At 63.2% G+C, this 56,805-nt stretch carries 53 protein-coding genes (2 of these 53 only partly in view); 22 read left to right on the top strand and 31 right to left on the bottom strand.

Annotated features, from left to right (window positions below; translation table 11 throughout):
- The 6 genes from xerD to ffh all read right to left on the bottom strand — a co-directional run.
- A protein-coding gene (xerD, locus tag IFT57_RS23025; protein ID WP_122714341.1) for a site-specific tyrosine recombinase XerD crosses the window boundary here: on the bottom strand, positions 1-370 show its start. Its footprint begins 527 nt before the window's first position; 370 of the gene's 897 nt are visible here — the first part of the coding sequence; its start codon is at positions 368-370; its stop codon lies beyond the left edge, outside the window.
- A 150-nt stretch (positions 371-520) separates the two neighbouring features.
- Entirely contained in the window at positions 521-871 is a 351-nt protein-coding gene (rplS, locus tag IFT57_RS23030) for a 50S ribosomal protein L19 (protein WP_043193039.1), read from the bottom strand.
- 42 nt (positions 872-913) lie between these two features.
- Entirely contained in the window at positions 914-1,666 is a 753-nt protein-coding gene (gene trmD, locus IFT57_RS23035) for a tRNA (guanosine(37)-N1)-methyltransferase TrmD (protein WP_192152784.1), read from the bottom strand.
- 3 nt (positions 1,667-1,669) lie between these two features.
- Positions 1,670-2,209: a ribosome maturation factor RimM gene (gene rimM, locus IFT57_RS23040; protein ID WP_122795271.1), complete on the bottom strand. Its 540-nt coding sequence runs from the start codon at positions 2,207-2,209 to the stop codon at positions 1,670-1,672.
- A gap of 5 nt (positions 2,210-2,214) precedes the next feature.
- A complete protein-coding gene (rpsP, locus tag IFT57_RS23045; RefSeq protein ID WP_043193034.1) occupies positions 2,215-2,466 on the bottom strand; it encodes a 30S ribosomal protein S16 in 252 nt (83 codons plus the stop codon).
- Positions 2,467-2,721: 255 nt separating this feature from the next.
- Positions 2,722-4,104, bottom strand: coding sequence for a signal recognition particle protein (gene ffh, locus IFT57_RS23050; RefSeq protein WP_122714344.1), 1,383 nt, complete (start codon positions 4,102-4,104; stop codon positions 2,722-2,724).
- A 167-nt stretch (positions 4,105-4,271) separates the two neighbouring features.
- Here ffh and IFT57_RS23055 point away from each other — a divergent pair, with 167 nt between their 5' ends.
- Positions 4,272-5,084 (top strand): cytochrome C assembly family protein, encoded by an 813-nt coding sequence (locus IFT57_RS23055; protein ID WP_122475097.1) that lies wholly within the window; start codon positions 4,272-4,274, stop codon positions 5,082-5,084.
- Positions 5,085-5,094: 10 nt separating this feature from the next.
- The gene (locus IFT57_RS23060; RefSeq protein ID WP_192152785.1) at positions 5,095-6,327 is read left to right on the top strand and encodes a transporter associated domain-containing protein; all 1,233 of its coding nucleotides are present in this window, start codon (positions 5,095-5,097) and stop codon (positions 6,325-6,327) included.
- 63 nt (positions 6,328-6,390) lie between these two features.
- Here the strand turns inward: IFT57_RS23060 and purT are convergent, their stop codons facing one another.
- The 4 genes from purT to IFT57_RS23080 all read right to left on the bottom strand — a co-directional run bounded on the left by purT (position 6,391) and on the right by IFT57_RS23080 (position 9,070).
- The gene (purT, locus tag IFT57_RS23065; RefSeq protein ID WP_122714346.1) at positions 6,391-7,572 is read right to left on the bottom strand and encodes a formate-dependent phosphoribosylglycinamide formyltransferase; all 1,182 of its coding nucleotides are present in this window, start codon (positions 7,570-7,572) and stop codon (positions 6,391-6,393) included.
- 125 nt (positions 7,573-7,697) lie between these two features.
- Positions 7,698-7,898, bottom strand: coding sequence for a DUF1289 domain-containing protein (locus IFT57_RS23070; RefSeq protein ID WP_192048417.1), 201 nt, complete (start codon positions 7,896-7,898; stop codon positions 7,698-7,700).
- Positions 7,895-8,419, bottom strand: coding sequence for a gamma carbonic anhydrase family protein (locus IFT57_RS23075; RefSeq protein WP_192152786.1), 525 nt, complete (start codon positions 8,417-8,419; stop codon positions 7,895-7,897). The genes IFT57_RS23070 and IFT57_RS23075 overlap by 4 nt, the downstream gene beginning before the upstream one ends.
- A gap of 51 nt (positions 8,420-8,470) precedes the next feature.
- Positions 8,471-9,070, bottom strand: a complete 600-nt coding sequence (locus IFT57_RS23080) for a CoA pyrophosphatase (RefSeq protein WP_122714349.1) — start codon at positions 9,068-9,070, stop codon at positions 8,471-8,473.
- 135 nt (positions 9,071-9,205) lie between these two features.
- Between IFT57_RS23080 and IFT57_RS23085 the strand changes: the two genes are divergently transcribed.
- The 5 genes from IFT57_RS23085 to IFT57_RS23105 all read left to right on the top strand — a co-directional run bounded on the left by IFT57_RS23085 (position 9,206) and on the right by IFT57_RS23105 (position 19,477).
- Positions 9,206-9,760, top strand: coding sequence for an NUDIX hydrolase (locus tag IFT57_RS23085; RefSeq protein ID WP_122714350.1), 555 nt, complete (start codon positions 9,206-9,208; stop codon positions 9,758-9,760).
- 51 nt (positions 9,761-9,811) lie between these two features.
- Positions 9,812-10,369, top strand: a complete 558-nt coding sequence (locus IFT57_RS23090; RefSeq protein WP_192048419.1) for a L,D-transpeptidase family protein — start codon at positions 9,812-9,814, stop codon at positions 10,367-10,369.
- Between the two features lie 210 nt (positions 10,370-10,579).
- A complete protein-coding gene (locus tag IFT57_RS23095) occupies positions 10,580-12,256 on the top strand; it encodes a ShlB/FhaC/HecB family hemolysin secretion/activation protein (protein ID WP_192152787.1) in 1,677 nt (558 codons plus the stop codon).
- A gap of 19 nt (positions 12,257-12,275) precedes the next feature.
- Positions 12,276-16,856, top strand: a complete 4,581-nt coding sequence (locus tag IFT57_RS23100; RefSeq protein ID WP_192152788.1) for a hemagglutinin repeat-containing protein — start codon at positions 12,276-12,278, stop codon at positions 16,854-16,856.
- A gap of 158 nt (positions 16,857-17,014) precedes the next feature.
- Positions 17,015-19,477, top strand: coding sequence for a two-partner secretion domain-containing protein (locus IFT57_RS23105; RefSeq protein ID WP_192152789.1), 2,463 nt, complete (start codon positions 17,015-17,017; stop codon positions 19,475-19,477).
- A gap of 15 nt (positions 19,478-19,492) precedes the next feature.
- Here IFT57_RS23105 and IFT57_RS23110 read toward each other — a convergent pair whose 3' ends face one another.
- Both IFT57_RS23110 and purL read right to left on the bottom strand, forming a co-directional pair.
- Positions 19,493-19,804: a Nif3-like dinuclear metal center hexameric protein gene (locus IFT57_RS23110; protein ID WP_192048427.1), complete on the bottom strand. Its 312-nt coding sequence runs from the start codon at positions 19,802-19,804 to the stop codon at positions 19,493-19,495.
- Positions 19,805-19,823: 19 nt separating this feature from the next.
- Entirely contained in the window at positions 19,824-23,723 is a 3,900-nt protein-coding gene (gene purL / locus IFT57_RS23115) for a phosphoribosylformylglycinamidine synthase (RefSeq protein ID WP_192152790.1), read from the bottom strand.
- 208 nt (positions 23,724-23,931) lie between these two features.
- Here purL and mltF point away from each other — a divergent pair, with 208 nt between their 5' ends.
- Positions 23,932-25,392: a membrane-bound lytic murein transglycosylase MltF gene (gene mltF, locus IFT57_RS23120; RefSeq protein WP_122714356.1), complete on the top strand. Its 1,461-nt coding sequence runs from the start codon at positions 23,932-23,934 to the stop codon at positions 25,390-25,392.
- Between the two features lie 73 nt (positions 25,393-25,465).
- Here mltF and tadA read toward each other — a convergent pair whose 3' ends face one another.
- From tadA to IFT57_RS23135, 3 genes are all read right to left on the bottom strand, one after another.
- Positions 25,466-25,948, bottom strand: coding sequence for a tRNA adenosine(34) deaminase TadA (gene tadA / locus IFT57_RS23125; protein ID WP_122795281.1), 483 nt, complete (start codon positions 25,946-25,948; stop codon positions 25,466-25,468).
- Positions 25,949-25,951: 3 nt separating this feature from the next.
- A complete protein-coding gene (locus tag IFT57_RS23130; protein ID WP_192152791.1) occupies positions 25,952-27,325 on the bottom strand; it encodes a multicopper oxidase family protein in 1,374 nt (457 codons plus the stop codon).
- A gap of 163 nt (positions 27,326-27,488) precedes the next feature.
- A complete protein-coding gene (locus IFT57_RS23135) occupies positions 27,489-30,083 on the bottom strand; it encodes a membrane-targeted effector domain-containing toxin (protein WP_192152792.1) in 2,595 nt (864 codons plus the stop codon).
- 166 nt (positions 30,084-30,249) lie between these two features.
- Between IFT57_RS23135 and IFT57_RS23140 the strand changes: the two genes are divergently transcribed.
- Positions 30,250-30,621, top strand: a complete 372-nt coding sequence (locus IFT57_RS23140) for a PH domain-containing protein (protein WP_192152793.1) — start codon at positions 30,250-30,252, stop codon at positions 30,619-30,621.
- 70 nt (positions 30,622-30,691) lie between these two features.
- Here the strand turns inward: IFT57_RS23140 and IFT57_RS23145 are convergent, their stop codons facing one another.
- The 6 genes from IFT57_RS23145 to IFT57_RS23170 form a co-directional block, all read right to left on the bottom strand.
- Positions 30,692-31,111: a type II toxin-antitoxin system VapC family toxin gene (locus tag IFT57_RS23145; protein WP_192152794.1), complete on the bottom strand. Its 420-nt coding sequence runs from the start codon at positions 31,109-31,111 to the stop codon at positions 30,692-30,694.
- Positions 31,108-31,362, bottom strand: a complete 255-nt coding sequence (locus IFT57_RS27135) for a FitA-like ribbon-helix-helix domain-containing protein (RefSeq protein ID WP_192152795.1) — start codon at positions 31,360-31,362, stop codon at positions 31,108-31,110. The genes IFT57_RS23145 and IFT57_RS27135 overlap by 4 nt, the downstream gene beginning before the upstream one ends.
- A 252-nt stretch (positions 31,363-31,614) precedes the next feature.
- Complete coding sequence (gene guaA / locus IFT57_RS23155; protein ID WP_122795286.1) at positions 31,615-33,192, bottom strand: glutamine-hydrolyzing GMP synthase; 1,578 nt, start codon at positions 33,190-33,192, stop codon at positions 31,615-31,617.
- Positions 33,193-33,308: 116 nt separating this feature from the next.
- The gene (guaB, locus tag IFT57_RS23160; RefSeq protein ID WP_192152796.1) at positions 33,309-34,778 is read right to left on the bottom strand and encodes an IMP dehydrogenase; all 1,470 of its coding nucleotides are present in this window, start codon (positions 34,776-34,778) and stop codon (positions 33,309-33,311) included.
- An 83-nt stretch (positions 34,779-34,861) separates the two neighbouring features.
- Positions 34,862-35,419: a sugar ABC transporter ATPase gene (locus IFT57_RS23165; RefSeq protein ID WP_122714368.1), complete on the bottom strand. Its 558-nt coding sequence runs from the start codon at positions 35,417-35,419 to the stop codon at positions 34,862-34,864.
- A 53-nt stretch (positions 35,420-35,472) separates the two neighbouring features.
- Complete coding sequence (locus IFT57_RS23170) at positions 35,473-36,216, bottom strand: sulfite exporter TauE/SafE family protein (protein WP_192152797.1); 744 nt, start codon at positions 36,214-36,216, stop codon at positions 35,473-35,475.
- Positions 36,217-36,497: 281 nt separating this feature from the next.
- On the opposite strand from IFT57_RS23170, the gene yaaA reads away from it, so the two are divergent.
- Positions 36,498-37,277: a peroxide stress protein YaaA gene (yaaA, locus tag IFT57_RS23175; RefSeq protein WP_192152798.1), complete on the top strand. Its 780-nt coding sequence runs from the start codon at positions 36,498-36,500 to the stop codon at positions 37,275-37,277.
- 78 nt (positions 37,278-37,355) lie between these two features.
- Positions 37,356-37,820, top strand: a complete 465-nt coding sequence (locus IFT57_RS23180) for a multidrug transporter (protein WP_122795290.1) — start codon at positions 37,356-37,358, stop codon at positions 37,818-37,820.
- 12 nt (positions 37,821-37,832) lie between these two features.
- On the opposite strand, the gene IFT57_RS23185 is transcribed toward IFT57_RS23180, so the two are convergent.
- The 4 genes from IFT57_RS23185 to IFT57_RS23200 are packed head-to-tail and all read right to left on the bottom strand — an operon-like array spanning position 37,833 to position 42,558.
- Complete coding sequence (locus tag IFT57_RS23185) at positions 37,833-38,693, bottom strand: efflux RND transporter periplasmic adaptor subunit (protein ID WP_192152799.1); 861 nt, start codon at positions 38,691-38,693, stop codon at positions 37,833-37,835.
- A gap of 10 nt (positions 38,694-38,703) precedes the next feature.
- Positions 38,704-38,904, bottom strand: a complete 201-nt coding sequence (locus IFT57_RS23190; protein WP_122475134.1) for a DUF1656 domain-containing protein — start codon at positions 38,902-38,904, stop codon at positions 38,704-38,706.
- Positions 38,894-41,059, bottom strand: a complete 2,166-nt coding sequence (locus tag IFT57_RS23195) for an FUSC family protein (protein ID WP_192152800.1) — start codon at positions 41,057-41,059, stop codon at positions 38,894-38,896. Before IFT57_RS23195 ends, IFT57_RS23190 begins: the two co-directional genes overlap by 11 nt.
- A complete protein-coding gene (locus tag IFT57_RS23200) occupies positions 41,056-42,558 on the bottom strand; it encodes an efflux transporter outer membrane subunit (protein ID WP_192152801.1) in 1,503 nt (500 codons plus the stop codon). Before IFT57_RS23200 ends, IFT57_RS23195 begins: the two co-directional genes overlap by 4 nt.
- A 177-nt stretch (positions 42,559-42,735) precedes the next feature.
- Between IFT57_RS23200 and IFT57_RS23205 the strand changes: the two genes are divergently transcribed.
- Positions 42,736-43,683: a LysR family transcriptional regulator gene (locus IFT57_RS23205; RefSeq protein WP_122714375.1), complete on the top strand. Its 948-nt coding sequence runs from the start codon at positions 42,736-42,738 to the stop codon at positions 43,681-43,683.
- A 69-nt stretch (positions 43,684-43,752) separates the two neighbouring features.
- Entirely contained in the window at positions 43,753-44,727 is a 975-nt protein-coding gene (locus tag IFT57_RS23210) for a 2-hydroxyacid dehydrogenase (RefSeq protein WP_192152802.1), read from the top strand.
- Here IFT57_RS23210 and IFT57_RS23215 read toward each other — a convergent pair.
- Entirely contained in the window at positions 44,717-45,667 is a 951-nt protein-coding gene (locus IFT57_RS23215; protein WP_122795296.1) for a DMT family transporter, read from the bottom strand. The two genes, IFT57_RS23210 and IFT57_RS23215, sit on opposite strands and share 11 nt — an antisense overlap.
- A gap of 133 nt (positions 45,668-45,800) precedes the next feature.
- Between IFT57_RS23215 and IFT57_RS23220 the strand changes: the two genes are divergently transcribed.
- Positions 45,801-46,673, top strand: a complete 873-nt coding sequence (locus IFT57_RS23220) for a helix-turn-helix domain-containing protein (RefSeq protein ID WP_192152803.1) — start codon at positions 45,801-45,803, stop codon at positions 46,671-46,673.
- Positions 46,674-46,697: 24 nt separating this feature from the next.
- Here the strand turns inward: IFT57_RS23220 and IFT57_RS23225 are convergent, their stop codons facing one another.
- Genes IFT57_RS23225 through IFT57_RS23235 form a run of 3 tightly spaced genes read right to left on the bottom strand, consistent with a single transcriptional unit; the run spans position 46,698 to position 48,906 of the window.
- Positions 46,698-47,024 (bottom strand): DUF3325 domain-containing protein, encoded by a 327-nt coding sequence (locus IFT57_RS23225; RefSeq protein ID WP_122795298.1) that lies wholly within the window; start codon positions 47,022-47,024, stop codon positions 46,698-46,700.
- Positions 47,024-48,604, bottom strand: coding sequence for a PepSY domain-containing protein (locus tag IFT57_RS23230; RefSeq protein ID WP_192152804.1), 1,581 nt, complete (start codon positions 48,602-48,604; stop codon positions 47,024-47,026). The genes IFT57_RS23225 and IFT57_RS23230 overlap by 1 nt, the downstream gene beginning before the upstream one ends.
- Positions 48,601-48,906, bottom strand: a complete 306-nt coding sequence (locus IFT57_RS23235; protein WP_192048471.1) for a DUF3649 domain-containing protein — start codon at positions 48,904-48,906, stop codon at positions 48,601-48,603. Before IFT57_RS23235 ends, IFT57_RS23230 begins: the two co-directional genes overlap by 4 nt.
- 212 nt (positions 48,907-49,118) lie before the next feature.
- On the opposite strand from IFT57_RS23235, the gene IFT57_RS23240 reads away from it, so the two are divergent.
- The 5 genes from IFT57_RS23240 to IFT57_RS23260 all read left to right on the top strand — a co-directional run bounded on the left by IFT57_RS23240 (position 49,119) and on the right by IFT57_RS23260 (position 54,248).
- The gene (locus tag IFT57_RS23240; RefSeq protein WP_446731219.1) at positions 49,119-49,622 is read left to right on the top strand and encodes a sigma-70 family RNA polymerase sigma factor; all 504 of its coding nucleotides are present in this window, start codon (positions 49,119-49,121) and stop codon (positions 49,620-49,622) included.
- Positions 49,619-50,572: a FecR domain-containing protein gene (locus tag IFT57_RS23245; protein ID WP_192152805.1), complete on the top strand. Its 954-nt coding sequence runs from the start codon at positions 49,619-49,621 to the stop codon at positions 50,570-50,572. Before IFT57_RS23240 ends, IFT57_RS23245 begins: the two co-directional genes overlap by 4 nt.
- 106 nt (positions 50,573-50,678) lie before the next feature.
- Positions 50,679-53,039 (top strand): TonB-dependent Fe(3+) dicitrate receptor FecA, encoded by a 2,361-nt coding sequence (gene fecA, locus IFT57_RS23250; protein ID WP_192152806.1) that lies wholly within the window; start codon positions 50,679-50,681, stop codon positions 53,037-53,039.
- Positions 53,040-53,279: 240 nt separating this feature from the next.
- Complete coding sequence (locus tag IFT57_RS23255) at positions 53,280-53,690, top strand: HPF/RaiA family ribosome-associated protein (protein ID WP_122714383.1); 411 nt, start codon at positions 53,280-53,282, stop codon at positions 53,688-53,690.
- A gap of 219 nt (positions 53,691-53,909) precedes the next feature.
- Positions 53,910-54,248 (top strand): DUF3509 domain-containing protein, encoded by a 339-nt coding sequence (locus IFT57_RS23260; protein WP_192152807.1) that lies wholly within the window; start codon positions 53,910-53,912, stop codon positions 54,246-54,248.
- Positions 54,249-54,261: 13 nt separating this feature from the next.
- Here the strand turns inward: IFT57_RS23260 and IFT57_RS23265 are convergent, their stop codons facing one another.
- The gene (locus IFT57_RS23265; protein WP_122795304.1) at positions 54,262-54,702 is read right to left on the bottom strand and encodes a phosphate-starvation-inducible protein PsiE; all 441 of its coding nucleotides are present in this window, start codon (positions 54,700-54,702) and stop codon (positions 54,262-54,264) included.
- Between the two features lie 225 nt (positions 54,703-54,927).
- Here IFT57_RS23265 and IFT57_RS23270 point away from each other — a divergent pair, with 225 nt between their 5' ends.
- Positions 54,928-55,203 (top strand): YebG family protein, encoded by a 276-nt coding sequence (locus IFT57_RS23270; protein ID WP_122795305.1) that lies wholly within the window; start codon positions 54,928-54,930, stop codon positions 55,201-55,203.
- A 3-nt stretch (positions 55,204-55,206) separates the two neighbouring features.
- On the opposite strand, the gene IFT57_RS23275 is transcribed toward IFT57_RS23270, so the two are convergent.
- Entirely contained in the window at positions 55,207-55,659 is a 453-nt protein-coding gene (locus tag IFT57_RS23275) for a flavodoxin (RefSeq protein ID WP_122475157.1), read from the bottom strand.
- 134 nt (positions 55,660-55,793) lie between these two features.
- Between IFT57_RS23275 and IFT57_RS23280 the strand changes: the two genes are divergently transcribed.
- Positions 55,794-56,261: a PAS domain-containing protein gene (locus IFT57_RS23280; protein ID WP_122475159.1), complete on the top strand. Its 468-nt coding sequence runs from the start codon at positions 55,794-55,796 to the stop codon at positions 56,259-56,261.
- 57 nt (positions 56,262-56,318) lie between these two features.
- A protein-coding gene (locus IFT57_RS23285; protein WP_192152808.1) for a hypothetical protein crosses the window boundary here: on the top strand, positions 56,319-56,805 show its 5' portion. The gene runs 119 nt beyond the window's last position; 487 of the gene's 606 nt are visible here — the first part of the coding sequence; its start codon is at positions 56,319-56,321; the stop codon falls past the right edge of the window.

Here is a 56,805-nt window from a genome sequence, read left to right on the forward strand (position 1 = left end):
GCAACAGCGCCTCTACGTCGGCCTCGGACAACGACTTGGGCAACGGTTTGCCCAGTTGCGGCATGTCGATCTGCAGGGTGGGGTCGGCACCGATCAGCTTTTCGCGCAGCAGGTAGCGGTATAAGCCGCGTGCGCCGGACAGCAGCCGCGCCGTGGAGCGGGCCTTGTAACCCTGCTCGACCCGCCAGGCCAGGTGATCGAGCAGCACATCGCGACCCGCCGCGTCCAGCGCGATGCCACGCTCATGCAACCAACCGTTGAACAGCGCCAGATCACTGCGGTAGCTGTTGCGACTGTTTTCCGATAGGCCTTTTTCCAGCCAGAGGGCGTCGAGGAATTGGTCGATCAGGGGGTGGTCGAGGGCAGGCATCGGAATCGCAGGACAGTGGGGGTGCGGGGATGATAACAGGGCGCAGGCCCGAGGCGACGCCTTCGCGGGCAGAGGACTCGCCCACAAACCCTCGCCCACAAAAAAGGCAGCCCGAAGGCTGCCTTTTCCTGCATCAGAAACAAACTGTACTCAGGACAGTTTTTCCTTGATACGTGCTGCTTTACCAGACAGGTCGCGCAGGTAGTACAGCTTGGCTTTGCGCACGTCACCACGACGTTTCACGGCCATGCTGTCGATCTGCGGGCTGTAGGTCTGGAAAGTACGTTCTACGCCTACACCGTTGGAGATTTTACGAACGGTGAAAGCACTGTTCACGCCGCGGTTGCGCTTGGCGATAACAACGCCTTCGAACGCCTGCAGACGCGAACGATCGCCTTCCTTCACTTTCACCTGAACGACAATGGTGTCGCCCGGGGCAAAGGGAGGGATTTCTTTGGTCATCTGCTCTGCTTCGAGTGCAAGGATGATTTTGTTGGTCATGCTGTGCTCCTAAGGTAAATCGTCTGACTTACCATCGATACGTTAACTATCGTCCCGCTCGCGGAGATACTCCGCCAGCAGCTTGTTCTCTTCTCCAGAAAGCGAGCGTCTTTCCAGAAGATCGGCACGTCGTTCGTAGGTCCGCCCAAGGGACTGCTGCAAACGCCAGCGCCGGATGTGTGCATGATTGCCGCTAAGCAATATGTCGGGAACACGCTGATCCGCATACACCTCCGGTCGGGTGTAGTGCGGGCAATCGAGCAGACCGTCGGTGAAGGAATCTTCCTCCGCGGAGTCCGCATGCCCCAAAGCTCCGGGCAGCAGTCGTGTAACCGCATCGATCAGGACCATGGCAGGCAATTCACCGCCCGACAGCACATAGTCGCCAACAGACCACTCTTCATCGACATGAGCCTCAATGAAACGCTCGTCGATGCCTTCGTATCGCCCGGCGATCAGAATCAATGATTCGGACATCGCCAGTTGTTTCACCGCACCCTGTACCAGCGGCCGGCCCTGGGGCGACAGGTAGATCACCTTCGCCGCTTCCCCTGCCGCAGCCTTGGCCTGAACCAGAGCGTCTTCCAGGGGCTTGATCTTCATAACCATTCCCGGACCACCGCCGAAGGGCCGGTCATCCACTGTGTGGTGACGGTCCGTGGTGTAGTCCCGCGGATTCCAGCAGGTCAGTTGCAACAACCCCTGTTTCACCGCGCGGCTGGTAATGCCGTACTCGCTGATGGCCGAGAACATCTCGGGGAACAGGGTGATCACTTCCACGCGAAGGATTGCCATCGCCTAGAAGTCCGCGTCCCAATCCACCCTCATCTCGCCAGCGGCCAGGTCGACCTTCAACACGCATTGCGCCGTATAGGGCAACAGGCGTTCGCGATCATCCAGGCTGCCCGCGCAGGGCTTCACCACCATTACATCGTTGGCGCCGGTCTCCAACAGGTGATCGACGGTGCCGAGCAGTTGCTCTTGCAGGTCGATGACCTTCAGGCCCTGAAGCTGATACCAGTAGTAATCATCTTCGGCCAGGTCGGGCAAAAAGCTGCGCGAGATGCAAATCTCGCAACCGGACAGAAGACGGGCTTCGTCGCGATCGTCCAGGCCTTTCAACTTGGCAACCAGATCCTTATGTGTGGATCGGCCGCTGACCAGCTCTACCTGTTTAACGACAACCCCTTCGCGCTTGAGCGTCCAGGCCTTGTAATCGAGCAGGTTTTCTATCGGATCGGTAAAGGAAAAGACCTTCACCTCGCCGCGAACGCCGTGTACCGAGAAAATCTTGCCGACGACGATCAAGTCATCAGCGGAATCTGGCGTCGCGTTCATATTGCTCAGGCCGCGGCCTTGGCATTTTCCTTCAGCAACTGAGCAACACGCTCAGAAGGCTGTGCACCGACGCTCAACCAGTGGTTGACGCGCTCTTGGTTCACGGACAGACGGATTTCCTGACCACGGGCAACAGGGTTGAAGAAACCCACGTGCTCTTTGTGGGAACCGTCACGCGGGTTGCGCGAATCGGTTACGGTCAGTTGGTAAAACGGGCGCTTTTTGGAGCCGCCACGGGCAAGACGGATGGTTAGCATTGAACATCGTTCCTGTAGTCGGTGCTGCAAATCATAATGCACAGCGGGCACACGGGTGCCCGAAAGGCCGCATATTCTCAGGGAATACACGGACATTTGCAAATGCCTTTTTCCGATAGGTCGAGGCTTGCAGCGAGGATTTGCCTATGAGCCGTTGCGAGCAACGGGGTTTGGCCACATGGCCAGGGTATTCATCGGTACAGGGATGTGCCTGTGGGAGCAGGCTCCCACAGGTTCGCGTACCGACGGAATGCTTTACATCTTGGGCATGCCGCCACCGCCGCCGGGCAGCATGCCGCCCATACCGCGCATCATCTTGGCCATGCCGCCCTTGGTCGAGAACTTCTTCATCATCTTCTGCATCTGCTTGTGCTGCTTGATCAAGCGACCGATGTCCTGCACCTGGGTACCCGAGCCCATGGCGATGCGACGCTTGCGCGAACCGCTGATCACGTCGGGGTCGCGGCGCTCGGCCGGGGTCATGGAGTTGATGATGGCTTCCATCTGCTTGAACTGCTTCTCGGCGACATTCTGGGCGTTGCCCATCTGCGAGAGGTTCACACCGCCGATGCTCGGCAGCTTGTCCATCAGGCCGCCGAGGCCGCCCATGGTCTTCATCTGTACGAGCTGGTCGCGGAAGTCTTCGAGGTCGAAGCCCTTGCCCTTCTTCAGCTTCTTGGCCAGTTTGTCGGCCTTGTCCTTGTCCAGCGACTGCTCGGCCTGCTCGATCAGGCTGAGCACGTCACCCATGCCCAGGATGCGCGACGCGATTCGGTCGGGATGGAACGGCTCGAGCGCTTCGCTCTTCTCACCCATGCCGATGAACTTGATCGGCTTGCCGGTGATGGCACGCACAGACAGTGCGGCACCGCCGCGGGCGTCGCCGTCGACCTTGGTCAGGATAACGCCGGTGAGAGGCAGCGCATCACCGAAGGCCTTGGCCGTGTTGGCCGCGTCCTGGCCGGTCATGGCATCGACCACGAACAGGGTTTCGGCCGGCTTGACCGCCGCGTGCAACTGCTGGATCTCGCCCATCATCTCGGCGTCGATGTGCAGGCGCCCGGCGGTGTCGAGGATGACCACGTCGATGAACTTGAGCTTGGCCTCACGGATCGCGGCGTTGGCGATGTCCACGGGCTTCTGGCTGATGTCGGACGGGAAGAAGGTCACGCCGATATCGCTGGCCAGGGTTTCCAGCTGCTTGATGGCTGCCGGACGGTAGACGTCTGCCGACACCACCATCACGGTCTTCTTCTTGCGTTCCTTGAGGTAGCGCGCCAGCTTGCCGGCGGTAGTGGTCTTGCCCGCACCCTGCAGACCGGCCATGAGGATGACCGCCGGCGGGGTCACCGCCAGGCTCAGTTCCTCGTTGGCGGCGCCCATCATCTCGACGAGCTCGGCCTGGACGATCTTCACGAACGCCTGGCCGGGGGTCAGGCTGCGCGAAACCTCGGTGCCGACCGCACGCTCCTTGACCTTGTTGACGAAGTCCTTCACCACCGGCAAGGCGACGTCGGCTTCGAGCAGCGCCATGCGCACTTCGCGCAGGGTGTCTTTGATGTTGTCCTCGGTCAGCTTGGCTTTGCCGGTAACGTGGCGCAGCGTCTGCGAGAGGCGGTCTGTAAGGTTTTCAAACATGTCGCGATCCTTTCTGGCTCTGGTTGAGCCGAGGTTGTGGCGGCAAGAGCAGGCCGGCGATTATAACCAAGAGTGGGTGCCACGGACACTGCGCGGTATGCAGTCTTTCGTCGGCGGGCATTTGATGCCAAACTCAGGCACTTTCCGGCTTGTGCTCCACAGGACCTATGCTCCCCTTGTCACCCAGTCTAATCCCCACCCTCGCCGCCGCCTGCCTGTACGCCGCTGCGACTGCCTATCAGGCAACCCGTATCGGCCAAGGCGGCAAGGCTGACAAGCGCGTGCTCTACCTGTTCGGCTTCCTGGCCGTGATCGCCCACGGCTGCGCGCTGTTCTCGCAGTTGCTCACCCCCCTGGGGCTGAGCCTGGACTTCTTCAGCGCTGCCAGCCTGATCGCCGTGGCGGTGATTGCCCTGACCCTGCTGGCCACCAGCCAGATACCCGTGGAAAACCTGCTGGTGCTGCTGTTTCCCCTGGGCCTGGCGACCATCCTGATCGCCCAGTTCGCGCCCGGCGGGACTGCACCGCTGATCCACGAAGAGCCCGGCATTCTCACGCACATCCTGCTGTCCATCCTGGCCTATGGCATGTTCACCATCGCCGTGTTCCAGTCGTTGCTGCTGTTGCTGCAGGACCACCAGCTCAAGCACAAGCATCCGGCTGGGCTGATCAAGAATTTCCCGCCGCTGCAGACCATGGAAAGCCTGTTGTTCGGTTTCATCTGGGCCGGCTGGGCACTGCTGTCGCTGTCACTGATTTCAGGCTGGGTGTTCGTCGAGAACCTGTTCGCGCAACACCTGGTGCACAAGACCCTGCTCGCCTGCCTCGCCTGGATCGTTTTCAGCGTGCTGCTGTGGGGACGCAATCGCCTGGGCTGGCGCGGGCACAAGGCCATTCGCTGGACGCTGGCAGGCTTCTGCCTGTTGATGCTGGCCTACTTCGGCAGCAAGCTGGTTCGCGAATACATTCTGCACATCTGACAGGTCACCCATGGACACTCTGCCCCTAGGGCCGATGCTCGGCGCGCTGGCGCTGGCCATTCTTCTCGCCGCGCTGCTTTGCGCAGTGGAAGCCGCGCTGCACACGCTGGCCGCACAGCGCCCCACCGGACGCAATGGCGATCGACCGGCGCTACAGGCGCCGCTGCCCAGCCTGGTGTTGCTCAATACCCTGGCCCGTGCCATGGCAGTCACCCTGGGGGTGACGCTGGGCATCTATCTGCGCGGCGCCCATGGCGCCTGGCTCGGTGGCCTGGGCAGCGCGCTCGCCCTGCTGGTGCTGGCCGACTACCTGCCACGTCGCCTTGCGCAGCGCTATCCGCGGCCGTTCATCGGCATGGCCAATGCCCTCCTGGCGCCGCCACTGAAGCTGATCTGGCCGCTGGCGTGGCTGCTGGACGGCGCGGCACGGCTGCTGGTCGTACCCTTCACCCGCAAGCACGCCGACACGGGCGCCCAGCAGGAGCCCGCCATACCGCGCAGTGTGCTGGAACTGGCCGCCGAAGCTCGGAGCAACAAACCGCACCTGGCCAACAGCATTCATGCGCTGGACAAGATCACCGTCAACGACATCCTGGTGCCGCGCAACGAGATCGACGGGATCAATCTGGAAGATTCACTGGACGAGATCATCGATCAACTGATGATCAGCCGCCATACCCGCTTGCCGGTCTTCCACAACGACATCAATCATGTCGAACGGGTACTCAATACCCGCCAGATCAGCCACCTGCTGCCGCAGCGCGAACTCACCGTCGAAGCCCTGTTGGCCGCTTGCTATGAAGCCTACTTCGTACCGGAAAGCACGCCCCTGCAGATGCAGCTGCTGAACTTCCACAAGCAGCAGCGCCGATTGGGCATCGTCGTCGACGAATATGGCGAGGTGCAGGGCATCGTGACCCTGGAAGACATCCTGGAAGAGATCGTCGGCGAGTTCGAAGATGAAGATGCGCTGGCCAATCCGCATATCCATCCGCAGCTCGATGGCCGCTTCGTGGTCGAAGGCCAGGCCTCCATTCGCGACATCAACAAGAGCCTGGGCTGGCACCTGCCCAGCGATGGCCCCAAAACCTTGAACGGCCTGGTGACCGAGGCACTGGAAAGCATACCGGCCAGCGCGGTGTGCCTGAAGATCGGACGCTATCGCATGGAAATTCTCGAGACCGAGGAAAACCGCGCGTCGCGGGTGCTGATCTGGCACGCGAGCAGCCTGCCAGCGGCGTGACGGCGGTGTCACGCCTTCGCAAAACCGGCGCAGCCGCTGGGCAGGCACCGGTCGACTCAGACCTTACAGTTCGACCTTGACCGCCTGCGAGGCGCGCGTGGCCTTGGCCCGGGCTGCCTCGATCGATTCGTCGCGGGCCAGGGCCACGCCCATGCGCCGCTGCCCATTGACCTCAGGCTTGCCGAACAGACGCAGCGCCGTGTCCGGCTCGGCCAGGGCCGCGCCGAGGTTGTCGAACGCAGTCTGGCGAGAATTGCCTTCGACCAGGATTACCGCCGAGGCCGATGGCCCGAACTGCCGGACCAACGGGATCGGCAGCCCGAGAATGGCGCGTGCGTGCAACGCGAACTGGGACAGATCCTGGGAAATCAGGGTGACCAGACCGGTATCGTGCGGACGCGGCGACACCTCGCTGAACCAGACCTGATCACCCTTGATGAACAGTTCTACGCCGAACAGGCCGCGCCCACCCAGGGCTTCGGTCACCGCACGCGCCACGCGCTCCGACTCGGCCAGGGCCACCGGGCTCATCGCCTGGGGCTGCCAGGACTCTTGGTAGTCGCCCTTCTCCTGACGGTGGCCAACCGGTGCGCAGAACGTCGTCCCGCCAACGTGGCGGACGGTCAGCAAGGTGATCTCGTAGTCGAAGTCGATGAAGCCTTCGATGATCACTCGACCCTTGCCGGCGCGTCCGCCTTCCTGGGCATAGTCCCACGCCTGCTGCACATCGGCCGCCGAGCGCAGCAGGCTCTGGCCCTTGCCCGAAGAGCTCATGACCGGCTTGACCACGCAGGGGAAACCCAGGTCCTGAACGGCCCGCGCGTAGTCTTCGAAGGTGTCGGCAAAATGGTACGGCGAGGTCGGCAGGTCCAGCTCTTCGGCGGCCAGGCGACGGATGCCCTCGCGGTTCATGGTCAGTTGGGCCGCACGCGCGGTTGGCACCACGGTGAAACCCTCGGACTCCAGCTCCACCAGCGTGGCGGTGGCGATAGCCTCGATCTCGGGCACGATGTAGTGCGGTTTCTCTGCTTCGATGACCGAACGCAAGGCAGCGCCGTCGAGCATGTTGATGACATGGCTGCGATGCGCCACTTGCATGGCCGGCGCATCGGCGTAACGGTCGACGGCGATGACTTCGACGCCCAGGCGTTGCAGCTCGATCACCACTTCCTTGCCCAGCTCGCCGCAGCCGCACAGCAATACGCGGGTCGCAGTCGGCGACAGGGGGGTTCCGATACGGGTCATTTCAGGTCCTCAGGGAATCGTCTGGATCGAGGGGCAGCACGCAGGCCAACCCGACAGGGGGCGGGCATTTTAACTCAACATGGCATCGCGTGCGCCAATCTCGCCGCCCACACGCCAGAGCGAGACTAGCCGCCCGGAAATACCAGGCCCTGGGCCAGGGCCCGCTGATGGGTGAGACGCAGCACGTCGCGGCGCTGGTCGTCACTCATCCGCCCCCATTGGGTGATTTCCACCGCGGTGCGCTGGCAGCCCGTGCACACGTCCTGCTCGTCCAGTGCACAGACACTGATGCAGGGCGACTTGACCGGCTTGGGCAGAGGGTTCACGAGTCCTGCTCGATCAGTTCGCGGGCATAGCGCTGGGCATTGTCTACATAGTGCGCGGCGCTGGCTTCGAGCATGCGCTTCTGCGCTTCGCTCAGCTCGCGCACGACCTTGCCCGGCGAGCCCATGACCAGCGATCCATCGGGAATCTCCTTGCCCTCGGCAATCAGTGAGTTGGCGCCGATGATGCAATACTTGCCGATCCTGGCGCCGTTGAGAATGACGGCGTTGATGCCGATCAGGCTGAAGTCGTCGACGGTACAGCCATGCAGCATGGCATTGTGGCCAATGGTCACGCCGCGACCGATGGTCAACGGCACACCGGCATCGGTATGCATCACGGTGCCGTCCTGCACGTTGCTGTGCTCGCCGATGTCGATCAGCTCGTTGTCGCCACGCAGCACGGCGCCGAACCAGACACTGGCGCCAGCCTGCAGGCGTACCTTGCCGATCAGGGTGGCATTGGGTGCGACCCAGCTGTCGGGATGGGTTTCGACGCGAGAGTCGCCCAGACGGTATTTCATGTGATTTCCTCGACGCGGCAGTGGTCGGCACGGCACCCGGCCGCACGACAATCAGATGGCGGTGTAATGCTCGGGAGGCCGATGCAGGCTGATCCGGGCGTCATACATCAGGTTGACGAGCTCGACGATCATGATCGCCGACAACCCCCATATCTTGTATTCGCCGAAGCGATAGCTGGGTACGTACCAGCTGCGGCCCTGGTAATCGATGCGGTGGGTATGCTCGCGCGGGTCCTGCCGGAAGAACTCCAAAGGAACGGAAAACACTGCGGCGATTTCGGCATCGTTGGGCCGATATTCCACATAGTCGGGAATGATGCCCACGAATGGGGTGACCTTGAGCCCGTGCTTGGACACCAGCGGGCTGAGCGGACCGACGATTTCCACCAGCCCGGGCGGCAGACCGATTTCCTCTTCGGCTTCGCGCAGGGCGGTGAATATCAGGTCAGGGTCTTGCGGGTCACGCCGTCCGCCGGGGAACGCCACCTCGCCGCCATGGGTCGAGAGCCCCGAGGCACGCAATGTGAGCACCAGCTCGGGCTCGTCGCTGCGGGTGATGGGCAGCAACACGGCCGCTTCGGGAAAGCGGCTGTCTGTTTCCAGCGTGCGTGGCGTATGGTTGCTCACCCGGCGCAGTAGCTCGTCCAGCATGGCGTTTCTCGATCCGTGGCCTGCTGGCATGATGCACCAAAAGGCGCTGGCAGCCCAAGCTCGATTTGCCTTGCCACAGGCTTGCGGCGCCTCTGCACTACGGCCAAGATAGCGGCAGCCATCAAGGATCTGAGCATGAATTTCTGCAGCCATTGCGGCAACCCGGTAACCCTGCGCATCCCTACCGGCGATACTCGCCCCCGATTCGTCTGCGGGCATTGCCACCTCGTCCATTACCAGAACCCCAAAGTGGTCGCGGGCTGCATTGCCGTGTGGCAGGAGCAGGTCTTGCTGTGCCGCCGGGCCATCGAGCCGCGCCGTGGTTTCTGGACCCTGCCCGCAGGCTTCATGGAAAACGGCGAAACGCTACAACAGGCGGCCAGCCGCGAAACCGTCGAAGAAGCCTGTGCGCAGGTCACCAACCTTGCGCTGTACACCGTGTTCGACCTGCCGCACATCAGCCAGGTGCAGGTGTTCTACCGCGCCGAAATGTCCACGCCTTCGTTTGCCGTGGGCGAGGAAAGCCTGGAAGTGGGCTTGTTCGCGCAAAATCAGATCCCTTGGGCAGAGCTGGCTTTCCCCACCGTCGGGCGTACCTTAGAATACTTTTTCGCCGACCGGCTGGAGCACAGCTATCCGGTTCGCAACGAATGCCTGGGGCCGCTGCTCGCGCGCTGGCCACAGACCTGACCCATCGCACCGGCCCAAACGGCGCGTTTCCATTGCAGGAATATTCCATAGATGCGCTGCCTGACCGCTCTGTTCTGCCTGTGCTTCGCCGTGAGCGCCCAGGCCGCCTTCACCGTTACCGTTGAACGCAAGCCGGTCGACCAGATTGTCCCTGCGCTGCAATCGAGCAAACGCCTGGGGGTGGACCCGATCGACAAGGTGCTGGTGCTCAAGACCAGCCGCCAGTTGCAGTTGATCAGCGGTGGCCAGCCGCTCAAGAGTTACCGCATCTCGCTGGGCAAGCAACCCCAGGGCGCCAAGGTGCGCGAAGGCGACAAGCGCACGCCGGAGGGTTTCTACTGGCTCGACTGGCGCAAGGTGAGCGATCGCTTCAACTTGGCCATGCACGTGTCCTATCCCAACATCAGCGACTCGGCCCGCGCCCGCCGCGAAGGTGTTCCACCGGGCAGCATGATCATGATCCACGGCACGCCGATCGACGAGGACTACCCGGAATGGTACTTCGCCACCCTGGACTGGACCGATGGCTGTATCGCCATGAAGAACGACGACATGCGGGAGGTGTGGAGCCTGGTCAAGGACGGCACGATGATCGAGATCCGGCCTTGAGCGCAGCGTCCTTTTCACCGACTCCGCCATGACCTTCCTTCAGCCACCATAGGAACCATCCTACAACCGGCTCCTTTTTCTAATCCTCTCTTTCCTACTGTCTGTCAGATTCTTCCTACCAACAGCCCCTCTCCCCTGCCCGTTCCCTGGGAAGTCCTCCCTCTTAAAGTGGCCGCCTATTGATTGGTCGACGACTGGGGCTGGGCTGCAATGACGATTTTCCGCAAGGACCGCGTGTTATCCGCACTGCTTTTCGGGCCGGCCATGGCGCTGGCCGAAACCGGCGGCCAACCGCTGAACGACCAGATCCTGCGTCAGTTCGATACCCAGCGCCACGATCGGGCGGCTGCCGAACAGGCGCAACGGCTGGAAACCCTGCGTGAAGACCCAACGGTGCAAGCCAGCCCGGCACCACAGCGGATCGAGCAGGGTGATGGCGAGTGCTGGGTGGTTTCCGCCGTGCGCGTGCAGGACAATCAACTGCTGGACACCGCTGCGCTGCAAGATGCTCTGCAGCCATGGGTGGCGCCGTGCATCGGCGTCGATGACATCAACCAGATGCTGCTGGCCTTGACCAGTGCCTACGTGCAGGCCGGCTATATCGCCGCCAGGCCCTATATCCTTCGAATGCCCGAAGCCGATGGCGAGCTGGTCATCGCCATGCTCGAAGGCTTCATCGAATCCATCGAAATCGCCGACGGCAGTGACGACCTGTCGCTCGGCAGCGCATTTCCCGGAATGATCGGTCGCCCGCTCAAGCTCACCGATGTGGAAAGTGGCCTGGACCAGCTCAACCGGTTGCGTTCCGTCGACCTGATCCTGGACATCGCGCCGGGCGCCCAGGTGGGTGGTACGCGGATCATTCTGCGCCCGCAGAGCACAGGCAAATCCTGGACCTTGGGCACCGGCGTGAACAACCGAGGCAGCGATGCGTCCGGGCGCCATCAGGCGCAGTTGAGCCTGAGCCTGGACAACCCGTTTCGTCTCAATGACTCACTGGCTGCCAGTTATGCCCACAGCCTGGACGGTGGATCGGGCCACAGTCGCCAGGGCGGAATGTTCTACGAAATACCCTACGGGCGCTGGACCCTGAACGCTTCGGCGAGTCGTTTCGAGTCTCGGGCGCCGCTGGCCAATGGTCACGATGTGGCGCAGAGCCTGGACAGCTACGGGCTGAAGCTGGATCGCGGCCTTTGGCGCAACCAGACGACCCTGCTCAATGCGCACCTGCGCCTGGACCAGACGCGCACCGATCTACTGTTCGACAGCACCACCGTACGCAATGGTCGCACCACGCTGAGCGTCGCCAGCGTCGGGCTCAACCTTACCCACCTGGGGGATTCGGTGTGGAGTGGCGCCGTGGGCTATTCGCGCGGGCAAGGCTGGCTGGGGAGTGACCGCACGCCCCTGCGGCATGACGCGCCGCAACCACACTTCGAGAAATATCGGGGCACGGTCACCCGCCGCTCATTGTTCGATCTGCTCGAGCGACGCTGGGCATGGAGCACCGAACTGGACGTGCAGTACAGCCCAGATCCGCTGCCGAGCCTGGAGCAGCTGCGCCTGGCCGGCAACGCCAGCGTGCGCGGCTATCGCCTGGACAGTCAGCCGGTGTCCAAGGGCGCCACGTTGCGCAACACCCTGAGCACCTTGCAGGTACTCGCCCAGGGCCTGTACCTGACCCCCCACGCCGGGCTGGACTCGGGCTGGGGTCGGCACACATACAACCAGGTCCAGACCCAGCACGCCATCGGCTTGAGCGCCGGGGCCACCCTGAGCTGGGCGGACGGACAGCTCACTCTGGATTATCAGCGCGGCCTGCAACGGCGTGCCAGCGCTTCACCGGAGCCAGGTTTCTGGACCTTCGGACTTTCGCAAGTCTTCTGAAAAACAGGTAGATATCCCCATGACCAAACCATCACGTTGTGTTCAGCGCGACGCCTTGCGCCTGGCAATCGCCGGTGTCGTATTGGCGCCTTACATGGCCAGCGCCGACGCCATCCAGCCGGCCTTCGAGCCGGGTGCCAACCCGATCGTCATCACCAATGGCGGTGCCGCCCCGATCGTCGACATTGTGGCGCCCAATGCCGCCGGCCTTTCGCACAACCGCTACGAGCAATACAACGTCGGAGTGCCGGGCGTGGTGCTGAACAACAGCCTGCAGGCCGGCCGTGCGCACGTCGCCGGCGAGTTTCAGAACGTTCAGGCCAACGGCCAGTTCAAGGGCCAGGCGGCGAGCACCATTCTCAACGAAGTGATCGGTCGCCGTCGCTCCGACATCAACGGCGAACAGGTGATCTTCGGCCAGAGGGCCGACTACGTACTGAGCAATCCCAACGGGATCTGGCTTGATGGTGCCCGGATCAATCTGGGCCTGGACAAGAAGGCTATCTTCTTGGTCGGTCGACCGCAAATCGAGAACGGCAGGATAACCGGGCTCAATACCGACGGTGATATAAATCCACGTACCGCCCTGGAAATAAGTGGCGGCGGTGTGATGGTAAATGGCGGTTCGTTAGCCCTGATTGCACCCCAGATCGACCAGCGGGGTTGGATCCATGTCGCGCAGAAGCTCGATATTCTGTTGGGCACACACCAGGTCGATGCCGATACCTTGGCAGTGAGAAACGTCCAGCAGAAAGCGTTTAAAACCGATGCGCGCCTGATGGGTGCGATGCACGCCAAGCGCATCAATATCCTGAGCACTCGCGAAGGCGCCGGCATCAACATGGGCATCAATCGGACGGCGGCTCGTGAAGGCATCGAGATCGCTTCGCAGGGCGCCCTGAACATGATCGGCACCGCCAAGCGCGATGGCTTGGCCACCCAGGGTGTACTCGACGCCGGCACTGGCGACGTGCGGCTGAGCTCGGCAGCGGACCTCAACATCAAATCGCTGACTATCAGTGGCGCATCGATCAGCGCCGACGCCGGTGCCAACCTGAACCTGGATACCTTGACACGCACCGTCAACTCCAGCCGCAGAAGCGGTGTGGATAACGGCTGGTACCTGCTGCCGGCAGGCGCGACCACCACGACCGTCGACATGACCCATACCGAGCATCTGACGAACACGCTGAACGCCGCGCAGTCCGTGACCCTGACCGCAGGTCACGATGCCAGGCTCGCTGCCACCCACGTCAACAGCGTCGGCGACGTGACCATCGGCGCGGGCAACACCCTGGAACTGACGGCCAATGTCGACCGCAAGCTCGACCGTGTCACCGTCAGCAACCGCCGCCAAGGCGCTCAACGCCAGGACAGCACGGCTACCCAGACAACCCAGAGCGCAGCGTCGACGCTGATCGACGGCCAGACGATCAGCCTGACGGGACGGGCCATAAAGGTCATGGGCAGCGACGTCAACAGCCGTGGCGATCTGGATCTTTCAGCCACCGACGCGGTGGAAATAGACACCGTCGTTCTGCACGGCTCGGTTGCCCAGGACAGCCGCGAAGGCCATGTGATCGTCCGGCGTTCAGCGACCGAACTGCACGACCGCGAGCAGACTTTGGCTCATCGCGGCAGTCGGCTGACCGCAAGCAACGGCACGCTGGCAGCCAAGGCCGACCACGTGGACCTGGTCGCCGCGCAGCTGGAGGCCAGGGACATTGTGTTGCAAAGCCTGTCGCAAGACCTCACGGTACAAGGTACTCAGACCCACCAGCGTATCGACAATGCGCGCCAGGACACGGCCCTGTTCAGCTCGTCCGACCGCCGCTACGACCGCAGGCAAAGCACCTATCAAGGCAGTTCCCTCACGGCCAGTGGCGCGCTGCTTCTGGACGGCAAACGCGACACCCGGATCATGGGTTCGAGCGTTGCCACCGCAGGCGATCTGACGGTCAAGGCCGGGCGTAATCTGATGGTCGCGGCCGGTCAGCAGAGCAGCGAATCCACCCTCAAAGGCAAGGACTGGAAGCTGACCGTTTTCGGCGAACAAGCCAGGCCAGGCTCGGGACAGCCAGGCGACGCGCAAGGATCTTCCGGGCAGTGGAACGCCGGTGCAGGGGTGCGTAAACAGTGGACGCTGGACACCGCCCGGCTGGACACGCATCAAGCCAGTCAGCTCAAGGGTGGCAACGTCGCACTCGAGGCCGGGCAGGCCCTGGCCATCGTCGGTTCATCGGTGCAGGCCGAGCAGAACGTCCTGCTCGATGCCGACGACACGCGCATTCTGGCCACCGAGGCGCAACGCAGTTTCCGCAACCAGGAAACCGGTAGAACGGTGGGTTACGAGATCACCGCGGGGGTCGACCGTGTCGGTACCGGCGCAGCTTTCGCCTTGCAAACCGACACCGACGGACGCAGCGAAAACGTGCACACGCGCAGCTCGATCGGGGCCGGCAACGACGTACGCCTGACTACGAAAGGACTCACTACCCAGGCAGCGCTGATGGAAGCAGGCCAGTTGCTGAAGGTGCGCGCCGACCGTGTCCACAATCAGGCCGTTACCGACAGCATCAAGACCGCCCTGGACTACAACAAGATCAAACTCAGCGCAGGCAGCTCGCTGGACTACGGTGCCATTACCCGTCAGGTACAGAAGCTATGGAGCGGGGTCGACCAGACCAGTCTGTATGCCACTGGCCTGGAAGATGGCCTGCTGCCGTGGAGCGTAGGTATCAATCTCGAGGGCGATTATCTGGATCGCAATGCCCAGTCCCTGACGCGCATCGCTCGGGTATCGCAGTTCACCGCCGGCCAGATCGATATCGCCGTGACCGGCAAGCTGCACGACATCGGTACCCAGTACGAAAGCACACTCGGCGCCATCGCGCTGAGCGCGGACCGGCATGTCATGGACGCCGCCAAAAACAGCGTGCGTACAGCGATCGACGCGCTGGGGGTAGACGCCATTGCCAGGCTGGAAACCTCGACCGGCGCCGACTGGGCGATGGGCGCGGCAGCCCGCGGTCACAGCAGCGCCCAACACAAGACGGTGGACACGGCAGTCGTCGGCAGTCTGCTGGGCAAGACGGGCATCAGTATCCAGTTGGGCACCGATGGCCTTTACGAAGGCACCCTCATGCGCAGCGCCGAGGGGCCACTCCATATTCAAAGCGGCGGTAACCTGCAGTTCCTGCAAGCCGGCAACAGTATCGTCAAGCATGACGATGGCACGCGTGGACGCGGCGCGGCGCAGATCAGCGGAGTCGTCGCTCCCGCCCCTGTGGTTCAGGGGGGAGCCATCAGTGGCAGCGGGCAATACACCGTACTCGACAGCACCGAGACCTTCGCGGTGGGCGGCAAGCTCGATACCCCCGGCGCAGTAATGCTACAAGCCCAAGGCAATATCATCATGCAGGGCACCGATATCGGCTCGCGTGAGACGCCTGTGGGCAGCCTTTCGATCAGCGCCGGCCAGGGCGTCGTAGCGCTGGCTGCGTTCGACACCGCCACAGCCAGCGGTCATGTCTACGGAGGCAGCGGCTCGCTCAAGGTCAGTGCCCAGGCAGCGGCCGGCGGTCGACCTTTGGCGGGCAGCGCAGGTTTCGAATTCGGCCAGACCCAGGAAGACGCAACGCTGCGCCGCGGCGCACAGTGGCATACGTTGGGCGACATGGCGATCACGGCCGGCAGCGACCATGCCGCGGCGATACTGCTGGAGGGGCTGCACGCCGAGGCCGAGCGGATCCGCCTGGAAACCAGCAACGGGGGTATCCACGTGCTCGCCGCCCAATCGACCCGCGAGCGGGACAACAAGCTGATTTCCGCTTCCTTCGGTCTGGGTGGCCAGGCGGGCGGGGCCAAACAATCCTACTCGGTGGCCGATTTCAACGCGATGTTCAAGCTTGCCTACGACAAGCTCGAGAGCAGCACTTACGCCAATGCCAGGCTTACTGCTGGCACGGTTGAATTCAACAGTCCCGGCAAACTCCAACTGGCCGGCGCTCAGGTGCATGCCGACCGGGTGAGCGGCACTGTCGGCAGCCTGCAGGCAGTCAGCCTGAAGGACGATGTGGATGCGACCAAGGTCAACGTCGAAGCCCAGGTGGGCAAGGGTGGGGATCCATGGGGCGCGATCGGCAGCCTGGCGAACCTGGCAGGTGAATGGGGCGCCAAAAGCAAGCAGCGTCTGGAGCAGTTGAACGCTGCCTATTCAACCCCTGTCTCGGCCAAGTTCGACTTCGACCTGCGTCGCGAAGTGCGCGACACCGTCGCGCACAGCACCGTACTCAGAGGCAGTGACGCCATGGCTCTTGATGTCCTCGGGACGACCCGACTGGTCGGCGCACAACTGCAGAGCGGCGGCGAGCTGCAAGCGCCTGCTCTCTTGCAGACCAGCGACCTGTCCTCCCGAGACCGGCTGGTGACTGTATCGCTGCTGGCGCTGACGCCTTCGCTCGGCGCGATCAAGGTTCTGTACAGTCATCTGCAGAAGGACAAACCCGAAGAGGTGATGATCGACACCGGACTGTTCCGCGCAGGCGGGCACAACCGCACCCAGTATCTGACCGGAGGCGCGGAAAAAATCGCGCTCTGAGCACAACGCTTCGCCGGCCCGACATTCGTTTGGGCCGCATCCTACGATGGGCCGCGCGCACTGCTGCTATCGCGTCCGACCCGTCCTTCCTAAGGTAGTTCTCGTGCATCGGCCTCAGGTCGATGCATAACCAATCCTGGACCTAAGGAAAGACCTCGATGCTTCATACCATGGAACAATTGCGCCACCTGACCCTGCGCTCGCTGCCACTGGCCATCGCCAGCGCGCTGCTGGCGCCCTGCTCTGCCGCCTGGGCCGATGGCCTGACCGCGTTTGCCGGCGGCGACGCGGTGCCAATCATCAACGGCCAGTACAAAGTACCGGTCATCGACATCGTTGCGCCCAATGCCAATGGCCTTTCGCACAACGTCTACAGCGAATACAACGTCGGCACCCAGGGCCTCGTGCTCAACAACAGCCTGGTGGACGGAAAGAGTGAAATGGCCGGCGAGTTGCAGGCCAATCAACAATTGGGCGGTACGGCCGCCAGCACCATCCTCAACGAGGTGGTCGGCCACAACCGTTCCAACATCAACGGCCCGCAAGTGGTTTTCGGCGCAGCGGCCGACTATGTGCTGGCCAACCCGAACGGCATCACCCTCAACGGCGCCAGCCTGGTCAACGCGCCCCGGGCCACCTTCGTGGTGGGTTCGGCCACTGTCCAGGACGGTCGGCTGACCCAGTTCGATACACAGGCCGCCGACGAGTTGCTGCGTGTCGACAGCGGCGGTGCCAGCAACCGGGCGGGCAGTCTGGCGCTGATAGCACCCAGTATCGTCAGCAGCGGGCCAATTGCCGCAGGCGCCGATATCGACCTGGTGCTGGGCAGCAATGTCGTCGACTACGCCAACAATGGCGTGATCGGCAGCACGCGTACCGCCAAGCTCATCGACGCCAATCTGCTTGGCGCCATGACCACGGACAAGCGCATCCGCATCGTCAGCAGTGAAGAAGGCGCGGGTATCAGGATGCCAGGTGCTCGACTCACGGCAGGTCAAGGCATCCGTATCGAATCGGCCGGCGACCTCAATCTGCACGCACCCGCGCGTGCCGGCAAGCCACAGCCCCCCGCCGAGCTGAACGGTGGAGCGGGCGATATCCACCTGGCTGCCGGCCGCCAGCTCAACCTGGGCGCGGCACGCCTGGCCAGCGACGCCGATGTGCATCTGATCGCCGACAGTGTCCGCAGCCAGGGCGCTGATATCGACAGTGGCGGCTTGTTGAAAGTCGACGCAACGTCCATGGTCAATACCGGGTCAAGTCGCCTGCAGGGCGGCACGGTATCACTGGATGTCAGTGGCAAGCTGGCTGACACCGGTACCGATTACACCAGCACCCTGGGCAAGATCGCTATCCATGCCGACAGCCACGACATGAAGGCGGCCATGCACAAGGTACAGGCGGGTGCGGCGACCACCAGCACGCCCACAGTCGGTAGCCTGAGCGCGGCCGAAGGGATAGATATCCGTTTGACCGGCAGTGGCCGCTACGAGGGCTCCCGCATCGGCACCTCCAACGGCTCGGTGCAGATCGAGGCCGGTGCCAACCTGGCGTTCAACCCAGCCCACGCCATCCTCGACCGCCTGGGCAAGGACGGCGCTTACCAGCAGCGGACGGCGAGCAAGGCACGGATCGATGCGCCCGGCGACGTGATCCTGCACGCCGGCGGCGATGTGCAGCTCAACGGTACCGACATAGGCACACTGGACAAGCCGGCAGGCAGTTTGAAAGTGACGGCGGGAGGCACCCTTACCAGTCTGGCGGCCGTGGACAAGACAACCCTCAAGGGCGGCGGTGAATCGAAGAGTGCCGAAGGTCTGCATACCTTCGGTCAACGAGACGAAAGCACCCAGCATCAGCACGGCAACCAGTGGCAGGTAAAGGGTGACATGGCGCTGCAGGCCGGCGCTCGCAAGGCCCGCGCCCTGCACCTGCAGGGTGTCCAGGCCGAGGCACAGAGCATGAAGCTGGCAGCCACCGCAGGTGGTGTGTATCTGGAGAGCGCCAGTGATCAGCGGCAACTGGACCGCAAGCAGCTGAGCGCCGATGCGAGTGATCCGCTCAAGCCGGCCCTTGGCCTGAGCTATCGCAACGAGCAGCAGCAGACACATCACGGTGCGCGACTGCGTGCAGCGACCCTCAGGCTCGATAGCCAGATGGACGCACGTCTGGACGGCGCACGCCTGCAGGCCGACAAGCTGAGCGGCAACATCAAGGGCAAGCTGGCGGTCACTCATCGCGCCGACAGCACGCAAATGCTCGGGGTCGAAGGGCGCGTCGCGCTGGCCGAAGGCACAGCTCCAGGCAAAATGCTCAATGAAGTGGCAGCGCTGGGCGGCAAATGGAATTCGCCTGTCAAGGAAGCGCTGGCACTGCAGCCCAACGCTGGCAAAGGCGAAGTCGAGCAGGCCACTTTCGAGTTCACCCGCACCGACAAAACCGGGGTGAACGAACAGTCCGGGGTTTTCAGTAACGAACCCGTGAGCCTGAAAGTTGCACGAGGCACGACTCATGCTACGGCGGCAGGCGCGCATGATCTGCAGACCAGCCACACGATCACCACCAGCAACGCAGGCCTGGATGCGGTCAAGCGGCTGTATGAGCAGGCACGCATTCGCTGAGGGGAACGTGGCGACTCACAGATCGTGCAGTCGCCACACTTCGAAGGCAGGGGTTTCATACGGATGGGCCAGGCGCAGCGCCTGGACCACCGGTTCAATGAGTGAATCGGCTACGACCAGTTCGACCTTCCACTCTTCGACCTTCTCCACGGTATCGGTTCGACCCAGAAATGGCTGGCTGCCATCTCGGGGTCGAAACTGACCGTGCCCCAGCACCTGCCACGCGCAGTTGTCATAGGCGCCGATGCGACCGCCGCCAGCGGCGAATACAGCGCTCTTGACGACTTCGACATGGCTGTCGGGAACGAAGAAGGCCAGCTTGAACATCTGCTCGTTCACCGACCCGTCAGTTCACCCACACGCGAGCATTGCGGAACATGCGCATCCAGGCGCCGTCCTCGTTCCATTCCTCAGGCTTCCAGGAGTTCTGCACCGCGCGGAACACGCGCTCCGGGTGCGGCATCATGATGGTCACGCGGCCGTCGCGGCTGGTCAATCCGGTGATCCCGCGCGGCGAGCCGTTCGGGTTGGCCGGGTACTGCTCGGTGACCTTGCCGTGGTTGTCGACGAAGCGCAGCGCCACGCAGCCCGATACATCGGCCTGCAGCAAGGCGTCGGCCGAAGCGAACTCGGCGTGGCCCTCACCGTGGGCGATGGCGATCGGCATACGCGAACCGGCCATGCCCTGGAGGAAGATCGAGTTGGATTCCTGCACCTGGACCATGGCAACCCGCGCCTCGAACTGCTCGGACCGGTTGCGCACGAAGTGCGGCCAGAACTCGCTGCCCGGAATCAGCTCGTGCAGGTTGGACATCATCTGGCAACCGTTGCACACGCCGAGGGTGAAGCTGTCGCTGCGCTCGAAGTACTGCTGGAACGCATCACGGGCACGGGCATTGAACAGTGCCGACTTGGCCCAGCCCTCACCGGCACCCAGGACGTCGCCGTAGGAGAAGCCACCGCAGGCAACCAGACCCTTGAACTCGTTCAGGTCGACACGTCCGGCGAGAATATCGCTCATGTGCACGTCGATGGCGTTGAAGCCGGCACGGTCGAAGGCCGCAGCCATTTCGACCTGACCATTGACGCCCTGTTCGCGCAGGACGGCGACCTGTGGACGGACGTTCTTCTTGATGTACGGGGCGGCGATGTCTTCGTCGACATCGTAGCTGAGGTTGAAGCTCAGCCCTGGATTGTCTTCTTCGAGCAGCGCATCGAATTCCTGATCGGCACCGGCAGCGTTGTCGCGCAGGCGCTGGATCTGGTAGCTGGTCTCGGCCCACTGGCGTTGCAGCAGGCGGCGCTCGCCGCTGAACAGCAGGTCGTCGTGGTAGCGAATGTTCACCGCGCCGTTGTTGATCGGCTGGCCGACCACCGCCACGCAGTCGTTGCCCAGGCCCGCGGCGCTGAACTGCGCCAGAATCATCGGCGTGGCGTCCTGACGCACCTGGATGACCGCACCCAGTTCCTCGTTGAACAGCACTGCCGCAATTTCCTCGCGGCTGTGCGCCACGGTGGCCAGTTGCAGGTTGAGACCGCAGTGACCGGCGAAGGCCATTTCCACCGTGCTGGCCAGCAGGCCACCGTCGGAACGGTCATGGTAGGCCAGCAAGTGGCCGTCGGCATTGAGCCCCTGGATCACGGCGAAGAACGCCTTGAGGTCTTCGGCATCGTCGACGTCCGGCGCGTGGCTGGCCAACTTGCCGTGTGCCTGAGCCAGGATCGAGGCGCCCATGCGGTTCTGACCACGGCCCAGGTCGATGAGGATCAGGTCGGTTTCACCCTTGTCCATGCGCAGTTGCGGGGTCAGGGTCTTGCGGATGTCGACCACGGGCGCGAAGCCGGTGATGATCAGCGACATCGGCGAGGTCACGCTCTTGTCGGTGCCCTCTTCGCTCCATTGGGTCTTCATGGACATGGAGTCCTTGCCGACCGGAATGGTGATGCCCAGCTCGGGGCACAGCTGCATGCCGACCGCTTGCACGGCGTCGTAGAGACGCGCGTCTTCGCCCGGATGGCCGGCAGCGGACATCCAGTTGGCGGACAGCTTGATGTCGGAAATTTTCGCGATGCTGGACGCGGCGATGTTGGTCAGGGTTTCACCGACCGCCATGCGTGCCGAAGCGGGCGCGTCGAGCAACGCCAGCGGCGTGCGCTCGCCCATGGCCATGGCTTCACCGCTGTAGACGTCGAAACTGGTGGCGGTGACGGCGACGTCGGCCACCGGTACCTGCCACGGGCCGACCATCTGGTCGCGCGCGACCAGGCCGGTGATGGTGCGGTCGCCGATGGTGATCAGAAAACTTTTGCTGGCCACGGCAGGGTGATGCAGGACGCGTTCGATGGAGTCGGCCAGGTCCAGCTGGGAGGGGTCGAAATCATCGCCCAGTTCCTGCTCGCGCACGGCGCTGCGGTGCATGCGCGGCGCCTTGCCGAGCAACACTTCGAGCGGCATGTCGACCGGGTTGTTGCCGAAGTGGCTGTCGGTAACGGTCAATTGCGGCTCGGCAGTGGCCTCGCCGACGACGGCGAACGGGCAGCGCTCACGCTCGCAGATGGCCTGGAAACGCTCGAAGTCGGCGGCGTCCACAGCCAGCACGTAGCGTTCCTGGGATTCGTTGCTCCAGATTTCCAGCGGGGCCATGCCCGGCTCGTCGTTGGGCACGTTGCGCAGCTCGAAGCGGCCGCCACGGCCGCCGTCGTTGACCAGCTCGGGGAATGCGTTGGACAGGCCGCCCGCACCTACGTCGTGGATGAAGCTGATGGGATTCCTGTCGCCCAGCTGCCAGCAACGGTCGATGACTTCCTGGCAGCGACGCTCCATCTCCGGGTTTTCGCGCTGTACCGAAGCGAAGTCCAGGTCCGCCGAGCTGGTGCCGGTGGCCATGGAGGAAGCAGCGCCGCCGCCCAGGCCGATGAGCATGGCCGGACCGCCGAGGACGATCAGCTTGGAACCGACGGTGATCTCGCCTTTCTGCACGTGCTCGGCACGGATGTTGCCCATGCCGCCGGCGAGCATGATCGGCTTGTGGTAGCCGCGCACTTCTTCACCGTGGGGAGTGTCGATGCGCTGCTCGAACGTGCGGAAGTAGCCAGTCAGGGCCGGGCGACCGAATTCGTTGTTGAACGCCGCGCCGCCCAGGGGGCCGTCGATCATGATGTCCAGCGCGGTGACGATGCGCTCGGGCTTGCCGTAGGGCTTTTCCCACGGCTGTTCGAAACCGGGAATGTTCAGGTTGGACACGGTGAAACCGGTCAGGCCAGCCTTGGGCTTGGCGCCGCGGCCGGTCGCGCCTTCGTCGCGGATCTCGCCGCCAGAGCCGGTGGAGGCGCCTGGAAACGGTGCGATCGCCGTAGGGTGGTTGTGGGTTTCCACCTTCATCAGAATGTGCACCGGCTCCTGCACCGCGCCGTACTGGCGGGTTTCAGGGTTCGGGAAGAACCGCCCGGCCACGCTGCCGACGATCACCGAAGCGTTGTCCTTGTAGGCCGACAGCACGCCTTCGCTGTGCATCTGGTAGGTGTTCTTGATCATGCCGAACAGGCTTTTCTCCTGGCTCTGGCCGTCAATGTCCCAACTGGCGTTGAAGATCTTGTGGCGGCAGTGCTCAGAGTTGGCCTGGGCGAACATCATCAGTTCGATGTCGTGCGGATTGCGCGCCAGCCCCTGGAAGCTGCTGACCAGGTAGTCGATTTCGTCTTCGGCCAGGGCCAGGCCCAGCTCGACGTTGGCTTTTTCAAGCGCGGCACGACCGCCACCCAGGATATCCACGGCGATCAGCGGCTTGGGTTCGGCGTGACGGAACAGGCCGGCGGCCTCTTCCAGACGCGCCAGCACCACTTGGGTCATGCGGTCGTGCAGAACGGCACCGATCAGCTCGGCCTCGGCCTCACTGAAATCACCAGACACATAAAAGGCAATGCCGCGTTCCAGACGCTGGACCTGGGTCAGGCCGCAGTTGTGCGCGATATCGCTGGCCTTGCTCGACCACGGCGAAATGGTACCGAAGCGCGGCAGCACCAGGAACAGCCGCCCGGTGGGCTCCTGAACGGGAACGCTGGGGCCGTACTTGAGCAGACGGGCAAGGACTTGCCGGTCGTCGCTGGCGAGCTCGCCTTCGACTTCGGCGAAGTGGGCGAATTCAGCATACAGGCCAGTAACAGCGGGGACCTTCTGGCTCAGTTGCTCGAGTAATTTACCGTGGCGAAAGGCAGAAAGGGCAGGAGCGCCGCGCAGGATCAACATCGTCGGGACAGCCTCGAAAGGGGGTGTGCTTGGAGGCCGTGCATTCTAGCCTAAACCGTTCACCTAGGCACCCGACGGATGGAAAAACAGCGCGATCGTTCGTCAGATCCCTTGCCGGGGGCCGGTCGGAGGTTGCGCTGCGCTCTAGCAGACTCCTTCGCCTGCTGTCGAGATATGGCTGGAGCGACCGTTTGCGTATACTGCACCCATGCTCACCCAGACCGTCTTACGCTCGCGCTGCGCCAAATGGCTCTTCGCAACCGGACTTCTCCTGCTGCTCAGTGGCTGTGTTGATAAACCCAGCACACTCGAACGGGTCAAGGAGGACGGCGTGCTGCGCGTCATAACCCGCAACAGCCCGGCCACCTACTTCCAGGATCGCAACGGCGAAACAGGCTTCGAGTACGAACTGGTCAAGCGTTTTGCCGATGACCTGGGTGTCGAACTCAAGATCGAAACCGCCGACAACCTCGATGACGTCTTCGCCGGTCTGAGCCAGCCTCAGGGGCCAGTGCTGGCGGCCGCGGGCCTGGTCAGCAGCGAGGCGCGGGAGAAACAGGCGCGTTTCTCCCATCCGTATCTTGAGGTCACGCCGCAAGTCATCTATCGCAACGGCCAGAGCCGACCCACCGATGCCGCCGAGCTGGTGGGCAAGAAGATCATGGTGCTCAAGGGCAGCAGCCACGCCGAGCAACTGGCCAAATTGAAGCTGCAGTATCCGACGCTCGAGTACGAAGAGTCCGACGCGGTGGAGGTGGTGGACCTGCTGCGCATGGTCGACGAGGGGCAGATCGATCTGACCCTGGTCGACTCCAATGAAGTGGCCATGAACCAGGTGTACTTCCCCAACGTGCGCGTCGCCTTCGACTTGGGCGATGGCCGCGACCAGCGCTGGGCCGTGGCCGGGGGCGAAGACAACAGCCTGTTGAACGAGGTCAACGGCTTTATCGACAAGGTCAAGGGCAACGGCACCCTGCAGCGTCTCAAGGATCGCTACTACGGCCATGTCGATGTCCTCGGCTACGTCGGCGCCTACACCTTCGCCCAGCACCTGCAGCAACGCCTGCCCAAGTTCGAGAAAACCTTCCAGGCCTCGGCCAAGCAGGAAAAGGTCGACTGGCGGCTGCTTGCGGCCATCGGCTATCAAGAGTCCATGTGGCAAGCCAGCGTGACCTCCAAGACCGGAGTGCGTGGGCTGATGATGCTGACCCAGAACACCGCCCAGGCCATGGGCGTGAGCAATCGCCTGGACCCCAAGCAGAGCATCAATGGCGGTGCCAAGTACTTCGCCTACGTCAAGGATCAGCTCGACGACGGCATCCAGGAGCCCGATCGGACCTGGTTCGCCCTGGCCGCCTACAACGTGGGCAGTGGCCATCTGGACGACGCGCGCAAGCTGGCCGAAGGTGAAGGGCTGAACCCGAACAAGTGGCTGGACGTGAAGAAGATGTTGCCGCGCCTGGCGCAGAAGAAGTGGTACAGCAAGACCCGCTACGGCTATGCGCGTGGCGGCGAACCGGTGCACTTCGTGGCCAACATCCGACGCTACTACGACATCCTTACCTGGGTGACCCAGCCACAGCTCGAAGGCAGCCAGGTGGCCGATGGCAACCTGCACGTGCCCGGCGTCGACCAGTCAAAGCCCACACAGCAGACACCGCCGCTCTAAGAGCACCCGAGTGATCCTGTGGGAGCGGGCTCTGCCCGCGAAAAGGCCCTCGGCAGCACTCCCTCCTTCAATCTCAGCCCTTCGCCCGCCGCGCCCTGAAAAACTCGCTCAGGATAGCCCCACATTCTTCGGCCAACACGCCACCCTCCACCATCAACCGATGGTTGAGAAAGCCCTGAGCGAAGAACTGCCCCTGACTTTGTACAACGCCAGCCTTGGGCTCAAGCGCGCCGAACACCACTCGGGCGATGCGCGCATGGACGATCAGCCCCGCGCACATGCTGCAAGGTTCGAGCGTGACGTAGAGGGTGCTGCCCGGCAGGCGGTAGTTCTGCACGGCCTGCGCGGCATTGCGGATGGCGACCATCTCGGCGTGGGCGCTGGGGTCGCTGCCGCTGATAGGACAGTTGAAGCCACGGCCGACGATCTCGCCGTCCTGCACAACGACCGCGCCCACCGGCACTTCGCCCAGCGCCGCACCTTGGGCGGCTAGCTCGAGCGCTTGCGTCATGAAAAATTGATCGCGACTGCGATCGATGATCTTGGGTTGTTTCAATGTTCAGGAAACCTCTATTGCCGCCATGAGTCCGGTTTCCATGTGATCGATCACATGGCAATGGAACATCCATACACCCGGATTATCCGCCACCAGGGCCACCTGAGCACGTTCGTTCTTGCCCAGCAGGAACGTATCGGTGAAATACGGGATGATCTTGCGTCGATTGGAGGCAATCACCTTGAAACTCATGCCGTGCAGGTGAATGGGGTGCTGGTACTGGGTCATGTTCTTCAGCTCCAGCACGTAGCTCTTGCCCAACTGCAACTTGGCGATGGGGCGGTCGGCGCAGGTCTTGTCGGTGATGTCCCAGGCAATGCCGTTGATCTGCCACAGGCTGGGCGGCTTGCCCTCGGCGGTGTCGGACACCTCGCCAACCCATTCGAAGTTGAAATTGAGCTTCTCGGCATTGGCCAGGTCCGGCTCGGCGATCGGATTGGCCGGCAATGCCGGCGGCCAATCGCTCGGCCCCGCTGCGGCCGGCACCGAGCGCAGCGTGCCCAGGCGTACCGAACCGTCACGTATGGCAATCTCTTCACCGGCAGGTGGCATCTTGACTGCAAGGCACACCCGCATGCCGGGGCCCATCCAGTAATCCTTGCCGAACGCACGCGGTTCGATGGGGTTGCCATCCAGCGCATACAGGCGCATGTCGACATTGCCGCGGAAATTCAGACGGTAAGTGGCGGTGTTGTCCAGATTGAGGATACGCACCCGGACGATCTGCCCGGCCGGAAGATCAACGGTGGCCCGATGCACCCCGTTGATCGTGGAAAGCCGGCCCAGGGTGCCGTTGCGTGCGGCCTCGCGAGGAATGCTGAACGGCAGGAATGCGCCCTCCTCGTCCACATGCCAGTTCTTCAGGTTGAGCACCGCCTCGTGAGCGAAGCCGGTCGGCTCGCGCTCCTCGACGATCAACGGGCCGACCAGGCCACGGCCCAGTTCTTCGCTGCTGGCCACGTGCGGGTGATACCAGTAGCTGCCGGCATCGGGCACCCGGAAGCGGTAATCGAAGTACTCACCGGGCTTGACCGGCAACTGCGACACGTAGGGCACGCCGTCCATGTCCAGCGGCAGGCGGATGCCATGCCAATGGATGGTGGTTTCCACCGGCAGCTGGTTGATGAAACGCACCCGCAGCCATTCGCCCTGGCGCACGCGCAGTTCCTGGCCGGGCGCTGAACCGCCGAAGGCCCAGGCTGGGGTTTGGTGGCCTGCCACCAACTCGACGTCAAGCGGCGCTGCAATCAGCTGATAGTCCACGCCGGCCTGGTCCACAGGGGTGCCCAACCAATATCGGGCAGCACCCCCGGCACCCACTCCAACCGCCACCACGCCCGCCAGGCCACCGAGGAATTGTCGACGAGTGAAAGACATGGATACGGCACCTGCGCGATGAACATCAAAGGCCGACACCATACACCTGCAAGTGAGAAAGATTAAGACTTGCGCTCCTGTACGGCTGGGTGTCAGACGGTTCGCATACACCGCCGACGCGGCTTGCGCCGCTGCTACAGGGGAGTGATGCCTGTACCTTGCTTCATGGCCTGATTGTTCCCGGTGGGGCCAGGGACGGATCCAGGTAGGTGAAGGGCGCTTCGCGCACGGTCAGCGCCAAGCGCCAATCGGCTTTGACCACCCCGTCCGGGTGGCCCATCGACGGCAGGTAGTACTCGCCTGGGTCCAGGGTGATGTTGGTCTGCTGGCCGGCACCGGCATCGACGATGCGCAACGCCGTCACGTCCTGCAATTGCGCCAGGCCCGGAACACCCTTGTAGGTGGAAGCGTGAGTGTCACCGACCAGCGCGATCCATTTACCCCGGCCTGGCAATGCACTGCGCGCAGCGATGACTCGACTGGCATGGTAGCTGAACACCCGCTGGCGTAGCGTCTGACTGGCGCCGTAGAGGTCGTCCATGCCGTCGAGTCGATAGCTGGCTGCGCAATCCAGAGCGCGCACCTGGATACCCTCGCGACGCGCGGCCTGTACCAGCGTGGTGAAGTTGTACTGTCGAGCCGGGTCGGTGCGATGGCCAAGATCCTGATCGCGCAGATAATCCTGCAAATCATTGGGCAGCCGACCATCACTGGCCACCTGGTTCAGGTCGGCCTGATGCAGATCGGTCATCAGATGCTCCATGTACAGCGTGTCGACGCCATCCTTGGCCAGTGCCGACATGTTCTCGATCAAAAAGCGCTTGCTGGCGATGGACTGATGAGATTCGCCAATCACCAGCGCGCGGGACTCATCCAGCAGCCGCCGCACGGCCAGGTAGGGCGGCAGTTCCGGGTCGGGCGCATGCAACGGCGATCGGCCAGGTGAGCGCCATTGCGTGATGAATGCATCGGCATCGTCGATCAACTCGACCCGCAGTTGGTTGAGGCTGTCGAGCACTGGATTGAGCGGCGTGTAGGGGTCGAAGTATTCGCCGGACAGCATCTTTCGAAACTGGTCGCTCAACAGCTCGCGCGTGGCTGCGCGGGCCACCAGCGGCACTTCGTAGCGGCTGGCCGCGCGCTCGAACTGCACGTAACTGACCGGGGGTGGTTCCAGCTCCATCTCACCCGAGACACTCATGCAGCCACCGCCACCGCGCAAACAACCGCGGGGCACCAGCTCCCATTGCAACTGGTCGTTGAAGCGCACCGGATAATTGCCAGTAAAGGCAAAGGGCCGCTGCGGATCGACGATCAGCCAGCAACGCAGGTTCGCGTCATAGCGCGCGCGGTACAGACTGCCACGCAAACGAATCGTCGGCTTGCCCGCTACCCACATCACCCCGTCGGTATCAGGTAGCAGGGGGGTGTGTTCAAGCCCATGGGCAGGCGCCTGCAGCGGTTGCACGTCATCGAGTTCCGGCAGCCCTTGAGGGATCAGCAGCGTCGTGCTCAACAGCAGTTCGATGCCGCTGAAGATCGCCGCATACAGTGCAGCACGCCGGTCCACCGCCTCTGCGGCGTTCACCGCACGGTCCACGTTCAGCGCAAATTTTCCAGCGCTGGCCACCACCACGATCAACGCGATCGGCCAACTGGCCATGGCCGCCGAGCCGAACAGGTGCAGGCCGGCGCCCAGATAGCCGATCCACAGCTGCTTGCGCAGCTCGCTGTTGCTGTGCAGCTGCAGGTTGGCCTCGGCCAGCATCTGTTCGCGGGTCTGCGCCGCAAGCCAGCACGCCGCATCGACAGTGATGGGCTGCCACGCCACCTTTGCCGCGAACCTGGACAGTGGCTTTTTCGCCAACAGTACCAAACCACCGGTACGCGCCAGCGCTGCGGCAGGCTCAAGCAGCGCAGCGTGATCGAGCAAGCGCTCCCGACTTTGCACGCCTTGTACCTGTTGATACAACCATGCCTGCGCAGCCTTCAGGTCGGCAAACACTTCGAACGCGATGTCGCGGCCGGCCAGGTACAACAATCGCTGGCCTGCCTGGGTGTTGAAGCACAGCACGCTGGTAAAGGCGTAACCGGCAATCTGCAGCGCACTGACCGTGACGCCGCTGGTTGCGCGATGTACACCTGACAGACCGGCCAGCGTCGGCGCCATGGCGTATTCACAACCCAGGCCATCGAACACCGCCTGCACCTGAGCTCGCGTCAGGTGCCCGCCGTGGCAGGCCTCCACGGCAGCACGCAGGCAATTGATACGGATCAACGTCTGCACCTCTTGCCCATTGTCGGCCCAGAATCGCGAAAGCGCTTGGTGATAGAACGTCGCAAAATCAATGTGCCACAGCGCGTTCAGCACCTTGTCCGGCTCCAGGCGCACCTCGTTGCGCTCGTTGAACCACAGCACCTGCGCATCCCCCGTGTAGAACCCGCCCATGACATGCAGCAAGTCGGCATTGTCCTGATCACTCGCGCGAAACCGCCGCATCACCAACTCGGTAAACGTCATCGATTCGCTTGGCGGGCCCATGTGCGCGTAGCCGCTGAACGAACGGGGGCTGGACTGGGCATTGTCGAAGCGATGCCAGTAGAAGGTGTCGGGATGGGTGTCGATGCCCATGGAGGCGAGCATCTGGGTGGCGGTGGCGACGGCCATTTGGTGGAGGTCGGGCAGTTGTTGGGTGACCTGCCGTGCGAAGTCTGCGAGAACATCGCCCAATTGCGTAGTGGGAAGTAGATCAGTCATGTCAAAGGGACCGGTTTCTGAAAGAGCTGCGAGTGTGGCCAGTGCCCCGAACCCTTCTGGCCTACATATTTGGCCTCACAGTCCAGGTACCCCACTTCATCCCAATCCCCTCGCTGCCACCGTCATCAAGGTAAACTCCGGCCACCCCTATACAGGACTCCAGGCCATGATCGACTTCAACAACAAAGGCTTCTTCAAACTCAAGCAAAACGCCGAATACGGCGAACGCGTCACTGCCCTGCTGCTGGACGACGAGCAGGTGGTCGACGCCTACAAGTCGATGCGCGACGGCGTGGTGTTCACCAACAAGCGGATCATTGCGGTGAACGTGCAGGGCCTGACCGGCAGCAAGAAGGACTTCACCTCCCTGCCCTACAAGAACATCGTGGCGTACTCGATCGAAACATCGGGCACGTTCGACCTGGATTCGGAGCTGGAGGTGTATTTTTCAGCGCTGGGGAAGGTGCGATTCGAGTTCTCGGGAAAGACGTCGATGGTGGAGATTTCGCGGCTGATTGCAGGGCATGTGTTGAAGTGAGCTGGTTGGTCATCGGCCACGACGCCCTACGTTTTTCCTGTCATTTTGTGGCATCGGAGCAAGGCTTGCTCTATAGCTCCCAAGGATTGATGACCACCAGACCTGCAGCCCGGAACGGGTGAATATCGCGAGTGGCAACGATGAATCCGTTGGCGAGGGCGACCGCAGCGCTGCACGCATCGGCAGCCTCGATCCCGCTACCGGCCTTGCGCGCCTTGGCCGGCACCTCGGCGTAAGCCTGCGTGCAGGCCAGATCAAAAGGCAGAACGCGCCCAACGAACATGGGCAGCACCTGCTTTTCCAGACTTTCGCGTAGCGTCGAACGGCGCCGGCCAACCGGCATCAACGCTACGCCGGCACGTATCTCGGCTACAGTCATGGCCGACAGATAGAGGGTTTCCAATGCCTGCTCGTCGATCCATCGAATAACGCATGCCACAGGCGAGCGCCGCAGAGGCTCGAAAATCACATTGGTATCGAGCAGGATCATTCAAAGCTCACTGCGCGGGCGGGGGCTTTATCGCGTGCGCTTTCGAAGGCTGCGAACTCCTCATCCGTCAACCTGACCTTGCGGCCGGTCTGTGCCAGCAGCGAGCCCAGCTTGACCCGACCTTCCGGCCTCACCGCAGACTCCAGAATTTCACGCATTTCGGCTTCGATGCTGCGGCCATGTTGAGCAGCCCGCAAGCGGATAGCGCGGTGCACCTCATCAGAAACATTTCGAACGGTAACGGATGGCATCTTTCATATCCCTTAGCTGCTGCGATCGCTTGCACTTTAGCAATCTGCAAGGAACGGGACGATTGGTGGCATTTCGTTCGTCTGATGATCCCGCTGGAATCGACGCCTGCGGTGGTATCTCCCGAACAGACCACTCTCAGCTGCAGCGTAGAAAGAGCTGAAAAACTCTGAACTAAAAAGCCAAAAGCCCGCAATTACGCGGGCTCCAGGACATTTCTTGCTAGTTGGTGCCGGACAGTGCCGGACGTCCCATCATTCCCACTCGATCGTAGCCGGCGGCTTGCTCGACACGTCGTAGGTCACCCGCGAAATCCCTTCGATCTCGTTGATGATGCGGCCGCTCACCGTTTCCAGCAGCTCGTACGGCAGGTGCGCCCAACGAGCGGTCATGAAGTCGATGGTTTCCACGGCGCGCAGGGCGACGACCCAGGCGTAGCGACGGCCGTCGCCGACGACGCCGACCGATTTGACAGGCTGGAACACCACGAACGCCTGGCTGACCTTGTGGTACCAGTCGGCCTTGCGCAGTTCTTCGATGAAAATATGGTCGGCGCGACGCAGCAGGTCAGCGTATTCCTTCTTCACTTCACCCAGAATGCGCACGCCCAGGCCTGGGCCGGGGAATGGGTGGCGGTAGACCATGTCGTACGGCAAGCCCAGTTCCAGGCCCAGACGGCGGACTTCGTCCTTGAACAGCTCACGCAGTGGCTCGACCAGCTTGAGGTTCATCTCCTCGGGCAGGCCGCCGACGTTGTGGTGCGACTTGATCACGTGGGCCTTGCCGCTCTTGGCACCGGCCGACTCGATCACGTCGGGGTAGATGGTGCCTTGGGCCAGGTACTTGATGTTGTCCAGCTTGCACGACTCGGCATCGAACACGTCGATGAAGGTGCGGCCGATGATCTTGCGCTTCTTCTCCGGGTCGGCTTCGCCGGCCAGGTTGCCGAGGAACTGGTCTTCGGCGTTGGCGCGGATCACCTTGACGCCCATGTTCTCGGCGAACATGGCCATGACCTGCTCGCCTTCGTGCAGGCGCAGCAGGCCGTTGTCGACGAACACGCAGGTCAACTGATCGCCGATGGCCTTGTGCAGCAGGGCCGCGACCACCGAGGAGTCGACACCGCCGGACAGGCCCAGCAGCACGTTGTCGGTACCGACCTGGGCGCGGACCTGGGCGATGGCGTCTTCGGCGATCTTCGACGGGGTCCACAGCGCTTCGCAGCCGCAGATGTCAATGATGAAGCGCGAGAGGATGCGTTCGCCCTGCTTGGTGTGGGTCACCTCGGGGTGGAACTGCACGCCGTAGTAGTGGCGGTTGTCGTCGAACATGCCGGCGATGGGGCAGCTCGGGGTGCTGGCCAGCACATTGAAGCCTTGCGGAATCTCGGTGACCTTGTCGCCGTGGCTCATCCACACGTCCAGGCCGAACACGCCGTCGGCGTCGATGTGGTCTTCGATGCCTTCGAGGATGCGGCTCTTGCCGACCACGTCGACGCGCGCGTAGCCGAACTCACGCATATCGGAACCGGCAACCTTGCCACCCAACTGCTCGGCCATGGTCTGCATGCCGTAGCAGATGCCGAAGACCGGCACGCCCAGGTCGAATACCGCCTGCGGGCAGCGCGGGCTGTTGGCTTCGTGGACCGACTCGGGCCCGCCGGCAAGGATGACGCCGCGCGGGGCGAATTGGCGAATCGCTTCATCGTCCATGTCGAACGGGTGCAGCTCGCAGTACACGCCGATTTCGCGCACGCGACGGGCGATCAGCTGGGTGTACTGGGAACCGAAATCGAGGATCAGGATACGGTGGGCGTGAATGTCGAGGGCCATGACTCATTCTCGTCAGATGTATTCGGAAACAACACGGGGCTGTAGTGAACAGCCCCGCTGGATTGAATTTCCGTCTGCCGCCGGATGTGCACCGGGCGGCAGGCGGACTACCGGGGTCAGCCCACGCGGTAGTTGGGCGCTTCCTTGGTGATCTGCACGTCGTGGACGTGGGATTCAGCCATGCCGGCGCCGGTGATGCGGACGAACTCGGGCTTGGTGCGCATTTCCTGGATATCGGCGCTGCCGGTGTAACCCATGGAAGAACGCAGGCCACCCATCAACTGATGGATGATCGCCGACAGGCCACCCTTGTAGGCGACACGGCCTTCGATGCCCTCGGGCACGAGCTTCTCGGCACCGGCCGAGGAGTCCTGGAAGTAGCGGTCGGACGAGCCCTGGGCCTGGGACATCGCACCTAGCGAACCCATGCCGCGGTAGGCCTTGTAGGAACGGCCCTGGAACAGTTCGATTTCGCCTGGCGCTTCTTCGGTACCGGCGAACATCGAGCCCATCATCACGCAGTAGGCACCGGCGACGATGGCCTTGGACAGGTCACCGGAGAAGCGGATGCCACCGTCGGCGATCAACGGCACGCCGCTGCCTTCAAGGGCTGCGGCGACGTTGGCGATGGCGCTGATCTGCGGCACGCCGACACCGGCGACGATACGGGTGGTGCAGATGGAGCCCGGGCCGATACCGACCTTGACGGCATCGGCGCCCGCTTCAGCCAGCGCCTTGGCGGCTTCGCCGGTGGCGATGTTGCCGCCGATGACCTGCACGTCGGGGAAGTTCTGCTTGACCCAGCGCACACGGTCGATCACACCTTTGGAATGACCGTGGGCAGTATCGACCACGACCACGTCGACGCCGGCTGCAACAAGAGCGCTGACGCGCTCGCCGGTGTCTTTGCCGGTACCGACGGCCGCGCCGACGCGCAGACGACCTTGGTCATCCTTGCTCGCCAGCGGGTAGGCCTTGGCCTTCTCGATGTCCTTGACGGTCATCATGCCCTTGAGGTGGAACTCGGCGTCGACGATCAGCACTTTCTCGATGCGATGCTTGTGCAGCAGGTCGCGGACCAGGTCCTTGTCGGCCCCTTCGCGGACGGTGACCAGACGCTCTTTGGGCGTCATCACTTCGCGAACGGGGATTTCCAGGCGGTTTTCGAAGCGCACGTCGCGCGAGGTGACGATGCCCACCAGGTTGCCGTCATGCAGCACCGGCACGCCGGAGATGTTGTGCAGCGAGGTCAGTTCGAACAGGTCGCGAACGGTGGCATCAGCTTCGATGGTGATCGGGTCCTTGACCACGCCGGCCTCGAACTTCTTGACCTTGCGCACTTCGGCAGCCTGCTGCTCGATGGTCATGTTCTTGTGGATGATCCCGATGCCGCCTTCCTGAGCCATGGCAATGGCGAGGCGGGCTTCGGTCACGGTGTCCATCGCCGCGGAAATCAGCGGGATGTTCAACTCGATGCCGCGGGTCAAACGGGTCTTGAGGCTGACTTCATTGGGCAGTACTTCGGAATAACCGGGCACTAGAAGAATGTCGTCGAAGGTCAGGGCTTCTTGGCTGATACGCAGCATGCGGGGGCTCCCGAGCGGGAAAATGGAAGCGCGCCATTATACCCACACATGCCCGCACAAGAAAGGCAAAGATGGCCTGGCGGTCAATTGTCCTGGAACTTTACCAGCACCTGCGCGATCGGCTGGTCGAGCCAATCGGCGAATTCGGCGATGAACTCCGCCTTGAAGGGGGTCTGGCCCCAGTTATTGAAGATGAAACCTAGATTGGAGAAGGCGCAGGGCTGCAGGAACAGAAAGCCATTGATGTCGTCTTCATGGCCGCACAGCGGGCAGGTGAAGTTATCGGTCAGGCCTGGCATCCACTCCTCGAGGCTGTCGAACAGCGCCTCACCCACTTCCTGACGGCATTCGGGGCAGCCAGCTTCGTGCAGGAAACCGTCCACGGGCGTGAAAATGCAACGATCGGTGACCACTTCCAGACCGTTGACCGTTTGTCCGTAGGGCAGCCGTTCAGGGTGTTCGACGACCTGCCGCGCGCCCGGACCGATGGCGTAGGCCATGCGGTTGCCGCTGCGCCCACAGGTGCTCAGTTGTTCCTCGACGATGTCCTTGCGCACCAGCCAGCGCAGGATCGCCCGCGCACGCGGCTCGTGCACCGGCAAGGTGGAGAGGCGCGGAACGAGAATGTTCTGAGTGTTCATGCAAGGGCCCGACGCTGCGCAAAAGCGGCAGGATAATCCCCTGCCCGCGCAGGTCAAGGGTTGAAATAGCGGAACAGCAACGCCAGACCGCTGGCCAGCACCAGCCAGGTCACCAACCGCACGAAAGCCTCGCGGGACATGCGCAAGGTCAGTCGACGCCCGATCCACAAGCCAGTCGCCATGGCCGGAAGCAGGCAGACGGCGGTCAGCAGTAGCTGAGTGTTGGCGTAGACCCCGGCAATGATGAACAACGTCAGGCGCACGACCGTGCTGCAACTGATCAGCGCGCTTTGCGTGGCGCGCACCTGTTGTTTGTCGTCCAGCCGCGCGCCCAGGTAGATCGCATAAAGAAAGCCGCCGCTGCCGAACAAGGCACCGAACAGCCCGCCGATCGTGCCCATCGGTACGGCCCACCAAGGCGACAACCGCGCGGGTCGCGCCGTGGTCAGCAGCATGTACAGGGCGTAGCCGGTGATGAACAGGCCCATCAGCAGCAACAGCAGGTCGGATTTGAGGTTGAGCAGAAAGACCACGCCCAGGGTGCAGCCCAGGGCCATGAAAGGCAGCAGCCGTTTGAGCTCCGCCCCTACCACCGACTGCCGGGCGGGAAGCAGATTGCCGAAGGCGGCGATGAAATCGAGTACCACGAGCAGCGGGATGAGCGTGGACAGTGGCATGAAGTGGATGAGTACCGGGCCTGCAACCAGCGCCGTGCCGAAGCCGGCAATGCCGAAGACGATGTAGGCGGCGGCGATTGCCAGAAGCATGATGCTCCAGTCGATGAGTGCGTAGTCCATGCGCGGGTTTCCTTTTTTCCGGGCACTGTGGGCGAGTGGGATCGATGGCGTCAATACGGTTGGGGATGGGTGGTGTGCCAGAGGGTTCGCGGTGTGGCTGGACGCGGCTTGCGCCGCTGCTACAGAGGAACGCCGTACCAACGGCACAAGCGATCCCCTGTAGCAGCGGCGCGAGCCGCGTCCGGGGTCGCTGCGGTCCATCTGGATGCCCCCACGCTTAAAGGTGGACGAGCCCCCGGCACTGCTCCAGAATTTACCCACGCTCACAGGAGAACCTCTGCATGCTGATGGTGATATCCCCCGCCAAGACCCTCGATTTCGATACCCCTCCGGTCATCCAGCGCCACACCCAGCCTGAATTTCTCGACCATTCCCAGGTGTTGATCGAACAACTGCGCGAGCTCAGCCCTGCGCAGATCGCCGAGCTCATGCATCTCTCCGACAAGCTGGCCGGCCTCAACGCTGCACGCTTCGGCAGCTGGACACCCGACTTCACCCCCGAGAACGCCAAGCAGGCGTTGCTCGCCTTCAAGGGCGACGTCTACACCGGGCTGGACGCGACCACCTTGGACAAAGCGGGTTTCGACTACGCGCAGAAACACCTGCGCATGCTGTCGGGTCTTTACGGCCTGCTGCGGCCACTGGACCTGATGCAACCGTACCGACTGGAGATGGGCACCAAGTTGGTCAATGCCCGCGGTAAGGACCTCTACGCGTTCTGGGGCGAGCGCATCAGCCAATGGCTCAACCAGGCCCTCGCCGAGCAAGGCGACGACGTGCTGTTCAACCTGGCGTCGAACGAATACTTCTCCGCCGTCAAACGCAAATCTTTGCAGGCGCGCCTGATCACTGCCGACTTCAAGGACCTGAAGAATGGCCAGTACAAGATCATCAGTTTCTATGCCAAGAAAGCCCGCGGCATGATGGCGCGTTTCGTGATCGACGAAAAAATCCACGACCCCCTGCAGCTCAAGGGCTTCGACCGCCAGGGCTATCGCTACAACGCCGACCAGTCACGGCCAGACCACCTGGTGTTCCTGCGCGATCAGCCCGACGACTGAGCATGTGCGGGCGTGGTTTTCACAGACACGCGAACGTTCTGTACGATACGCCCCACTTCTTCACCAAGGCTGGCAGTCATGTTAATCGGCATCTTTCTGATCATTTCCTGGATCATCCTGCTGGTCCGCTATCCCTCCAAGGCCCTGCCGATCTCCGGCGCCGCCGTGTTCGCCCTGGCATTGCTCGCGCTGTGGGTCATCATGAGCGACACGCGCGAAGCCCATCGCCTGGCGCGGCTGGAAATGCGCATCACCTACGATCCACAGGGCTGTCCGGGCGACCGCCCGCTGCGCTTGAACCTGAACAACGGCAACAACGTACCGATGCAGGAGCTGCAATGGCAGATCGCGGCTTATGCGCCCGGCCAGACCGCCAACCTGGCGGAAAACCTCTACACCGCGCCCCGCTACCGTGGCCCCGGTGAGCTGCAGGCCGGCGCCGACTGGCAGGACTGCCTGCCGCTGCCGCCACTGCGCCCCGGCTATCGCCCGCAGACCTTGGAATTTCGCGCCGAACGCCTGCAGGGCAGTTTCTCTAAATAGTCAGGAAGCCGCTTACGGCACGGCGGGCGTGACGATTACCGTGCAGGTCGTGCCGGCTGCCAGCAGCATGCCTTCGGGCACCTCGTCCAGCTCGATGCGCACCGGCACTCGCTGCGCCAGGCGAACCCAGTTGAAGGTCGGATTGACGTCGGCCGTCAGCTCGCGGCTCTGTGGGTTGTCGCGGTCATAGATGCCGCGCGAGATGCTGTCCACATGGCCCTTGAGGGTTTCGCCGCTCATCATCTGCAACTGCGCCGCGTCGCCGACATGCACATGGGGCAACTTGGTTTCTTCGAAATAGCCGTAGACCCAGAACGAATGCTCGTCGACCACGGCCAGCTTCGCCTCGCCGACCCGCGCATAGTCACCGACATGTACGTTGAGGTTGGTGACGTAGCCATCCACCGTGGCAAGCACGCGGGTGCGCTCCAGGTCCAGCTGCGCGGCCTCCAGGCGTGCCTGGGCCTGTTGATAGTCGGCCAGCGCCGAGGCGGCAACATTGCCGGCGTCCTCGCGGCTCTCCCGGGAGATCACCAGCTCATCGAGATCGGCACGCCGGCTGGCATTGACCTTGCGCATGTCCCAGGCCGCCTTGCGCGACGCCACCAGCGCCTGCGCCTGCTTGACCGCCAGGCGGTAGTGCTCCGGGTCGATCTGCAGCAGCACGTCGCCCTTGCGCACACGCTGGTTGTCGCGCACCGGCACCGCGGTGACGTAGCCCGACACATCGGCGGCGACGTTGATGATGTCGGCGCGCACGCGCCCGTCACGGGTCCAAGGCGTCTGCATGTAATGCACCCACAACTGGCGACCGATGAAGATCGCCAGCGCCAGCACCAGCAGGGTCGCCAACAGGCTGAAAAACTTTTTCATTGCGCGGTTCTCAACGGTAGACAGTCAGCGCCATGGCGCCGAACAGACAGACGAACAGGCTCAGGCGCAACAGCGCCGGGTGCCAGAAGAATCGGTACACATCCAGGCTGGCAAACAGCCGGTCGAAGGCCCAGGCCAACCCGGCGGCGAGCACGAACAACAGGGTCATGGTCGGCATGTACAGGCCATGGAAAGCGATTTCACGGGGCATGCTTGGCTTCTCGGAAGGCCAGTTCGGCGAGCGGCGATTGCGGGTCCAACAACGAACTGCGAATGAAGTGCAGGTAACTCTGCACCCGGCGCAGCGCCGAGGTATCGAAATGTCGGGCGAAGGGTTCATCGGTGTTCCTGACCAACTCAATGGCCTGCTCGACAGCCGCCTGTGCGCGCTGCAGGTTAGCTTGCTGGGGCTGGATGAACAGGCGGATCAGCGCACGCCCCAGCACCCGGATCGACTGGCGCCACGGCTGCCACGAGGCATAGGCCGGGTGCACCGGCAAGCGCTCCTGCTCACGGCGCAGCTCGATGATGGCGTGCCCCACCTCCATCACCACGAACATCCAGCGCAGCAGATTGCGCTGCACCTGTGGCTGCCCGGCCGCCAGGCCATAGGCCTGGTGCAGCAGATCGCGGGTGCGACTTTCGAATGCCGAGCCCAGCCCGCGCGGCTTGCCGCTGATGGCGAACACCACCAGGGCGCGCAGGTCCTGCTCCAGGCGCTGCCACATCCAGCGACTGTTGGGCGGCAGGATGACCGCACCGGCGGCAGCGCAGAACAGCATCCCCAGAACCATGCCGATGTAGTCGTTGATGAACGCATACGGATCGTACTGCGTGAGGTTGCCGGGCACCGAGCCCATGGAAAAGAAGATCAGGAGGCCCAATCCGTAGCCAACGAAGCGAGGTCGAGAGGCAAGGAAGGCGCCCAGCGTCAGCACCGGCGCGAGGGTCAGGCACAGCAGCGCGAAGCCGTCGATCCACGGCAGCACGAAAAAGGTCGTGTAGAAGCCCACCAGCGCCCCCAGCAATGTGCCGCAGGCCATCTGGAACGACATCCGCCGCGGGTTCGGCGACGCCGCCGACAGGCCCACGGTGGCTGCAGCCACCAGGGTCATGGTCGCGCCACTGGGCCAGGCCGTCGCTATCCAATAGCCGTCTAGAAGCAGCAACACCAGCGCGCCGCGAATACCGGCGGCGGCACTTGCCAGCCAATTGGTCTGTGCACGGTACGGCTCGTCCCAGCGCTCGCGGGCATGCCGATGCTCGGCCAGCGAGGCATGGGTCTGGGCATAGTCGTGCAGTTCTTCGACGAAGCGATAGAGCAACTCGAATGCGGTATGCAAATCCAGCAGGTCTTCATCGTCCGGGCCGCTGTGTTCGAACAGCTCGCGCAGGCTGCGCACCTGGGCCGGCAGCGCGTCCTTGTACCGCGCCATGCGCCGGGCCAGGCGCGCAGCATCGGCATCGGTCAAGGCCTGCCCGGCGAAATCGTCCAGCACGTGCGTCAATGCCTGCAAAGCCGGTTCGATGGCCATTGCCACGCCGCGATGACCGCGCGCGCGGATACGTTCGAGCAACTGATGCAGCGCATTGAAGCGGGTGGTCACCGTCATGAATTCGCTGTTCAGCCGGCTGACCCGACCATTGCGCCGGCGCATGTGCGGGTCTTCGAAGGCGGTCACACTGCGCAGGCTTTCCAGGCCCACCGCCTCGGCGATGAAGCGTACGTTGTCGGCTTCGAACTGCTCCGCTGTGCTGTCGCCTCGCAGACCGTCGGTGACGAAACGGGCGAAGATACCAAAGCGCTGATACAAGGCATTGCGCATCGAAGCGCTGGACGACTGCGGAAAGATCGCCGCGCTGACCGCCGTCGCCACGAGAATGCCCAGGGCAATTTCCAGCACGCGCCAGACTGCCGCCATGAAGGCGCCGTCCGGATGGGCCAGGGCCGGCAGGCCGACCATGGCTGCTGTGTAACCGGCCAAGACGAAGCCATAGGCGCGGAAGTTGCGGCAGCGCATGGCGCCGGTCGAGCAGATGCCGACCCACAGCGCCAGGCCGGGCAGGAACAGTTCGGTGTTCTGCGCGAACAGGGCGATCAACACCACCGTCACGGCCGACCCGACGAGGGTACCGAGCAGACGATAGAAGCTTTTCGCAAAGACATGGCCGCTCTGCAACTGCATGACGATGAACACGGTGATCATCGCCGTACGCGGTTGCGGCAGCTCCAGGCGCATCGCCAGCCACAGCGTGGTGAATGCGGCCAGCAGCACCTTGAAGATATAGATCCAAGTGACGCCGTCGCTGCGCGCCCACTCGAAAAAACCGCGGCGCCATTGCAGGCTGCCCAGCCAGGCCGTCATCGATCGATTACCGCCAGTGGCTTGGGCACTTGCAGACGTTCGCCAGCCGGGGCGTCGGCACCCGCCCCCAGGCCGCCGCCCAAGGCCGTGACCAACTGCGCATGCACCGCCAGGCGCGCGGCCTGCACCTGTTGCTCGATCTGCTGCTGGCGCAACAGCAGGGTCTGTGCATTGAGCACTTCCAGGTAGCCGGTCAGACCGCGCTGGTAGGCGATCAGGGCAATGTCGTAGCTCTTGCGCGCCGAAGCCACCGATTGCTCGGCGAAGGCCTGTTGCTTGTCCATGGAGGCGCGGCGGATCAGTTGGTCGGAGATCTGCTTGAGCGCCTCCACCAGCGTCTGGTTATAGCGTGCCACGGCCAGGTCGTAGCCGGCCGATGCATCGGCCAACTGGGCACGCAGCCGACCGCCATCGAAGATCGGCAGGCTCAATGCGGGGCCGGCGTTGTAGCTCAGCTTGCGGCCGGCGAGGAACTCCAGCATGCCGCCGCCAGTGGCCAGGTAGCTCAGGCTGCCGACCAGATCGACATTGGGATAGAAGCCGGCATGGGCCACGTCGATACCCCGTGCGTTCGCCGCCACGGCCCAGCGGCTGGCGACCACATCAGGGCGCTGCCCCAGCAACTGCGCGGGCAGCACCGAGGGCAACCCAAGCGGCGCTTGCAGAGACAAGCTTGGACGCGTGAGTTGGCTGCCCTGCCCCGGCCCTTTGCCCGCCAGTGCGGCCAGTTGGTTCTGTGCCAGGGCGATCTGTTCATCCAGGGCGTCGATCTGCCGATGGGTTTCCGGCAGCAGGGTCTCGGCCTGGCTGACTTCCAGATGGGTGCCGATGCCGCCGCGCAGACGCCGCTGCGCCAGCGCCAGGATCTGCTCTTGCTGGGTCAGTGTGCTGTGCACGATGTCACGCTGGGCATAGTGCAGCGAGAGCTGGATGTACGCCTGCACCACGTTGCTCGCAAGTTCCAGTTGGGCCTGCCGCGCCTGAGCGACGCTCATGTGCGCCAGGTCGACGGCGCGCTCGCTGGCATTGCGCTCACGGCCCCACAGGTCCAGCGCATAGGTGAAACCCAGCCCGGCGTCGTTGTCCCAAGTGGTCTGCCCGGACAGGTCGCCGGGACCATAGAAGGGGTCGGCAGGCCAGTCGTGGCGATGCAAACGGGCGCTGGCATCGATATGCACGGATTCGGCGGACTCTGCCAGCCCTGCCATGGCCTTGGCCTGGCGCACCCGGGCGGCCGCCGTGGCCATGCTTGGGCTGCCCAGCAAGGCCAGGCTCACCCAGGCATCGAGCTGCTTGTCGCCATATGCGTGCCACCACTGGGTCTGCGGCCATTGCGCTTCCTGGACGGCGGTTTGAATGGCGGCGTCGGTGGCCAGCGCATCGGCCGACAACGCTTGGTCCCGAGGGGCGATGCCGGCAGTGCCGAGGCAGCCGGTCAAGGCCAGGGTCAACGTCCAGACACTGAGGGTTTTCAACTCGTCGATGAGGCGGCGCGGCACTGCGGCGATTTCCGGGAGGGGTAGAACTGCGGAGGGGTCTGGGCCGGCATTCTAGAGCCGCTGCGTAGCGCCGATAAGCTGGATTTCCTGCGATTCTTTGTTACCGAACCGGTGATAATCCTTCTGTATAATTGTGGCTTCATGCGACAATTTGTCCGTCGAACCAGAGACCGAATCATGGACACCTTGCAAAACATGCGTGCGTTCACCTGTGTGGCCGAAGCCGGCAGTTTCACTGCCGCCGCCGCACAACTTGACACCACCACCGCCAACGTCTCGCGCGCGGTGTCCAACCTCGAAGCCCACCTGCAGACGCGGCTGCTCAACCGCACCACCCGACGCATCGCCCTGACCGAGGCCGGCAAGCGCTATCTGGTGCGCTGTGAGCAGATCCTCACCTATGTCGCCGAAGCCGAGGCCGAGGCCAGCGATGCCCACGCGCGGCCTTCGGGGCAGTTGAAGGTGCACACCATGACCGGCATCGGCCAGCACTTCGTGATCGACGCCATCGCGCGCTACCGGCGCACCCATCCGGACGTGACCTTCGATCTGACGCTGGCCAACCGGGTGCCGGACCTGCTCGACGAAGGCTATGACGTGTCCATCGTTCTGGCCAGCGAGCTGCCCGATTCGGGCTTCGTGTCGCAACGCCTGGGCATCACCTACAGCATCGTCTGCGCCTCCCCCGATTACGTGAAGGCGCACGGCTCGGCGCGCACGCCCGGCGACCTGCGCGACCATGCCTGCCTGCGCCTGGTCAGCCCGGTGGTGCAACTGGAAAAATGGCTGTTCCAGGGCCCCGATGGCCAGGAGATGGTCAACATCAGCAACGCGCCGTTCCAGGTGAACTCGGCCGACGCCATGAAGACCGCCATCAGCAGTGGCATGGGCGTGGGCGTGCTGCCCATCTACGCGGCCATCGACGGCCTGCGCAACGGCACGCTGGTACGCATGCTGCCCGAGTACCGCCTGCAGGAGTTGAACCTGTACGCCATCTACCCGTCCCGTCAGTACCTGGATGCGAAGATCAAGACGTGGGTGGAATACCTGCGCGGTTCGCTGCCCGACATTCTGGCGGCGCACGACGCCGACCTGCAGACCTTCGACCTGCAGATCGCCAACTGAGGCGGGATTGTTTCTGCTCGAGCGGGAATGTTAGCGTGCTCTCATTCCCTCCCGACGAGCACACGCCCAATGAAAAAAACCGTCCTCGCGTTCAGCCGTATCACCCCTGCCATGGTCGAGCGGCTCGAAACGCATTTCGACGTCATCGTGCCCAACCCCAAGGCGGGTGACATCGCCGCCCAGTTCAACGAGGCCCTGCCCAAAGCCCACGGCCTGATCGGCGCCGGGCGGCCGTTGGGCCGCAAGCAACTGGCCGACGCCGCCAACCTGGAGGTGGTTTCCAGCGTATCGGTGGGCTACGACAACTACGACGTCAGCTACCTCGACGAGCGCGGCATCATGCTCACCAACACCCCTGACGTCCTGACCCAAAGTACCGCAGACCTGGCCTTCGCACTGATCATGAGCAGTGCCCGGCGCGTGGCCGAACTCGACGCCTGGACCAAGGCCGGCAACTGGAAAGCCAGCGTCGGTCCCGACCAGTTCGGCACCGATGTATACGGCAAGACGCTGGGTATCGTCGGCCTGGGCAATATCGGTGCGGCCGTGGCACGCCGCGGTCGGCTGGGCTTCGACATGCCCATCCTGTACAGCGGCAACAGCCGCAAGCCTGAACTGGAGCAGGAATTGGGTGCGCAGTTTCGTAGCCTGGAGCAACTGCTGGCGGAGGCGGATTTCGTCTGCCTGGTGGTGCCGCTCAGCGACAAGACACGCCACATGATCGGCACCACAGAGCTGGCGCAAATGAAGAAGAGCGCCATTCTGGTCAATATCTCGCGCGGGCCGGTGGTCGATGAAGCGGCGCTGGTGCAGGCGCTGCGCGACGGCACCTTGCGCGGCGCCGGCCTGGATGTCTACGAGAAGGAGCCGCTGGCCGAATCGCCATTGTTCCAACTCGGCAACGTCGTGACGTTGCCGCACATCGGCTCGGCCACAGCGCAGACCCGCGATGCCATGGCTTATCGCGCCATCGACAACTTGACGGCGGCGCTGCTCGGCAAACGGCCGCAGGATCTGGTCAACCCGCAGGCGTTCAAGGGCTAGGGCGAACCAGCGCCGTGCCACCCGGCACCGGCAGCGCTCCCGACGACCCGCTCGACGGGGACGCTGCCGACCTGGCGCCCTTGCGAAACACCAGCACGTTGCCGAGCATCACCAGTACCAGCCCGCCCAGGGCCGGTGCGGTCCATTGGTACCCTTCGGCATACGCCGAGACATTCAACGCCACCACCGGGAACAGCACCGTGCAGTAAGCTGCGCGCTCGGGACCCATGCGACCCACCAGGGTCAGGTAGGCGGTGAAGCCGATCACCGAGCCGGGTATCACCAGGTACAGCAGCGAGCCGACGTAGCGCACGCTCCAGTCCATGCTGAACGGCGTGCCGCGCAGCAGGCAGTAAGCACTCAACAGCAGGGCCCCGTAGAGCATGCCCCAGGCATTGGTGGTCAGTGGCCTCAGCCCGGCTTTCTGCTGCACGCTGGAGAGCATGTTGCCCGCCGAGAAACACAAGGTGCCCAGCAGCGCCAGACCCAGGCCGAGCAGGGTCTGCGGGCTGGCATCATGGCCGGCCAGCTCCGGCCAGAACAGCAGGCCCAGGCCAAGCAGGCCCAGACCACCCGCGCCGATCACGCTGGCCGTGATCCGTTGGCCCAGAAAGATCCGCGCGTTGAGTGCATTCCACAAGGTTGCCGTGGAAAACACCACGGCGATCAACCCGGTCGGCAGCCACTGGCTGGCGGTGAGGAAACACATGAAATTCACGCAGAACAGGCACAACCCCTGGGCCAGGCAGATGAGATGACCGCGCCGTCCCATGGTCTGCAGTCGTCGGGTGGCCAGCAGGATCACGAACAGCACCAGCGCGGCGAGGCCGAACCGGTAGACGATCGACACGGGAATCTCGACCACGCCCAGTTGCAGCTTGAGGGCGATCCAGGTCGTTCCCCAGATCAGTACAGTCAGCAGATACAGCGATAGATTCATGACAAGGCCTCCGGGGTCAGGGGCACATTGTCCGAGCCGTGGCCGATCCCGGCTTGCACAAACTTGCGCTTTTTCTGCCGCTGCACTGGCAGCTTTCCCGCGACGCAGTACCATGGCCACGGAGGTATCGACCATGACTGCTTTGCTGGACCTGCAAGTGTTTCAGGCGCTGCACAACTCGCGCCACGCGCGCCTCGAGCACAGCGCCGACCTGGGCGACTCGATGGTGGCGGCGTTGTGGAGCAATCACCACGATGCCCAGGAGTATCAGGCGCCGACCCATCACACTCTGTCGTGCTACATCGGCGGCGGCACGGGTACCTTTCGCCGCGATCGACCGTGGGAGAAAGGTGCGCCCGGCAAGCAGTGCATCCTGCCGGCCGGCCATGAATCGGCCTGGGTCATCAACGGTGACATCCGCCTGGCCCATCTCTATTTCAGCGCCGAGCAGTTTGCGCTGGGCTGCGTGACGCTGCTGGACCGTGAGCCCCGGGAAATGCAGTTGCGCGAGAATACCTTCCTCGAAGACCCGGCACAGGCGCGGCGCTTCGCTCGTCTGATCACCTTGAACTGGAACGAACCGGGGGAGCGCGTGCTGACCAGCAGCCTGGCCCACGAGATGCTTGCTCACGCCCTGCTCAGCCAAGCGGTCGCGCGTCCGCAGCTACGCCTCAAAGGTGGGCTTGCAGCTCATCAGCGGCGCCTGCTTCGCGACTTCATCGAGGTGCAGTTGGCCGAACCTCTGAGCCTTGGCCAACTGGCGGCCTTGTGCAGCTTGTCGGAGTACCACTTCGCGCGGATGTTTCGCACAAGCTTTGGCTTGCCGCCGCATCAATACGTGCTGGCTCGACGGATCGCCCGCGCCCGCTCGCTGTTGCGCCAGACGCAACTGCCCTTGGGCGAGGTGGGCCTGGCGTGCGGGTTCGCCAGCGCCAGTCACTTCAGCAATCGGTTTCGCCAGGCAAGTGCCGTATCCCCAGGCGAATATCGCCTGGCTTGCACCTGACGGCAGGCTGGCGGCGGGCTCGCGCTACCAGCGGGCCACGGCCGCCAACGGCCCCAACAGCAGGCCGACTGCGGCCAATACCAGAGCCCAGCGTGGCCGGTACGGCAATAGCCACACCAGAAATACCGCGCTGCCCATCAACACTGCGGTCCAGCGTACCAGCCCCATGGCCCAGCCAGCACTGAGCACCGAGACCCACAGCGACAAGGCCAGCAGGGCCCAGCCCGCCATGCGCAATTGCACCTTGCGCGAAGGGCTGGGTCGATGCCCGAGCATTTCCTGATGATGGCGTTCCATGGCCAGGCACAGGGCACTGAAGCCGGCATAACTGAGCAAACCTGCAGCCAACATCAATGCACCTCGCTTGGCGTGACCGCACGCGCACGCGGCGCGCGCGCCACTGGCAATGCCGCCAGCACTGCGCGGCGGCGTATCTTCGTGACCATCCAGGCCAGCACCAGGCCGCACCCCAGCGCGCTGAGGTCGACGCCTGCCACCACCCAGTCGCCAGCGGCGATGGACGCCGGCAGGCCGTGGTCGGTCGTCAGCAGACCGAGCACCGGCACGCCTGCCAAGGCAATCGCCGCCAGGCCCAACTGCTCGGTCCAGGCCTTGCTGCCACTGCGCACAGCGGCATGCACGATGCTCAACAGCCACACGACGAAGAAGGTGTCTACCTCGATGCCGGCACGCTCCGGATAGGTCGCCGGCAGCAGCCGGTTAGCCCACATGAAGCCTGCCACCGCCAGCACCAGCCCGGCCATGCCGGCCACGTTCAACACCTGCACCAGACGCAGCTCGAAGGGCCGCACACCGCTGCGGGCATGCTTGAGCTGACGCTTGCCCAGCCACATGACCAGGCCCGTAGCGATCAGCAAGGTACTGCCCAGGCCGCAGAAGAAATACAGCCAGCGCAGCACGGGCCCGGCGAACAGCCCCATGTGCAACCCATAGAACGTGCCCGCAACGACCATCGGCATGGAGCTTTCGCGCGGCCGTTCGAGCACCGCGCCCGTGGTGCCGGCGAAGGTGATGGCCGCGCCCGGGTCGCGGCTCACGGTATCGCCGTCATGGCGGCTGAACTGCACCTGGGCGTTGGCATCGCCCGGCACCTGCACCGACACCCGGCCGATGCTTCCTTCGGGCCATTGCTGCAGCGCACGGTCGTACAGCGCACCCAGATTAGCCAGCGGCGCGGGCTGCCCGGCGGCGACCACCTGCTGGTTGCCTGGATAGATCTCGTTGAAGAACGCCTGGGTATCGCCATCATAGCGGCTGGTGATGCTCGCCGGCATGAGCATGGTCATGAAGATCACCAGGCTGCTGTAGGTGATCATCAGGTGAAAAGGCAGCACCAACACGCCGATCGCGTTGTGGCCATCGAGCCAGGAGCGCGTGCCCTTGCCGGGACGGAAGGTGAAGAACTCCTTGAAGATCTTCTTGTGGGTGATGATGCCGGTGACCAGCGTCACCAGCATGACCATCGCCGCCAGGCTGCTCAGCCAGCGACCCCAGGGGTAGCCCATTTGCAGCTGGTAGTGGAAGCGGTAGAAGAAGTCGCCGCCGCGGCTGTCGCGCGCCTCGATTCGCTGCCCGGTCTGTGGGTCCAGGGTATGGCGGGTGAAGCTGCCGCGCCCGCTCTTCTTGGGGTCCTGCCACATGACCGAAAGCGCTGGCTCGCGCGCGTCCGGCAGGCTGATGAACCAGCGCGACGATTGCCCGGCGTTGGCTTGCAGATAGGTCTGCGCCTGCGCCAGGCTGGCCCGCGCGTCGAGCGCACGCACCGGTACTTCGGGCTGTGCCCAGTGACTGATTTCGTCCTTGAAATAGGACAGTGTTCCGGTCAGGAAGATGGCAAACAGCAGCCACCCGAACACCAGCCCTGCCCAGGTATGCAGCCACGCCATCGCCTGGCGAAAGCCTTCTCTCACGGCAGGTGCTGCCAGTGCAGAAGGCCCGCCAGCGCGGCCAGTACTAGGCCCGGTATGGCCAGGCCCAACCAGGCCCGGCCGGCGCTGTGCGAAGCGAAACACCAGAGCACGGCCACCAGGTACACCAGGAACGACAGCATCATGGCGCTGACCACGGCCTCGCCGCGCGCCATGGGCAGCAGCCAGGCGATGCAAACGCTTGCAAGTGCCGCCAGCACGTAGCCGCCAAACACGGCCGCGACGATGCGAGAGGCCACCGCCCAACGATACGAGGCAGGCACCCCGCCGATTCTGCTTCTCATGAAAGACCTTCAAACGTCCGAACGCGGCACTCAATCGTGCTGATAATAATGATAAATATTCTCATGCGCAAAGACCGTTGACGTTTATCTTGTGCTGCAACGCTTTCTGCCGACGCTGTGACGGCTGTCGACCTTGCCCAAACGGCGGCTCATCCGTAAGATACGAACAATTCTTATTCTGCTGCGCACCCCATGGCGCCGGAGTGTTCGCGGTGAGCTCTGTGACTTCCCCTGCCTCGCATTCGGTCGAGGGCCTCTACCTCGTCCATCGCCGCTGGCTGACCGAGTGGCTGCGCAGCCGCCTGGGCTGCCCGGACAATGCCGCCGACCTGGCCCAGGACACCTTCATGCGCCTGCTGACAGCGCGCGAGGTCACGCCCATCCGTGAACCGCGGGCGTTTCTCACCACAGTGGCCAAGCGCGTGCTGTTCAACCACTACCGTCGCCAGGATCTGGAACGCGCGTATCTGGAGGCCTTGAGCCAGATGGCCGAGCCCCTTGCACCGTGCGAAGAACACCGGGCGATCATCCTGCAGACCCTGCTTGAGCTGGATGCGCTCCTCGAGGGCCTGCCGGTCACGGTCAAGCGTGCGTTCCTGATGGCACAGGTCGATGGCATGGGCTACCGCGAAATCGCCAGCGAACTCGGTATTTCCCTGGCCACGGTCAAGCGTCATCTGCACAAGGCAGCCTTGCGCTGCTATTTCGCGCTGTGAACGAAGCCCGCAGTTTTTCCCCGCAAGTGGCCGAACAGGCGGTGCAGTGGCTGCTCGAACTGCAACAAGGCCCGCTCGACCCGCGCCAGCAGCAGGCCTGGCAGCGATGGCTGCACGCCGACGGCGAACACCGGCGCGCCTGGGATCACATCCAGAAGGTCAATCAGCAGTTCGCCGGCCTGCCCGCCTCCCTGGCGCAGGCTACCGTGGGGGCACCCCACTCGCCTGGCCGTCGACGCGCACTCAAGGCGCTGTTGCTGCTGGGAATGGCCGGTGCAACCACCCTGGCCCTGCGACAACAGCATTGGCTGCCGCCGTTGGTGGCCGACTACCGCAGCCCGCTGGGCCAGCGTCGCCAGCTACAGCTGGACGATGGCAGCCGGATCCACCTCAACACCACCAGCGCCGTGGACGTGCGCTTCGATGCGGGTCAGCGCCTGATCCACCTGCTCGAAGGCGAGATCATGCTCACAGCGGTCGCCGATGCGCGGCCCCTGCTCATCAGCACCGACCAAGGGCTGATCACCGCTGGCCGGGGACAGGTCAATGTTCGCCAACTGCCGGGCAGCACCCAGGTGCAGGCACTGCAGGGCGCCGTCACGCTCGAGGCCGCCGGACTGCACGGTGAGCCGCAGCGTCTGGCCGACGGCCAGCAGCTCGAGTTCGAACGCCAGCGCTTCGATCCGCCGCGACCACTGGACGCCAACAGTGGCGCCTGGGTCGACGGCATGCTGATCGCCGCGCACATGCGCCTGGGCGACTTTCTGGCCGAAGTCGGCCGTTATCGCCGCGGCCAATTGGACTGCGACGCCCGCGCGGCCAATCTGTTGCTCTCCGGCAGTTTCCCCCTGGGCGATACCGAGAGAATTCTCGATTCACTGGAGGCGGCACTGCCGGTCAACGTCCGCCGATTCACCCGCTATTGGGTCACGGTGCAATCGCGTGCCTAGCCATCCCAGATTTGGCAAAAATTTATTTGCACGCTCTTTGAGCCGTTTTGCCTTGCTCGCGTGACAGACAGGGTAACTCCCCCTACATCCTGCCTGGAAACGCCGAATGTCCAACCTGCCCACCCCACTCGCTCGCGCTCTGCGCTGTCTGTTGCTCGGCACTGCCGTGAGCGTGGCTCAACTGCCGCACGCCATGGCCGCCGAGGGCTCTACCCGCGAGTACCACATCGCGCCCGCGTCGGTCGAAAGCGCAGTCAACCAGTTCGGCCGCGAGGCAGGTGTGCTGATTTCATTCGGCTCGACGACCCTGGCGGACCAGCCCAGCCCCGGCCTGCAAGGCACCTACAGTGTCGAACAGGCCCTGGCGGTACTGCTTGAAGGTACCGGCCTGCAGGCTCAGCCGCTGGGCGATGGCGCCTACAGCCTGGAAGCCACACCTGTGGCGCAGCCTGGCAGCGCCGGTGCTGCGGTCGAACTGGGTGCGTCCAGTGTCGTGGGCGACTGGCTCGGCGCCGCCGAACAGACCAACGTGTTCGAGCACGCCGGTGCCCGGGACGTGGTGCGCCGCGAAGACTTCGAACGCACTGGCGCCACCAGCGCGCGCGAAGTCCTCAACCGCATTCCGGGTGTCAATGCACCACAGAACAACGGCACGGGCAGCCATGACATGGCGATGAACTTCGGCATCCGTGGGCTCAACCCACGGCTGGCGACCCGTTCCACGGTGCTGATGGACGGCATCCCGGTGCCGTTCGCCCCCTATGGCCAGCCGCAGTTGTCGTTCGCCCCGGTCAGCATGGGCAACATGGACGCCGTAGACGTGGTGCGCGGCGGCGGCGCAGTGCGCTACGGCCCGCAGAACGTCGGCGGCATCGTCAACTTCGTGACCCGCGCCATTCCCGATGCACCTACCGTCAAGGGCGGCTTGCAGACCCAGGCCAGCCCTTCTTCGAGCCAGGATGGCTTCAAGACCACCGGCAACCTGCTGGCGGGCGGCACGGCCGACAACGGTCTGGGCGGCGCCCTGCTCTATTCCGGTGTGCGCGGCGGCGACTGGCGCGAACACAGCGATACCCAGATCGACGACCTGATTCTCAAAGGCAAGTACCAGATCGACGAAGCCAACAGCCTCAACGCTCAGGCGCAGTACTACGAAGGCGAGGCCGACATGCCCGGTGGCCTCAGCGCAGCCGACTACAAGGCCGACCCCTATCAGTCGACCCGCCGCTACGACAAGTTCTGGGGGCGCCGCACCATGGTCAACTTCGGCTACCGCTACCAGGAAGATCGCCGAGAATTCACCGCCAACACCTTCTTCACCAAGACCCTGCGCAGTGGCTATCTGGACCAGGGCAACTTTCTCTCCCTGTCGCCCCGCGAGTACTGGGTACGTGGTGTGGAGACGCGTTTCTCCCAAGGCTTCGACCTGGGCCAGACACAGCACGAAATGAGCGTGGGCTACCGCTACATCAGCGAGGCAGGCCATGAGCTGCGCTACCGCACACCGATCAGCGCCAATCAGCAACTGCCCAGCACCGACAGCCGAAACGACCGTGACACCCGTGGCGGCACCCAGGCCCACGCCTTCTATATCGACGACCGCATCGATATCGGCCGCTGGACGTTCACGCCCGGCATCCGCTACGAGATGATCGACTCGCAGCAGACCAACAACCTCACCAACGTAAAATACCAGGGCGACTACACCACTGCATTGCCGGCCCTGAACGTGCTCTATCACGTCAACGAAAACTGGAACCTGTACGCCAACACCGAAGGCTCGTTCGGCAGTGTGCAGTACAGCCAGATGCCCAACCGCGTGACCGGCGGCGAAGTGAAGCCGGAAAAGGCTCGGACCTGGGAGCTGGGGACGCGCTACGACAACGGCAATCTGCGCGCGGAAATCGGTGCGTTCCTGATCAACTTCGACAACCAGTACGACAGCAACCAGACCAACGACACGGTGATCGCTCGCGGCGAGACTCGGCATCAGGGTATCGAGACCAGCATCAACTACGCACTGGACGGTTTGAGCCCGGCCCTGGCCGGTTTCGACGTTCACGCCAGCTACGCGTTCGTCGATGCCACCATCCGCGAAGACGGCCCGAACAAGGGCAACCGCGTGCCGTTCTCCTCTCGCCACAAGGGCACCCTGGGCGTCGGTTACACCCAAGGCCCGTGGAAGCTCGACCTGGACAGCAGCTACCAGAGCAGCCAGTTCGCCGACAACGCCAACACCCAGGCCGAAAGCGCCGATGGCAGCACCGGACGCATTCCCGGCTACATGCTCTTCAGCAGCCGCGCCGGCTACGACTTCGGCCCGCAATTGTCCGACTTGAACGTCGCGGTAGGTGTGAAGAACATCTTCAATCGCCAGTATTACACCCGCTCCTTCGACGACAACAACAAGGGCAAATACGTGGGCGAGCCGCGCACGATCTACGTGCAGACCTCCGTCGCTTTCTGACGCTGGCAGCACGCTCCTGCCGCCGGTGAATCCCGGTGGCAGCGGGTCGTACGCCGCGAGTCTGCATGGGAAAGTGCCGGGTTCGGCACTTATTTCAGAAAAAGTTCGAAAAAGTTACTGAATATTTATCTTCGCCAAGGGGTTGAATTGTGTCTTCAACTCCCTGACCTTGTACTTCAAGAGGCGATGAATATCAGCGTCATCGAATCTCTAGCTAGCAAGCCGAATAAGGGATGAACTATGCAGATCCAGGTCAATAGCGATAACCATATTCAAGGCGATGCCCGCCTGCAGGAGTGGGTGCGCACCGTAGTGGAAAACGCAGTCGAACACTACCAAGAGGATCTGACCCGCATCGAGGTCCACCTCGCCGACGAAAACGGCCAGAAATCCGGGCCCGACGATATGCGCTGCCAGATGGAAGCGCGTCCCAAAGGTCACCAGCCCATTTCCGTGACGCACAAGGCGGAAACCTTGGATCTGGCGGTCGATGGCGCTGCCGAGAAGCTCAGCCACGCTTTGGAGCACATGTTCGGCAGGTTGCGCAACAAGCGTGCAGCCAACCCGCAAACCATTCCCGATGGCCCGAACGAAGCCTTGCTCGAGGAAGAGTTTCTGGAAAACGAACAGGTGCTCAACAGCAAGTCCTGAGCCCTGCAACGTGGAAAAAGGCGAGCCTTGGGCTCGCCTTTTTTATTGCCTGCGAATAAGTTTTTCAGTCCGGGCACGGCGATTGCAACATCAATTGCGACGAAGTAAGGCGGCAGTTACATATAGCAAAAGATGAAACGCGGTGCCGACCAGCGGTCTTGAACCAGTAACTAATCGCCTAGTCCATTAACGAAGTTCGACTATTGCAGGTAGTACACCATGGATAATCCATTCCAAGCCCTGAGCGATGCGTTCCAACCTGAATACCGCGTAAACCTGAGCATCCAGCGCCTGGATGGCAGCATCATGCTGACCCTGTCCAACGAACGCGGCGTTGCCGCCAAGCGCGTGATTACGGCCGAACAGCGCAACGACCCCAAGCGCATGCGTCGGCTGATCGAAAGCATTCAGTTCGGCATGGCCATCGAGCAAGGTGGCAGCGCCATGCAGATCCTCGCGGCGATGACCGATGCCGGCAACGTCGAGAAGCTGGCCGGCAAGCAGGCCCTTCACGCCAGTGCCACACACACCTCGCCGGTAGCCGCCAGCCTGCAATGAGCTGCCGTGCGGCTCAATTGTCGGACTTCTCCTTTACCGATGGATAGCGCGAAGACCCATAGCGCACCACGAGGATGGCGAAAGCCAGCAGCAGGATGCCGCCGCACAGGTAGATGATGCCCAGATCCGGTGCATTGTGGTGCGAGACGTCGCCGATCAGCAGGCGAGTCAAGGCGGTGATTGCCACGTACAGCAGGAAGCGGATGGGCATGTGGTTGGTCTTGAAGTAGATCCCCACCATCGCCCCCAACTCCAGATAGATGAACAGCAGCAGAATGTCGTCCACGCTCACGCTGCCCTTCTCTACCATCCCCAGAAAAGCGCTGACTGCCGCCCAGGCGGTAATGGCGCCAATGCCGAACAGCGCCAGATAGTGGAATGCCTCAACGCACAGATTGCCCAGCGAATCGGCCTGGGCGTGCAGGCTCCCGCGAAGCTTTTCGGCCCATTTCATTGCCTGTATTCCTTTTGCCAACCGATGGTGAGATGCGCCTGAACGCCTATGCTCGCTCAGAGCATGCAGCATAAGGGCCAGGCATGGCTGGTGAGAAGCAGCCAGACTGTCGCAGGGCACCTCGTCGGCACCTCTGTTCAAGCCCGCCGATTTGCCTTATGCTTTGCACTGTATAAACGAACAGTAGTTATACTGAAACCATTCCCTGGGCAAATGAGGTGGTCAATGGCCGTCGAAGTGGTATACCGCAGCAGCCGAGATCTGGAGCGCCTGTTTATGGACAAAGCTGAAGCCGATCGTCACGACAAAATGCTCGAGCTGGCCGAATTGCTGGCGGACGTGTTGAAAAAAGCCGTACCGTCACTCGATGACAAGCAGGTCGAAGACGCCGGTATCTACATGGCGAAAAACCGCGATATCTTCGCCAAGGCATTCAAGAGCCAACCCGATGCGCTGAACGAGTTGCTCACAGCTACGGACGACTCCGCCGAGCAGGCCTGATCGTCAGGCCTGCAGCGCTTGCACGAACTCGGCCAGCCAGGGCTCTGCGTCGGTTTCCGGGGTGACGCTTTCGCTGGCGTCCAGGCGCAGCATCTCCTGAACCTCGTGCACGCCCAGCTCTGCAAACAGCTCGCGCAACTGCTCGCCGCCGCCGCAATAGGTGTCGTAGCTGGAATCACCCAGCGCGATGACCCCACCCGGCAGGCCACGCAGCGCCGCCGGAAGTTCATCCCGCAACTGAGCGTACAGCGCCATGATGTTGTCCGGCAGTTCGCCCATGCCGGTGGTCGAGGTCACCGCCAAAACAGCCTCGGGCGCGAATGCCAGCACGTCCTGCAGAGTGGCTCGCGGGTTGTGCCAGGCCTGGATATCCTGTCGCTTTAGCAGCTGCTCGGCATGCCGGGCGACTTCCTCGGCCGCGCCGTAGACCGAACCGCTGAGGATGGCAACTTTCATGATGACTGTCTCGGACCGTTGAAAGCGCTGATCTTACCAGCCCGACCGCGCATTGAAAGACAGGATCTGACGTACTGGGATCCCTCCCGCAGCCCGTATGAATTAGACTAAGCTGCACGCTAGGGAACCCTGACATGATCAATGCGAAGCTGCTGCAACTGGTGATCGATGCGTCCAACGACGGCATCGTCGTCGCCGAACAGGAAGGCGAGGACAACATCCTCATCTACGTCAATCCGGCATTCGAGCGCATGACCGGCTATACGTCGCTGGAAATGCTCTACCAGGACTGCCGCCTGCTGCAGGGTGACGACCGTGACCAGCCTGCGCGCCAGCGCGTGCGCGAGGCGATCGACCAGGGGTTGGCGTGCCGCGAGGTGCTGCGCAACCACCGCAAGGACGGCAGTTTCTTCTGGAATGAGCTGTCGATCACCCCGGTGCACAACGACAGCGATCAACTGATGTACTACATCGGCATCCAGAAGGATGTCAGCAGCGAGGTCGAAGCGCAGCAGCGCATCGTCGCGCTCGAGCAGCAGGTGGCGGCGCTGCAACAGCGCATCGTCGAACTCGAAACCCCTGCCCCGCCCGGTGCGGTATGACCGCCATGGACGTTTTCCAATGTTGCTTCGAGTCACCCTTTGCCGCGAGTGCACGCCATGCCGCCTGATGTGTTGCTGACCCAGGACGAACTGGAGTTTCTGCGGGCGATGCAGGCCAACCCGCAGCTGAATGTGCGCGATACCCTGCTCAACCTTTCCATCAAGGGTGGACCGCAGGTTCGCGATCTGCTGATGCGCCTGGCATCCCACGAACAGGTCACCATCGAAGCACACCTGGAAAACCAGCAGATCAGCTTTCCGCTGCAGGTCGTGGAAGACGAGTTCCAGGCGGCGCACCTGGAGCTCGGGGCTCCCAGCATCTATGAGGACGGGCCGATGTTGCGCCCGTGGCGGCTGAGCCTCGCGCAGCCGATCGTGCTGCGCGACGGCGAAGGGCGTGACAGCGACTTCTGGGTCCGTGACATTTCCTTCAAGGGCGCCTTGCTCGAGGTCCGCAATGGGGCACAGGCCCCCTCGCAATTCCAGCTGTGGTTCACCCCCGAAGGGTGCGCACCGATCCCGTTGCGCGGCTCGATGATTCGCG

Origin of the sequence: Pseudomonas sp. CFBP 13719 (assembly GCF_014842095.1) — a bacterium.
Lineage (GTDB): Bacteria > Pseudomonadota > Gammaproteobacteria > Pseudomonadales > Pseudomonadaceae > Aquipseudomonas.

Coding starts and splice junctions, on each gene's coding strand:
- rplS (WP_043193039.1), bottom strand. CDS start 871: ATGACCAACAAAATCATCCTTGCACTCGAAGCAGAGCAGATGACCAAA.
- trmD (WP_192152784.1), bottom strand. CDS start 1,666: ATGGCAATCCTTCGCGTGGAAGTGATCACCCTGTTCCCCGAGATGTTC.
- rimM (WP_122795271.1), bottom strand. CDS start 2,209: ATGAACGCGACGCCAGATTCCGCTGATGACTTGATCGTCGTCGGCAAG.
- rpsP (WP_043193034.1), bottom strand. CDS start 2,466: ATGCTAACCATCCGTCTTGCCCGTGGCGGCTCCAAAAAGCGCCCGTTT.
- ffh (WP_122714344.1), bottom strand. CDS start 4,104: ATGTTTGAAAACCTTACAGACCGCCTCTCGCAGACGCTGCGCCACGTT.
- IFT57_RS23055 (WP_122475097.1), top strand. CDS start 4,272: ATGCTCCCCTTGTCACCCAGTCTAATCCCCACCCTCGCCGCCGCCTGC.
- IFT57_RS23060 (WP_192152785.1), top strand. CDS start 5,095: ATGGACACTCTGCCCCTAGGGCCGATGCTCGGCGCGCTGGCGCTGGCC.
- purT (WP_122714346.1), bottom strand. CDS start 7,572: ATGACCCGTATCGGAACCCCCCTGTCGCCGACTGCGACCCGCGTATTG.
- IFT57_RS23075 (WP_192152786.1), bottom strand. CDS start 8,419: ATGAAATACCGTCTGGGCGACTCTCGCGTCGAAACCCATCCCGACAGC.
- IFT57_RS23080 (WP_122714349.1), bottom strand. CDS start 9,070: ATGCTGGACGAGCTACTGCGCCGGGTGAGCAACCATACGCCACGCACG.
- IFT57_RS23085 (WP_122714350.1), top strand. CDS start 9,206: ATGAATTTCTGCAGCCATTGCGGCAACCCGGTAACCCTGCGCATCCCT.
- IFT57_RS23090 (WP_192048419.1), top strand. CDS start 9,812: ATGCGCTGCCTGACCGCTCTGTTCTGCCTGTGCTTCGCCGTGAGCGCC.
- IFT57_RS23095 (WP_192152787.1), top strand. CDS start 10,580: ATGACGATTTTCCGCAAGGACCGCGTGTTATCCGCACTGCTTTTCGGG.
- IFT57_RS23100 (WP_192152788.1), top strand. CDS start 12,276: ATGACCAAACCATCACGTTGTGTTCAGCGCGACGCCTTGCGCCTGGCA.
- IFT57_RS23105 (WP_192152789.1), top strand. CDS start 17,015: ATGCTTCATACCATGGAACAATTGCGCCACCTGACCCTGCGCTCGCTG.
- IFT57_RS23110 (WP_192048427.1), bottom strand. CDS start 19,804: ATGTTCAAGCTGGCCTTCTTCGTTCCCGACAGCCATGTCGAAGTCGTC.
- purL (WP_192152790.1), bottom strand. CDS start 23,723: ATGTTGATCCTGCGCGGCGCTCCTGCCCTTTCTGCCTTTCGCCACGGT.
- mltF (WP_122714356.1), top strand. CDS start 23,932: ATGCTCACCCAGACCGTCTTACGCTCGCGCTGCGCCAAATGGCTCTTC.
- IFT57_RS23130 (WP_192152791.1), bottom strand. CDS start 27,325: ATGTCTTTCACTCGTCGACAATTCCTCGGTGGCCTGGCGGGCGTGGTG.
- IFT57_RS23135 (WP_192152792.1), bottom strand. CDS start 30,083: ATGACTGATCTACTTCCCACTACGCAATTGGGCGATGTTCTCGCAGAC.
- IFT57_RS23140 (WP_192152793.1), top strand. CDS start 30,250: ATGATCGACTTCAACAACAAAGGCTTCTTCAAACTCAAGCAAAACGCC.
- IFT57_RS23145 (WP_192152794.1), bottom strand. CDS start 31,111: ATGATCCTGCTCGATACCAATGTGATTTTCGAGCCTCTGCGGCGCTCG.
- IFT57_RS27135 (WP_192152795.1), bottom strand. CDS start 31,362: ATGCCATCCGTTACCGTTCGAAATGTTTCTGATGAGGTGCACCGCGCT.
- guaA (WP_122795286.1), bottom strand. CDS start 33,192: ATGGCCCTCGACATTCACGCCCACCGTATCCTGATCCTCGATTTCGGT.
- guaB (WP_192152796.1), bottom strand. CDS start 34,778: ATGCTGCGTATCAGCCAAGAAGCCCTGACCTTCGACGACATTCTTCTA.
- IFT57_RS23165 (WP_122714368.1), bottom strand. CDS start 35,419: ATGAACACTCAGAACATTCTCGTTCCGCGCCTCTCCACCTTGCCGGTG.
- IFT57_RS23170 (WP_192152797.1), bottom strand. CDS start 36,216: ATGGACTACGCACTCATCGACTGGAGCATCATGCTTCTGGCAATCGCC.
- yaaA (WP_192152798.1), top strand. CDS start 36,498: ATGCTGATGGTGATATCCCCCGCCAAGACCCTCGATTTCGATACCCCT.
- IFT57_RS23180 (WP_122795290.1), top strand. CDS start 37,356: ATGTTAATCGGCATCTTTCTGATCATTTCCTGGATCATCCTGCTGGTC.
- IFT57_RS23185 (WP_192152799.1), bottom strand. CDS start 38,693: ATGAAAAAGTTTTTCAGCCTGTTGGCGACCCTGCTGGTGCTGGCGCTG.
- IFT57_RS23190 (WP_122475134.1), bottom strand. CDS start 38,904: ATGCCCCGTGAAATCGCTTTCCATGGCCTGTACATGCCGACCATGACC.
- IFT57_RS23195 (WP_192152800.1), bottom strand. CDS start 41,059: ATGACGGCCTGGCTGGGCAGCCTGCAATGGCGCCGCGGTTTTTTCGAG.
- IFT57_RS23205 (WP_122714375.1), top strand. CDS start 42,736: ATGGACACCTTGCAAAACATGCGTGCGTTCACCTGTGTGGCCGAAGCC.
- IFT57_RS23210 (WP_192152802.1), top strand. CDS start 43,753: ATGAAAAAAACCGTCCTCGCGTTCAGCCGTATCACCCCTGCCATGGTC.
- IFT57_RS23215 (WP_122795296.1), bottom strand. CDS start 45,667: ATGAATCTATCGCTGTATCTGCTGACTGTACTGATCTGGGGAACGACC.
- IFT57_RS23220 (WP_192152803.1), top strand. CDS start 45,801: ATGACTGCTTTGCTGGACCTGCAAGTGTTTCAGGCGCTGCACAACTCG.
- IFT57_RS23225 (WP_122795298.1), bottom strand. CDS start 47,024: ATGTTGGCTGCAGGTTTGCTCAGTTATGCCGGCTTCAGTGCCCTGTGC.
- IFT57_RS23235 (WP_192048471.1), bottom strand. CDS start 48,906: ATGAGAAGCAGAATCGGCGGGGTGCCTGCCTCGTATCGTTGGGCGGTG.
- fecA (WP_192152806.1), top strand. CDS start 50,679: ATGTCCAACCTGCCCACCCCACTCGCTCGCGCTCTGCGCTGTCTGTTG.
- IFT57_RS23255 (WP_122714383.1), top strand. CDS start 53,280: ATGCAGATCCAGGTCAATAGCGATAACCATATTCAAGGCGATGCCCGC.
- IFT57_RS23260 (WP_192152807.1), top strand. CDS start 53,910: ATGGATAATCCATTCCAAGCCCTGAGCGATGCGTTCCAACCTGAATAC.
- IFT57_RS23265 (WP_122795304.1), bottom strand. CDS start 54,702: ATGAAATGGGCCGAAAAGCTTCGCGGGAGCCTGCACGCCCAGGCCGAT.
- IFT57_RS23270 (WP_122795305.1), top strand. CDS start 54,928: ATGGCCGTCGAAGTGGTATACCGCAGCAGCCGAGATCTGGAGCGCCTG.
- IFT57_RS23275 (WP_122475157.1), bottom strand. CDS start 55,659: ATGAAAGTTGCCATCCTCAGCGGTTCGGTCTACGGCGCGGCCGAGGAA.
- IFT57_RS23280 (WP_122475159.1), top strand. CDS start 55,794: ATGATCAATGCGAAGCTGCTGCAACTGGTGATCGATGCGTCCAACGAC.